Source organism: Leisingera sp. XS_AS12 (genome assembly GCF_041224635.1).
Lineage (GTDB): Bacteria > Pseudomonadota > Alphaproteobacteria > Rhodobacterales > Rhodobacteraceae > Leisingera.
In genome coordinates this window covers 1-56,981 of record NZ_JBGFGM010000105.1, presented here as the reverse complement: position 1 = coordinate 56,981, position 56,981 = coordinate 1, and the positions used below count along the sequence as shown (strand labels likewise).

The following is a 56,981-nucleotide window of genomic DNA, read 5'->3' as shown; positions in this document are numbered from 1 at the left end:
GTTGCCGAAGTTCTTGGGGTTGCCGAGGTAAACCTCGGCGCGGATGCCCGCATTACGCAGCTCCGCGACCATCGCCTGATAATCGGCCATCCGGGCGCGATCCATCACCGTGACCACCACCGGGCCGGTTGCCTCGGCCGTCAGACGGCCCTTGGCGTGCAGCGCCGCCAGCAGCCGGTCGACGCCGATGGAGACCCCCACCGCGGGCACTTCCTGGCCGGTGAAACGCTTGACCAGACCGTCATAGCGACCGCCGCCCGAAACCGAGCCGAACTGCCGCTTGCGGCCCTTCTCGTCGAGAATTTCAAAGGTCAGCTCGGCCTCGAACACCGGGCCGGTGTAATAGCCCAGACCGCGCACCACAGACGGGTCGATCTCGATCCGGTCCTGGCCATAGCCGCCCGCGGCCAGCAGCTCGCCGATCTGCTCCAGCTCGGCAATGCCCTCCTGACCCGCTTTGCTGTCGCCCACCGCGGCGCGCAGGTTGGCGATTGTGCCCGCCGCATCCGCCGCCTTGGAGGTGAGGAAGGCCAGCACCGGGGCTGCCTGATCCTCCGACAGGCCGACGCCGTCGATATAGGCACCGGAGGCATCCAGCCGCCCCTTGGTCAGCAGCTCGCGCACGCCAGCCTCGCCCACCTTGTCGAACTTGTCGATGGTGCGCAGCACGTCGTCGCGCTTGGCGTCGCCATCGGCAAGGCCCATAGCCTCCAGCACGCCGTTCAGGACCTTGCGGTTGTTGACCCGCACCAGGTAATCGCCGCGCGGAATGCCGACGGTCTCCAGCGTGTCCGACAGCATCGCGCAGATTTCCGCATCCGCCGCCATCGAGGACGTGCCGACAGTATCCGCATCACATTGATAGAACTGGCGGAAACGGCCCGGACCGGGTTTCTCGTTGCGCCAAACCGGCCCCATCGCATAGCGGCGATAGGGGGTCGGCAGATCGTTGCGGTGCTGCGCATAGACCCGCGCCAGGGGCGCCGTCAGGTCATACCGCAGCGCCATCCACTCGCCGTTGTCCTTTTCGTCGAACTCCTGCCAGGCGAAGACACCCTCGTTGGGGCGGTCGACGTCGGGCAGGAACTTGCCCAGCGCTTCGACGGTTTCCACCGCCGAGGACTCCAGCGCCTCGAAGCCGTAATGATGATACACACCCGCGATGGCCCGCAGCATCTCAGTTCGCTGGGTCACCTCCGCGCCAAAATAGTCACGGAACCCCTTCGGCGTTTGCGCCTTGGGGCGGGGTTGTTTCTTCACTTTGGCCATCTGAGGCCTCCTCACGGGTAGCGGTTTCACTCGCGTGGCGGTCTAGCGGATGCAAGCCGTGGCGGCAAGAAGGAGCCGCGGCGTCGCGCCCGAAGAGGCGTAAAAACCAATCCGGCGCCCGCGAGATCCCGACCGGCGCAGGCCGCGATTTTATCCGGACACCATGGACCTTGGCCGCCAACGCACCTATTTAGATGCATCCGCAATCAGAGGTCCGAACCATGCAGCATCTGGAAGAGCAAATCGCCCATCTGACCCGCAGCGTGGAGGAGATGAGCGACGTGATCACCCGCCAGCAACAGGAGATCGACGTGCTGACCCGCCGCGTTGCCCTGCTGGTGCAGCGCGAGGCCAGCCGCGAGCAGGAAGGCACCGGTGGCGTGATCCTCGGCGACGAGCGCCCGCCGCATTACTGACGCCTGCGCCGCCCGGTCGGCACAGCATCCGACGGCCGCAGCGCCGGAAGCACAGCGCGTGGAAAACTTGCCGCGCGCAAAGAAACCGCTTGCGCATTTGCCGCAGGGTCATGCACGCTGGGGCTGAATTGGCCTTGGCAAATGGGTTTGCCCTTTTTAATTGCGTTCGCAAAACGCACAAATTGGACGCTGGCAGTGACAAGCAACGCGGAACTGGTACATTTTTGGTTCGAAGAGGTCTGGTACCGCGACAACAACGCGGTGCTGGGAGAGATGTTCTCGGACGAGACAGAGGCCACCGGGCCGGTGTCCAACCTGATGGGCAAACAGTTCATCGCGTCGGATTTCGTGTCCACCATGAAGGCGCTGCTGGGCGGCGCGCCGGAGTTCACCTTCCGCGTCTTCGAGGAAGCCGGCGATTGGGTCATCACCTGTTTCGACGTGCATGTGACCAATCACCCGCACCGCCCACCGTTCGATTTCGATGGCCAGATGATCTTCAAGGTCGAGAATGGCCAGATCTCCGCGATCCACTCCAGCCTGAACTACATCAAGCTGTTCGAGGGGCTGGGCCAGATGCCCCCGGAGACCCTGCCGGTCTGCCTCAGCGGGGCGGAGCTGGTCTGGAAGTGATCCAGACCCGATCCGGCGGCAGGCGCGCTACGCCGCCTGCCCTCAGATCTCCTCCACGTCCATCACCCCGTCCAGCGACTTCAGCGCGCCCTTGATCTGCGGGTTGATGGGGAACGGCTGGCCCAGGTCCATCTCGACATCGCCGGGCAGACCGGGATCCTGCAAATACATGAAGATCTCCCCGCGAGAGGCGTTGCGGGCGGCCGATTTGGCGTCTTCCAGCACCTGCGCCACGGTGTTCACGGCCGACACGTCGTTGAGATAGACCCGCAGGCAGCTGCGCCCGGCATCCGCAATCGCACTGTCCACCGGCCCGACCGAGCGCACCAGGAGCTTTAGCTGATCGCTTTCCATCGTGGCCTCGGCCGTGATCACCACCTTGGCCCCGGTCTCGAGGAATTCGCGCGACTTTTCCAGCACTTCCGAGAACAGCGTCACCTCGAAGGCCCCGGTGGGATCGCTAAGCTGGACAAAGGCAAAGCGGTTGCCGCGCGCTGATTTGCGCTCCTGACGCCCGGCCACTACGCCGGCCATCTTGGCCATGAAGGGACCACGTTCGGCCTTGGCCGTCACCTCGTCCAGCGTCATCACCTTCTTGCGCTTGAGCGCGGGCATGTAGTCATCCAGCGGGTGGCCGGACAGGTAGAAGCCGATCGCCTTGAACTCCTCGCTCAGCCGTTCAGCGGGCAGCCAGTCGGGAACATTCGGCAGCCGCGGCTCTGGCAGATCCTCGCCCGCCTCGCCGAACAGCGACACCTGGTTGGAGTTGCGCTGGTCATGCACCGCCGCGGAATAGTCGACCAGCGCGCCGAGGCTCTCGAACACCCGCCGCCGGTTGCTGTCCAGCTGGTCAAAGGCCCCTGCCCGCGCCATCATCTCCAGCGGCCGCTTGCCGACCCGTTTCAGGTTCACCCTGCGGGCAAAGTCGAACAGGTTCACGAACGGCCGCTCCTGGCCGTCTTCGCTGCGCGCCTCGGTCACGAGACGCATGACGTCGACGCCGACGTTCTTCAGCGCGCCCAGCGCGTAGACCAGCTCGCCGTTCACCACGTTGAACGTCGCCATCGAGCGGTTGACGCAGGGCGGCACATAGGGGAGCCCCAGCCCCTTCTTCACCTCTTCGAAGTAGATCGCCAGCTTGTCGGTCAGGTGGATATCGCAGTTCATGACGCCGGCCATGAACTCGACCGGGTGGTTCGCCTTCAGCCAGCCGGTCTGATAGGACACCACCGCATAGGCCGCCGCGTGCGACTTGTTGAAGCCGTAGTTGGCGAATTTCTCCAGTAGGTCGAAGACCTCGCTCGCCTTCTTCTTGTCGACGCCGTTCTTGGCCGCGCCGGCCTCGAACTTCGGCCGCTCGGCGTCCATCGCCTCCTTGATCTTCTTACCCATCGCCCGGCGCAACAGGTCGGCGCCGCCGAGGCTGTAGCCGGCCATCACCTGGGCGATCTGCATCACCTGCTCCTGGTAGACGATGATGCCCTGGGTTTCCTCCAGGATGTGGTCGATCAGCGGGTGCACCGACTGGATCTCGCGCTGGCCGTTCTTGACCTCGCAATAGACCGGGATGTTTTCCATCGGGCCCGGACGGTACAGCGCCACCAGCGCCACGATGTCCTCGATGCAGGTCGGCTTCATGCGCTTCAGCGCGTCCATCATGCCGGTGGATTCCACCTGGAACACCGCCACGGTCTTTGCCCGCGAGTAGAGGTCGTAGGTCGCCTTGTCATCCAGCGGGATGGCGTTGATCTCGTTCACCGCCCCTTCCGGTGGCTCGTATAGCTGGGTGCCATCGGCCGCGACATGCAGGTCACGCCCGGACTGCTTGATGAGGTCCACGGCGTTCTGAATGACCGTCAGCGTTTTCAGGCCCAGAAAGTCGAATTTGACCAGACCGGCCTGTTCGACCCATTTCATGTTGAACTGGGTGGCCGGCATGTCCGAGCGTGGATCGCGGTAAAGCGGCACCAGCTCGTCCAGCGGCCGGTCCCCGATCACAACCCCCGCCGCGTGGGTACCGGCCGAGCGCAAGAGCCCCTCGACCTGCATGCCGTATTTCAGCAGCCGGTCGACGACCTCCTCGTTCTCGGCCTCCTCGCGCAGGCGCGGCTCTTCCTTCAGACTGTCGGCGATCGACATCGGCTTCACGCCCTCGACCGGGATCAGCTTGGACAGCCGGTCCACCTGGCCATAGGGCATCTGCAGCACCCGGCCCATGTCGCGCACCGCCGCCTTGGACAAGAGCGCGCCGAAGGTGATGATCTGCCCCACCTTGTCGCGGCCGTATTTCTCCTGCACGTATTTGATGACTTCCTCGCGGCGGTCCATGCAGAAGTCGATGTCGAAGTCCGGCATCGACACCCGTTCCGGGTTGAGGAAGCGTTCGAACAGCAGCGAGTAGCGCAAGGGGTCAAGGTCGGTGATGGTCAGCGCATAGGCCACCAGAGAGCCCGCGCCCGAGCCCCGCCCCGGCCCCACCGGGATGCCGTGGTCCTTGGCCCACTGGATAAAGTCCGCAACGATTAGGAAGTAGCCGGGAAAGCCCATGCCCTCGATGATGCCCAGTTCGAAATCCAGTCGTTCCTGGTATTCCTCGACGCTGACCGCATGCGGGATCACCGCCAGGCGCTTTTGCAGTCCCTCGTTGGCGATGCGGCGCAGCTCGGCCACCTCGTCGTCGGCGAATTTCGGCAGGATGGGATCGCGGCGATACGCCATGAAGGCGCAACGGCGGGCGATTTCCACCGTGTTTTCAATCGCCTCCGGCAGGTCGGCGAACAGCGCGACCATCTCCTCCTGGCTTTTGAAGTAATGCTGTGCGGTCAGGCGGCGGCGCGGCTCCACCTGGTCGACATAGGCCCCCTCGGCGATGCAGATCATCGCGTCATGCGCCTCGTACATCTCCGTGTTCGGGAAATAGACGTCGTTGGTGGCAACCAGCGGCAGCTCCATCGCATAGGCCATCTCGACATGGCCGCGCTCGGTCAGCTGCTCGGCCTCGGGCTGGCCATGCTCCCCTGGGTGCCGCTGCAATTCCACGTACAGCCGGTCGGCAAAGATCGCCTTCAACCGCTGCATCAGCGCCTCTGCCGCGGGGCGCTGCCCCTGTTGCAGCAACCGCCCCACCGGTCCGTCCGGCCCGCCGCTGAGACAGATCACCCCCTCGCAATGCGCTGCCAGCTCCTCCAGCGTCACATGCGGCAGCTCGTTGCCCTCCCGCAGGTACAGGCAGGAGTTCAGCTTCATCAGGTGCTCATAGCCGGTCTCGCTCTGCGCCAGCAACACCAGCGGCGCGGGCGGCTTGGGCCGCTCGCCGGGCGCAGGCTCGGCATACCGCAGGTCGACCTGGCAACCGATGATCGGCTGCACCCCGGCGCCGCTCGCCGTGACCGAGAATTCCAACGCCGAGAACAGGTTGTTGGTGTCGGTCACCGCGATGGCGGGCATCTCGTGCTTCTTGCACAGATCGGGCAGCTTCTTCAGCCGCAGCGCGCCTTCCAGCAGCGAATACTCGGTGTGGGTGCGCAGGTGAATGAATCGGGGAGAGCTGGTCATGCCGCAAAGCTATCCCATTGCCGCGCCGGGGTGAACGGCGTTCTGCACCCGCCCGCCAGGACATCCGCGCGCCCGTCTGGTGCAGGTCCAACACCCGCCAAAATCGCTGCGGTCGGGGTGGTATTTTATCCGATCTGTTGAAACTCTTTCACGCCCGATGCCGTAAGCGCGCGTGAAATACCGGATAAAACGCATTAATTATAAAGAGATGCCCGCCCAAGCGGCAATTTACTTGCGCTGCGAGCCGCGGCGGTGGCACGGCGGTTTTTCTTGCTTTGACAAGGGGCTGCTCCCTAGGCTGGCGACAGCAAGCAATAATCAGCCCGCCTCCTTCCCCACCGCATCGAAGGGGCACTACGGGTCAACAGGGAAATGCGGAGGGTCCGGGGATGATGGCTCATCTCTTTCGGTCATGCACTGGCGCGGGGGTCTCCGGCGCCGGGCGCATTGCGGCACCAACGCCGCAGAGGTCTGGAAACACAGGCCAATTGCGGCTGCCCTATTCCCAAGTGCTGGATCAGACGCTATGCCAGCCGCTGTTGAATCACCTGATTGCCTGCACCGCTCCCGCCGCTTTTTTGCGGGTGCCCCGGCCGGGGCCGGGCCCGCAGTGGCAAGCGGCATCACGACTCCCGCTGCAGTTGCGGCATGGTGAAGAACACGGATTGAGAGAGGACCGGCGCGCGTGACTGTACCCCTGCTAAGCCTGCAAGGCCTGACCAAGGCCTATCCCGGCGTTGTGGCCAATGACAGCGTATCCTTTGACATCGGCGAGGGCGAGGTTCATGCCCTGCTCGGCGAAAACGGCGCCGGGAAATCGACGCTGGTCAAGATGATCTACGGGTTGGTGAAACCCGACAGCGGCCAGATGCTTTTGCGTGGGGCGCCCTTTGCCCCGGCAGAACCGCGCGCCGCGCGCGCCGATGGCATTGCCATGGTTTTCCAGCATTTCTCGCTGTTCGATGCGCTGAACGTCGCGGAGAACATCGCCCTGGGCATGGAAAACCCGCCGGAGATGCGCGACCTTGCTGCCCGCATCCGCGAGGTGTCGGAAACCTACGGCCTGCCGCTGGACCCGTTCCGCACCGTCGGCGACCTCTCCGCCGGTGAGCGCCAGCGGGTCGAGATCATCCGCTGCCTGCTGCAGGACCCGAAACTGCTGATCATGGATGAGCCGACCTCGGTCCTCACCCCGCAGGAGGTCGAGATCCTGTTCAAGACCCTGCAGAAGCTGCGCGCCGAGGGCACCTCGATCCTGTATATTTCGCACAAGCTGGAGGAAATCCGCACCCTCTGCGATCACGCCACCATCCTGCGGCTGGGCAAGAACGTCGGCGAATGCACCCCTTCTGAGACCTCGGCCCGCGACATGGCCGAGATGATGGTCGGCAGCTCGCTGCAGACCCCGCAGCGCAAGACCCGCGAGTTCGGCGAGGTGGCAATGGCGATCACTGGCCTGTCGGTGCCTGCCCCGTCGGCCTTTGGCACATCGCTCAAGAACGTGCACCTGACGGTGCGCAAGGGTGAAATTCTGGGCATCGGCGGCGTTGCCGGCAATGGCCAGGACGAACTGCTGGGCGTGCTGTCGGGCGAGGTTCTGACGGCGGCGGATGCGGTCAAGCTGCACGGGCAGCCCATCGGCCGCCACGGCCCCACCGCGCGCCGCGCGCTGGGGGTGCTGGCCGCGCCGGAAGAACGCCTTGGCCACGCCGCTGCCCCGGACATGAGCCTGACGGAAAATGCCATGCTCACCGGTTCGGTGCGCGAGGGGCTGGAGAAGAACGGTTTCCTCGACTGGGGCAAGACCAAGGATTTTGCCGAGCGCATCATTAAGGCCTTTGACGTGCGCACGCCCGGCCCTGGCAATGCGGCGCGCTCCCTGTCGGGGGGCAACCTGCAGAAGTTCGTGATCGGCCGCGAGGTGCTGCAGAACCCGGATGTGCTGGTGGTGAACCAGCCGACCTGGGGTGTCGACGCCGCCGCCGCCGCCGCCATCCGCCAGTCGCTGCTGGATCTGGCCGCCAAGGGCGCCGCGGTGATCTGCATCAGCCAGGACCTGGACGAGCTGATGGAGATCTCCGACAGTTTTGCCGCCCTCAACGAGGGCCGCCTGAGCGCGCCGCGCGAGGCCGCGGGCCTGACGGTCGAGGAGATCGGCCTGATGATGGGCGGTGCCCATGGCATGGAGGTGGCGCATGTCTGAGGTCGGTGTCCGCCTCCGGCGGGAGTATTTCAAGAAAGATGAAAAGGGAGCCGCGCAATGATCCGGCTTGAGAAACGGCCGCAGCCGTCGCGGGCCTGGTCGCTGGCGACGCCGCTGGTGGCGGTGCTGGCAACGATGGTGTTCGGCGGGCTGCTGTTTGCGGCCCTCGGCAAACCGCCGGTGGAGGCGATCCGCACCATTTTCTGGGAACCGCTGTTCGGCGAGTTTTCCTTCTACTACCGCCCGCAGCTTTTGGTCAAAGGCGCGCCGCTGGTGCTGATCGCCATCGGCCTGTCGCTGGGCTTTCGCGCGGGCATCTGGAACATCGGCGCCGAGGGCCAGTATATCATGGGCGCCATCTGCGGCGCCGGTGCCGGCCTTGCGTTCTATCCGCTGGAGGCCTTCTACATCTTCCCGATCATGGTGATCGCCGGCGCGCTTGGCGGCTGGGCCTGGGCGATGATCCCGGCGATCCTGAAGACCCGCTTCGGCACCAACGAGATCCTGGTCTCCCTGATGCTGGTCTACGTGGCCGAGCAGTTCCTTGCCTCGGTCTCGCTGGGGCTGTTGAAGAACCCCGAGGGCTTCGGCTTTCCCGGCTCGCGCAACCTGCAGGCCTATGACAGCGCCCACAATGCCGAGCTGATCGCCGGCACCGGCATGCACTGGGGCGTGGTGGCCGCATTGATCGCGGTGATCTTTGCCTATGTGCTGCTGAACCGCCACATGACCGGCTATCACATCCGCCTGACCGGCGAGGCGCCGCGGGCGGCCAAGTTTGCCGGCGTCAACCCCGCGCGGCTGGTGCTGTTCTGCCTTGGCATGTCCGGGGCGCTGGCCGGGCTGGCCGGCATGTTCGAGGTCTCCGGCCCCTCCGGCCAGATATCCATCGATTTCAACGTCGGCTACGGCTTTACCGCGATCATCGTGGCCTTCCTTGGCCGCCTGCACCCGGTGGGCATCCTGCTGGCGGGCGGGCTGATGGCGCTGACCTATATCGGCGGCGACATCGCGCAGTCGAACCTTCAGCTGCCCGCGGCTGCCATCCAGGTGTTCCAGGGGATGCTTCTGTTCTTCCTCCTGGCCTTCGACCTGCTCACCAATTTCCGCATCGCAATCGGCAAGCCGGAGGTCGCGTAACATGGATCTGTCTGCAATCAACCCGGTCCTGCTGATCGCCTCACTGATGGTGGCGGCGACGCCGCTGCTGCTCGCCGCCATCGGCGAGCTGGTGGTGGAGAAATCCGGCGTGCTGAACCTCGGCGTCGAGGGGATGATGATCGTCGGCGCCATCGCGGGCTTTGCCACCGCGGTGGAGAGCGGCTCGCCCCTGCTGGGCTTCTTTGCCGCCGCCTTTGCCGGTGCCGCGCTGTCGGTGCTGTTTGCCATCCTCACCCAGTTCGCGCAGGCAAATCAGGTTGCCTCGGGCCTGTCGCTGACCCTGTTCGGCCTTGGCCTCTCGGCGCTGATGGGGCAGTCCTACGTCGGGGTGAAGCCGCCGCGGATGGGGGACATCCACATCCCGGTGCTGAGCGACCTGCCCGTCGTCGGCCCGATCCTGTTCGGCCATGACATCATCCTCTACTTCGGCATCGCGCTGACCGCCGCCGTGTGGTGGGTGCTGAAATATTCCCGCATGGGCCTGGTGCTGCGCGCGGTGGGCGAGAACCACGAGGCCGCCCATGCGCTCGGCTACAAGGTGATCCGCATCCGCATCATGGCGATCCTGTTCGGCGGCGCCTGCGCGGGTCTCGGCGGCGCCTACATCAGCCTCATTCGCGTGCCGCAGTGGACCGAGGGCATGACCGCCGGCATCGGCTGGATTGCCCTGGCGCTGGTGGTGTTCGCCAGCTGGAAGCCCTGGCGCGCACTGCTGGGTGCCTATCTTTTCGGCGGTGTCACCGTAGTGCAGCTCAATCTGCAGGCGGCGGGCGTTGCCATCCCGGTCGAGTATCTGGCAATGTCGCCCTATCTGATTACGATTATTGTGCTTGTTATCCTTTCGGCGGACAAGAGCAGCGCACCCGCCTCGCTCGGCCGTAATTTCCATGCCTCCCGCTGATATGGCGGGCGGCACACGATCCCGCCCAGGGTCCTCTCCTGGGCGACACAACCAAAACGGGGAGTCCCAAACATGAAACTGACCAAACTTCTGACCAGCGCCGCCGTGGCGCTCGGCCTTGCCGCCGGTGCGGCCTGGGCGCAGGACAAGACCAAGGTGGGCTTTGTCTACGTCGGCCCCGTCGGCGATGGCGGCTGGACCTATGAACACGACCAGGGCCGCAAGGCGGTCGAAGCCGAGTTCGGCGACAAGGTCGAAACCGTTTACGTGGAAAACGTGGCCGAAGGCCCCGACGCCGAGCGCGTGATGACCCAGATGGCGCTGGAAGGCGCGGACCTGATCTTCACCACCTCCTTTGGCTACATGGACCCGACCATCAACGTCGCCAAGAAATTCCCCAACGTGAAGTTCGAGCACGCCACCGGCTACAAGCGCGCCGAGAACGTCTCGACCTACTCGGCCCGCTTCTACGAGGGCCGCGCGGTGCAGGGCACCATCGCGGGCCACATGACCGAGAGCAACATCATCGGCTACATCGGCTCCTACCCGATCCCGGAAGTGATCCGCGGCATCAACTCGGCCTATATCCACGCCAAGAAGGTGAACCCGGACGTCCAGTTCAAGATCGTCTGGGCCTTCACCTGGTTCGACCCGGCCAAGGAAGCGGATGCGGCCAAGGTGCTGATCGAACAGGGCGCCGACGTGATCCTGCAGCACACCGACTCCACCGCGCCGCAGGCGGCGGCCCAGGCGGCCGGCAATGTCTACACCTTCGGCCAGGCCTCCGACATGGCGGAATACGGCCCCAAGCCGCGGATTTCCTCGATCATCGACAACTGGGCGCCCTACTACATCGCCCGGACCAAGGCCGTGATGGATGGCACCTGGGAGTCGGTTGACACCTGGGACGGCATCGGCGCCGGCATGGTCGGCATTGGCGAGATCACCGACGCGGTTCCGGCCGAGGTGAAAGCCGAGGCCGAAGCCCTGATCGAGAAGATTGCCTCTGGCGACTACCACCCGTTCACCGGCCCGCTGAAGAAGCAGGACGGCAGCGACTGGCTGGCCGAAGGTGAAGTGGCCGACGATGGCACCCTGGCCGGCATGAACTTCTATGTCGAAGGCCTGGAAGGCGACATCCCGCAATAAGCGGCGCGCGGTCAGCCGCGCCCCTGACACCCGAAAGGCCCGCCTGTCGGCGGGCCTTTTTTGTTGCGCGGCTCCGGCGCAGCAAGGCGCGGCAGGGCGGCGGTCCGGCCCGGCCCGGGAAGCTCAGCCGCAGGAGACCGGCGCTGCCAGCCTGCGGACCGGCCCCTTGTGCTGCTGCACCAGCGGCGCCCCGATGACCCTGCAACCGGACAGCTGCGCGGCATGGGCGGTCAGCGCCTGCAGTGCCGCGCTGTCCGGCGCGCGCAGGTCGGCCTTGGGCATGTTGAGGGCAAAAAGCACCGCGAAGCTGCTGCCATCGACGGTGACGATCCGAAAGCGGGCCCGCGTGTTCCCCAGCTCCGCCTGCGCGGCATAGGGTTCGCTGCGCTCCCGCTCCATGTAGGTCAAGGCCGCCTGCGCCGCCGCGGCCGGGTTGAGCCGCGGGCCGCCGGCCTGGAACCCCGCGGAATGGGCCACCAGCCAGGGCGCACCGCTGCGGGTGCGGTGGACGCCCGGGCGCATCGCCACATGCGGCGCAAGCGCGGCTTCCGCCCCGGCGCGATACCCGAGATCCGGCGCTGTCATCGGCGCGCTGCCATTCCCGCCATGGCCGGTGCGGGTGGCGGTCCAGTAATCGGGCCTTTCGGGGGCGGCACAGGCCGTCAACACCACTGCGGCCGCGACTGACACAAACGGTTTCACCAGAACTCTCCTTTGCGCAATTGCTCGCGCCGGAGCCTAGCGGCCAAACGGGGCGGCAATATGGCCTGTCGCCCCGCGCAAACGGTCAATGACCCGACAGAACCAGGGTGGTCACCGGCATCAGCAACAGGCGCAGCCGCAGGCCCGCCGCATGCACGACGCCGATGGTATCCACCACATGCAGGAACAGGCGCTCGCCGGTGCCAAGGCTGTCATCCTCCTGCAGCCGCGCGTGGTTGCTGGTGTAGACATTCGCGATGCAGTTGCTGCCCGGGGGCAGCGGCTCCACCATCCCCGCATACAGCGGTTCCATGATCACCGTGATGGTGCCCGGTTCGCGCATGTTCTTGAGGTCGCGCAGCTCATCCGTCGGGCGCAGCTGGCCGGTTGCAATGACATCCTGCACCGCCACCACCACCATCGGGATCACCGTGAACGGTTTGGTCATGCAGCCGATCTCCCCCACCATGCCGGGCTTGATGACCTGTGCCGCCATCTGGTTGAACCCCGCCTGAAAACGGTTTCGACCCGACTCCAGCGGCACCAGGATGCCCGCCGGGCGCAACACCGGGCTGACATAATCGCCCACCTGCAGCGCGAATTGTTCGATCCGGGCGTCGACACCGGCGGTGACAAGCGTCTTGTCCAGCTCGGCCTCGGCCAGGTGCAACTGCGCCTCGGCGCTGGACATCCGGGCCGGGATCAGCACATCGATCTGCTGCTGCACCGCCGCCATCTGCGCCTCGGCGGCCTCCACCGCGGCCTCCCGCTGGGCAACCAGGTTTTCCAGCCGTTCGATCTCGGTCAGCCGCACCGCGCTGGAGCCCTGGTCGCGCAGCTGCTGATTGCGCTCCAGATCGTCCCGCGCCTGCGCCAGCGCCGCCTGCGCCTGGGCAATCCCCGCCTTTGCGCGGGCGAGATCGGTCTCCGCCAGTTTGTGCGCGGCCTCCACCTCGGCGATCGCCGCGCGCGCGGATTCCAGCGCCGCCTGCTGCGAGAGCCCTTCCAGCCGCAGGATCGGCTCGCCTGCCTTAACCTCCTGATTGTTCTCGACATAGACCTCGGCAACGCGGCCGCCAACCTGCGGCAGGATGGTCACGGTGCGAAAGTAGGACGCCACCGTCTTGGTGGCGGGATGAAAGTAGAACAGGGTGGTGATCACCATGAGCGTCAGCATCACGCAGGCGGTCAGCCCCCAGCGCAGCTCATACCAGACGGAAAACAGCGTCAGTTCCCGGCCGATGCGCTTTCCCTGCACGAAGCGGCGATAGAGAAAATCCGGCAGGATGGTGACCAGCGCGCACAACAGTGTCTCGATCATCGGTCAGCGCCCCCTGCCACGGCTTGCCCCTGCGCAGAGGCGCTGCCCTGAGTCGGCTGGGGCGGCGCGGCCTGCCCTGCTGCCGACGCCGCCGTGCCCCGTTGCCCCCGGATCGCATCGGCGATGGCGCGCAGCGGGCTGACCAGATCCGGGATCTGGAAGCCGGCGATCAGGATGGCCGCGATCCAGAAGACATTGTTGTGGGTAAACAGCGCCAGCAGCGCCAGGATGCCGACCAGCTGGAACTGCGGGTGATTGCTTTTGTGCGCCATCCTCTCGGGCAGCGCGTGCAGAGAGAAATAGGCCACCCCGATCAGCAGGACCATGACGACGGTGAACACCGCCATGAAGCTGAACAGGAAATCACTGCCGTCCGCAGCGACCACGTAGGACGGTATGTGGCCCGCTGCCATCGGATGAACTTCTGGCGTCGTCATTCGAATGCCCCTTTTGATACAAAATGACTTGGTGAAAGCACATGCAATAGTTGCACCGCTTGCAGATCCGACAAAGCCTTTTGTGGAAAGCTGCGGGAAACCCCTTTGCCATCCGCGCCCGGCGTGGCAGTGTCGCGGCATGACCAGAACCACGCTTTTGACCAGCCCCGACACAACCCCGGCGAGCAGATTTGCCTTTGGCTGCATGCAGTTCGGTGGCCGCGCCGATGCCGCGCAGTCTGCGGCGATGTACGACGCCTGCCGCGCCGCCGGGATCAATCATTTCGACACCGCCTGGGTCTATACCGACGGCCAGTCGGAACGTATCCTCGGCGATCTGATCCGCGCCGAGCGCGACGCGCTGCTGATCGCCACCAAGGCGGGCTATACCGGTGGTGCCGGTGCGGCCAATATCCGCGCCCAGCTCGACGACAGCTGCCGCCGCCTGGGACTGGAGATGGTCGATATCCTGTATCTGCACCGGTTTGATCCCCAGACCGATCTGCGCGAGACGCTGGAGTGCTTTGCCTCCCTGAAGGAGACCGGGCGGATCCGCTATGTCGGCCTGTCGAACTTTGCCGCCTGGCAGGTGATGAAGGCACAGATGCTGGGGCGGGACCTGGGCGTCGCGGTGGATATCCTGCAGCCGATGTACTCTTTGGTGAAACGCCAGGCCGAGGTCGAGATCCTGCCGATGTGCGCCGATCAGGACATCGCGGTTGCCCCCTACTCGCCGCTCGGCGGCGGGCTGCTGACCGGCAAATATACCAGCGGCGACAGCGCCGGGCGGCTGCGCGAGGACAGCCGCTACGGCGCGCGCTACGGGCAGGCGTACATGCATGAGGCGGCCCGTGGGCTGGTGACGCTGGCGGCGGAACACGGCTGCGATCCGGCCACCCTGGCGGTGGCCTGGGCAGCGGCGCATCCCAGCCGTCCGATGCCGATCATCTCGGCCCGCAACGAGGCGCAGCTGCGCCCCTCGCTGGCGGCGCTGGAGTTTGACATGGACGCCGATCTCTACAGCGCCATCAGCGCGCTCAGCCTGCGTCCCGCGCCGGCCACCGACCGTCTGGAAGAGCAGGAGTAACGCCCGTGCAGGATTTCATCGTCATCGGTGGCGGCATGGCGGGTCTCAGCGCCGCCGCACGGCTGTCGGAGCTGGGCCGCGTCACCGTGCTGGAGCAGGAAGAGGCGCTGGGGTACCACGCCTCGGGGCGGTCGGCGGCGATGTTCGCCGAGACCTATGGCCCGGCCCCGGTGGTCGCGCTCAGCCGCGCCAGCGCCGCCCATCACCGCGCCGCGGGCTGCCTGTCGCCGCGCGGTTTCCTGCTGCTGGGCGGCGCCGGCGAGGACGCCGCTTTTGCGCAGGAAATGGCGGAGTTGGGGCTGGAGGAAATCAGCGCCGCCGAGGCCTGCGCCATGGTGCCGGTCCTGCACCCCGACCGGATCACCCGCGCGGCCTGGCATGCCGATCCGCAGGACCTGGACGCCGATCTGCTGCTGCAGGGCTTTGCCCGCGAAGCCCGCGCCAATGGGGCGGTGATCCGCACCCGTGTGCCGGTCACCGCGATCAGCCGCAGCGCGCAGGGCTGGCAGGTTACCGCGGGCGGCGAGCTGTTCGAGGCGCGCCAGCTGGTCAACGCGGCAGGCGCCTGGGCCGACCAGGTGGCGCGGCTGGCCGGGGTCGCTCCGATCGGCCTGCAGCCCAAGCGCCGGTCGATGGCGCGGCTGCCCGCCCCCGGCGGCCATGATGTCACCGGCTGGCCGATGTTCATGGGCCCGGGCGAGAGCTGGTACGCCAAGCCGGACGCGGGCAAGCTGCTGGTCTCTCCGGCCGAGGCCGACCCGGCAGAGCCGCATGACGCCTTTGCCGACGACATGGTGCTGGCCGAGGGGCTGGCGCGTTACGAGGCATACGTCAGCGAACCGGTGACGCGGGTGGAGCACAACTGGGCCGGTTTGCGCAGCTTCGTGCGCGACGGCGCGCTGGTGCTGGGGCCGGAGCCGGATCAACCCGACTTCATCTGGTGTGCGGCACAAGGCGGCTATGGCATCCAGACCGCCCCCGCGGCCGCACAGCTGCTGGCCGATCTGGTCGCAGGGCGCGCGCCCGAGCTGGACGCGGCCACGGTCTCCGCGCTGACACCGGGGCGGCTGCGCTGATGCCGGTGCGGTCTGTTCCCGGCGCCGCCTCGGTCGCCCTGCCGCAGGACGGCAAGCTGTTCGCGCCTGCCTCGGCCCGCAACTGCGAGGCGATCGGTCAGCTGCTGGCCATGGTGGCGCCGCCGAGGGGCCGCGCGCTGGAGCTGGCCAGTGGCACCGGCCAGCATGTGGTCGCCCACGCCGCCCGCCTGCCCGGCCTGACCTGGCAGCCGACCGAGGTGGACGCGGTGCGCCGCGACAGCATCCGCACCTACATCCAGGAGGCCGGGCTGGACAACATCCTGCCCCCCGTCGCGCTGGACGCCACCGCGCCGGGCTGGGCCGCGCAGCACGGGCAGCAGGATCTGATCGTGCTGGTGAACCTCCTGCACCTGGTCAGCGAGGCGGAGGCGAAATGCCTGATCACCGAGGCCGCCGCGGCGCTGGCACCCGGCGGGCGTTTCGTGATCTACGGCCCGTTCACGCGCGGCGGCGCGCTGACCAGCGAGGGTGACCGCAGCTTTGACGCCGCCCTGCGCGCCCATGATCCCGAGACCGGCTACAAGGATGATTTCGACGTCATCGACTGGCTGCACGACGCCGGGCTGGAGCTGTTGCAGGCGGTAGAGATGCCCGCCAACAACCTGGCGCTGGCGGCGGAGAAGAATATTCCCTAATCCATTTGGCATTCATAGGCATAATATAGCTACAGATACGCAAGCGTCCCACGCCGACGAACTGTTCCCTCTTGCAGCCGGAAACCCGGCCTGGCAGCCTGTAAGTAGATTTGACCCTACCACATTCATTTTACAGGCATTTTAATGCGGCGAAACTGGAGCGAAGATGAGGTGCGCGCGGCGCTTTTACTCTATCTAAGGCTTGAATTCGGCAAGTTTCACAAGGGCAACCCTGATGTCATAGCTCTGGCCAGTCGGATAGGGCGAAGTGCCAGCGCCGTCGCGCTGAAACTCACCAATCTTGCCGCACTTGATGACAGTGTGCCGCAACGCGGCATGGCCAATGCGTCGGCAACAGACCGGAAAGTCTGGCAACAATTCCTGACATCACCTGAAACTTTGATACGCGATACCACACCGCTGGCAGGCTCGGACGACCTACCCGCGGTTGACGGGTTCGCCGAAAGGCAGAGCCGCTATGAGGCTCAGCAATCCCAACCGCAAGCGACTACAATAACTCGGCGCCAAGGTCAGGGCTTCTTTAGAGAGATGATCCTTGCATCATACCGCAGCCGCTGCGCACTGACCGGGCTTGAAGACACCCGCCTCTTGACGGCTAGTCATATCGTCGGCTGGGCAGAGGACAGGTTGCTCAGGTTTAACCCGCACAACGGTCTTTGCCTCAACGCACTGCATGACCGCGCATTTGATCGGCATTTGATTTCCTTTGACGAAGATTATCGGATGATCATCGCGCCCGACGTTCCAAAGGCCGCGCGTAGCCAGCTGGAACGTACCGACAGCACGAGGCTAGCCATGCCTGCTAGGTTCTTGCCTTCGCAAGATTTTTTGGAACGCCATCGCCGACATATGTGGCTTAGATGTAACTGACAAAACTGATGAACAATGCGGACGGGGGCATGACCCAGCCCCCGCCCTGAGTACAACGTGGATCAGCCGTTCTGGCGGATGGTCTCGTTCTTCGGGTCGTAGGGGCTGTCGCAGGTCACGACGGCATCCCACAGCTTGTCCTGCATCTTGACCTTCAGCTTGGTGCCTTCGACAGCCATCTCGGGCTTCACATAGCCCATGCCGATGGATTTCTCGAAGGCGACCGAGTAGCCGCCGGAGGTGAGACGGCCCACACGGGTACCATCCTCGGCATAAAGCGCCTCGCGGCCCCAGGGATCGGCGTCTTCGGGACCGTCGATCAGCAGGGTGCAGCATTTCACCCGCACGCCGGTCTCGATCAGCTTCTCCTTGCCGTGGAAGTCCTTCTCCAGGTCGACAAAACGCGGCAGGTCGGCTTCCAGCGGGGTCGCGTCGCGGCCCAGTTCGTTGCCGAAGGCACGGTAGGATTTCTCCTGGCGCAGCCAGTTCTGCGCACGCGCGCCGACCAGCTTCATGCCGTGCTTCTCGCCCGCTTTTTCCAGCAGGTCAAAGAGGTAGTTCTGCATCTCGATCGGGTGATGCAGCTCCCAGCCGAGTTCACCGGTGTAAGCCACGCGGATCGCGTTGACCGGGCACATGCCCAGCTCGATCTGACGGGCCGACAGCCAGGGGAAACGCTTGTTGGACAGCGCGGTTTCAGGGTCGGCGTCGACGATCACCTCTTTCAGCACGTCGCGGGACTTGGGGCCTGCGATGGCGAAGACGCCCCACTGGGTGGTCACGTCCTGGATCTCGATGTAGCCGAACTCCTCCATCTTGTCCTCGGCCGCCTTGCGCAGGAAGTCGGCGTCATACTCCGACCAGGCACCGGCGGAGACCAGGTAGTAGTTGTTCTCGCCGTTGCGCACGATGGTGTATTCGGTGCGCGTGGTGCCATGCGAAGTCAGCGCGTAGGTCAGGTTGATGCGGCCGACCTTCGGCAGCTTGTTGCAGGTGAACCAGTCGAGGAACTGGGTGGCACCGGGGCCTTTGACGACATGCTTGGTGAAGGCGGTCGCGTCGATCAGGCCAACGCCGTTGCGGATCGCCTTGGCCTCTTCCACGGCGTATTGCCACCACTTGCCACGACGGAACGAGCGGCTTTCCCTGTCGAAGTTCTCCGGCGCATCGACGGGGCCGAAGTAGTTCGGGCGTTCCCAGCCGTTGACCCAGCCGAACTGTGCGCCGCGGGCCTTCTGACGGTCATAGGCGGGGGCGGTGCGCAGCGGACGGCAGGCTTCGCGCTCTTCGTCCGGGTGGTGCAGGATGTAGACGTGCTCGTAGCACTCCTCGTTCTTGCGGGCCGCGAACTCGGTGGTCATCCAGTTGGAGGAGTAGCGTTTCGGGTCGAGCGACGCCATGTCGATCTCGGCCTCGCCGTCCACCATCATCTGCGCCAGGTAGTAGCCGGTGCCGCCTGCGGCGGTGATGCCGAAGGAGAAGCCTTCCGCCAGCCACATGTTGCGCAGGCCCGGTGCCGGGCCGACCAGCGGGTTGCCGTCGGGGGTGTAGCAGATCGGGCCGTTGAAGTCGTCCTTGAGGCCGCTTTCGGCGCAGGACGGCACGCGCTCTGCCATCGCCATGTACTGGTCGGCGATCCGGTCGAGGTCCAGCGGGAACAGGTCGGCGCGGAAGCTGTCCGGCACGCCATGCTCAAACCGCGCCGGTGCGCCGTGTTCGTAGATGCCGAGGATCCAGCCGCCGCGCTCCTCGCGGGCGTAGGATTCGTTGTCGGCGTCGCGGATCACCGGGTGCTCGGGGTTGCCCGCTTCGCGCCATTTGACCAGCTCGGGGTCCTGATCCATGACGATGAAGGTATGCTCGACCGGGATCGCCGGCATCTTGATGCCCAGCATCTTGGCGGTGCGCTGCGCGTGGTTGCCGGAGGCGGTCACTACGTGCTCGGCGGTGATCACCACCTTCTCGTCGGACTCGACCAGGTTGCCACCCTTCTCGATCATCTTGGTGCAGGTGACTTCCCAGTGGGTGCCGTTCCAGTGGAACGCGTCTGCCTGCATCTTGCGGACGATCTCGACGCCGCGCTGGCGGGCACCCTTGGCCATCGCCTGGGTCACGTCGGCAGGGTTAATATAGCCGTCCTCGGTGTGGTAGATCGCGCCCTTCAGATCGGAGGTTTCGATCAGCGGCCAGCGTTCCTTGATCTGCTCCGGGGTCAGCCACTCGTATTTCACGTCGCAGGTCTCGGCGGTGGAGGCATAGAGCATGTATTCGTCCATGCGCTCCTGGGTCTGCGCCATGCGCAGGTTGCCGACCACGGCGAAACCCGCGTTCAGGCCGGTTTCCTCTTCCAGGGTCTTGTAGAAATCGACCGAGTACTTGTGGATGTGGGTGGTCGCATAGGACATGTTGAACAGCGGCAGCAGGCCGGCTGCGTGCCAGGTCGAACCGGAAGTCAGCTCGTCCCGTTCGATCAGCATGACATCGTCCCACCCGGCCTTGGCCAGGTGATAGGCAATCGAGGTGCCGACGGCGCCGCCGCCCACAACAAGTGCTTTGACTTGGGTTTTCATTCTCCGGCTCTCCAGCGTTATGAGATTCTTGGCAATGGTTATGCCCAAGCGCGTGCGGCGGCGCGAAATCCAGCCGACGCAAAAACAGCCAAAACCGACCTTGCGCGCCAAGCTCGACAGGTTTCTGGCGAAAAACCCCGCCAACGGCCTGTTTCACCCGGCATTTCGGCTGAATCGCTATACTGGAAAACCGGTGTCGTCGCCTGCGCTCAGCAGTCGGCCACGGTGCCACGGCGCACGCAGACCGGCTGCGGCGCCTCTTCCTGCGGGGCGGCCTGCGCTTCGGCCAGCTGCTCGCCGCCGCCCAGCAGGCTCTTGCCATAGCTGGCAACGTCGCCCCACAGGGACGTTTCCGCGTCGCCTCTTGCCGCCTTGGCGGCACGGGCGCGGGCAAAGCGATCCTGCACGATGGTGCCGTAATCGGTGGCGCTGAGATCACCCCAGCCCAGCCCCGCATCGCGGGTCTGGATGTAGTAATCCGCACCGATCACCGCCTGGGTGCTGCACAACAGGATGCCAACGGCTTTTTTCAGTCCCATGGGTGGTCTCCGCCTACTTCCTCGCCCGGGTGCCAGCGGGCAACGGCATGGGGCGCGAAATTGCGGCGGTTTGCGGGCAATTCTGCGCAGAACCGGCACAATTGCCGCTATCCGGCCAGGACCCCTGCCCTGCCGGTGCTGCTTCGGTACTGTCTATGTCGCTCACGCTGTGCAGCGGCTGAGGATGGCGGCGCCGCCACGGGGGCCGAGGCGGGACGGGCGTATCCGCCCGCACGCTAAACGTTGTCTCTGCGTGCCCCCTGCCAAGGGGGCCCTGTTCCTGGGAGCCGGGGGTGTCAGGCCCGGCAATGACCGCGATCCAAGCCAACCTGACATAACCGTCTTTACATGCGGTGACAGCGGCGTGCGGCGGCGGCGCAACACCCCCGCGGCGCGCAGTGAGTATTTTGGGAAAGATGAAGGCGCGGACGTCACTTTCATCTTTCTTCAAATACTCAAATCCCAAGGCCTGCCTGCAGCGCCAAGGCTGGCGGGCTTTCGTCAGATCTCGAAGATCTTGCCGGGGTTGAGAATGTTTTCCGGATCCAGCGCCGCCTTGATGGCGGCCATGTAGCGGGTGGTCTCGCCCAGTTCCTGGGTCAGATAGGGACGCTTGCCCTGGCCGATGCCGTGCTCACCCGTGCAGGTGCCCTCCATCGAGATCGCCATCTCGTTGAGCCAGCCGACATATTCATCCGCCTTGGCGCGCTCTTCGGCGCTGTCCATGTCGATCAGCAGCAGCGCGTGAAAGTTGCCGTCGCCGACATGGCCGACCATCGGTGCCATCAGGCCCATTTCTTCGGCCTTTTCGCGGGCCGCGGAAACGCATTCGGCCAGCCGCGAGATCGGCACGCAGACATCGGTGGAGATGCCCTTGGCGCCCGGGCGTAGCTGCAGGCTGGCCCAGTACATGTCATGGCGCGCCTGCCATAGCTTGCTGCGCTCCTCGGCGGTTGATGTCGCGGCGATGTCGAAGCCGCCGAATTCCTCGGCGATGGAGGCGAACATGTCGGCCTGCTCCACCACGCCCGCGTCGGAGCCGTGGAATTCCAGCAGCAGGAGCGGCGTTTCCGGCAGCTCAAGCCCGGAATAGGCGTTGGCGGCGCGCACGCTCAGCGCGTCCAGCAGCTCGATCCGGGCAACCGGACTGCCGTATTGGATGGTCATCATCACCGCGCGGCAGGCGTCGTCGACGCTGCGGAAGGCGCAGCGGGCGGAGCGGATCGCCTCGGGGATGCCCTGCAGTTTCAGGGTCAGCTCGGTGATCAGGCCAAGGGTGCCCTCGGAGCCGACCAGCAGGCGGGTCATGTCATAGCCGGCCGAGGATTTCTTGGCCCGCTGCGCGGTGCGGATCACACCGCCGTCGGCCATCACCGCCTCAAGCGCCAGCACATTGTCCTTCATGGTGCCATAGCGCACCGCATTGGTGCCGGACGCGCGCGTCGCCGCCATGCCGCCGAGCGAGGCATTGGCGCCCGGATCAATCGGGAAGAACAGCCCTTGGTCGCGCAGGTAAGTGTTCAGCTGCTCGCGGGTGACGCCGGGCTGCACCACCACGTCGAGATCCTCGGCATTGACCCTGAGGATCTTGTCCATCCGCATCATGTCGACGCAGATGCCGCCGGCGGGCGCGTTCACATGGCCTTCGAGCGAGGTGCCGGTGCCGAAGGGGATCACCGGCACGCCGTGTTCGGCGCAGGTGCGTACGATCTCGGCGACCTCCTCGGTCGAGGTGGGGAAGGCCACCGCGTCGGGGGCCTGGTTGGTGATCCAGGTGGTGGTGTGGCCGTGCTGTTCGCGGATCGCCTGGCCAGTCTGCAGCCGGTCGCCCAGACGGTCCTGAAGGGTGTCGATCGCGGCGCGGATCCCGGCCTCGTTGCGGGGCAGTGAGGTGGCTTGGACCATGGGCGGGGCTCCTGGAAGCTGGTGGGTATGCTTATCAATTACCCGGGCACTATAGGCGCCCGCAGGCCGGGTGCAAGGCACGAAGCCGGGAGCGGCCCGGCCCCCTTGGGCCGGGCGGCGGCGTTATCCGCCGAGCGCGATGCCTTCGCGGCGCGGGTCGGCAGCGCCCTTCAGCCCCTCGCCGATCTCGATCGCATGCAGACCGGAGGTGAGGTCGCGGGCATTGACCTTGAAGCCCATCTCGGTCAGCGCCTCGCCCAGGTCTTCGGCGCTGGTGCCTGCCTCGAGGTCATAGGTGCCGAAGCGGTTGACCAGATGCGGCATTGCCAGCGCTTCCTGGATGTCCATGCCCCAGTCGGCCCAGGCCACGATGGATTTCGCCACGTAGCCGATGATCCGGCTGCCGCCGGGCGAGCCGATGGCCAGCACCGGCTGACCGTCGCGCAGCAGGATCGTCGGCGCCATCGAGGAGCGCGGCCGTTTGCCCGGCTCCAGCCGGTTGGCAATCGGCACGCCGTCCTTGTGGCTGCGGAAGGAGAAATCCGTCAGCTCGTTGTTCAGGAGGAAGCCGTTTGTCATCAGCCGCGAGCCAAAGGCGTTTTCGATGGTCGTGGTCATCGACAGGACGTTGCCGTAGCTGTCGACGATGGAGATATGCGAGGTCGAGGGCAGCTCGATCGACTCGTCGTCGGCAAGCAGCAGCGCGTGGTCGAACTCGGGCGCGCCCGGCGACACCTCGGGCAGCGCGTCGTCGCCTTGCAGCAGTTCGGCGCGCGACGCCAGGTAATCCGCCGCCACCAGCCCCTGCACCGGCACCGGCACGTAATCGCTATCGGCCATGTAGCGGCCCCGGTCGGCAAAGGCGAGGCGCGAGGCATCGCCGATCAGCCGCCAGGCCTCGGCACTGTCGGGGCCCATCGCGGCCAGGTCATAGCTGTCGAGCATGCCGAGGATCTGCCCCACGGTCAGTGCGCCGGAGGACGGCGGGCCCATGCCGCAGGCCTCGAAGTCGCGGTACTGGGCGCAGACAGCGGGGCGCTCGCGCACCTGGTAGAGCGCCAGGTCCACCGTCGACAGCACACCGGGGTTGCCCTCTGCGGTCTGCACCGTGCGGCTGATGTCGGCGGCAATCGGCCCGGTATAAAAGGCCGCCGCGCCGCCCTCGGCCAGGGCGCGCAGGGTGGCGGCGTAATCGGGGTTCAGCAACGTGTCCCCTGCCCGCAGCGGCGCGCCGCCGGGCAGGAAATACGCCGCCGTGTGGGCAAACCGCCCAAGCCGGTCGACGTCGCCCTCGACCAGCGCGGCAAGACGTGGCGAGACGGCAAAGCCTTCCTCGGCCAGCTGGATCGCGGGTTCGAACAGCGAGGGCCAGTTGGCGCGCCCCCAGCGCCGATGCGCGGCCTCCAGCAGGGCGGGCGTGCCGGGGGTGCCGACAGAGCGGCCGCCGACCACGGCGTCATAGAATTTGAGCGGTTCGCCGTTTTCATCCTGAAACAGCGTCGGCGTGGCGGCCAGCGGCGCGGTTTCGCGTGCGTCCAGCGTGGTCAGCTCGCCGCTGGCGGCGTCGTACCAGACCAGGAAGGCCCCGCCACCGAGGCCCGAGGATTGCGGCTCAACCAGCCCCAGAACGGTCTGCACCGCCACCATTGCATCCGCCGCCGTGCCGCCCGCGCGCAGGATTCGCGCCCCGGCCTCGACCGCATGCGGGTTGGCGGCAGCCACCATCCAGTTCTCGCCCTTCACCGCGCGGCCTTCGGCCTTGGCGGCCAGCGCTTCGGCGACCTCGGTGGAAATCGCCTCGAAGGTGCCGGAGGTTGCGGCCTCGGGCGCCACCGCATCGGCCGCCTCCTGCGCAAGGACGGGGGCCGCGGCGAGACCGGCGCAGGCCAGAACGACATACTTCATCAAAAATCCTCCCTTGAAAAAACGGCGGCCTCTACAGCATCGAGGGCACCACCTGATCCGGCGGACGGTGACCGTCCTCAAATGTCTTGATGTTCAGCAACACTTTCTCGCCCATCTCGATCCGCCCCTCGATGGTGGCCGAGCCCATATGCGGCAGCAGCACCACGTTGGGCAGCTCGCGCAGGCGCGGGTTGATGTCGGTGCCATGCTCATAGACGTCGAGGCCGGCGCCCGCGATCTCGCCCGCGCGCAGCATCCGGGTCAGCGCGTGTTCGTCGATCACCTCGCCGCGCGAGGTGTTGACGATGACACCGGTCGGTTTCATCAGCTTGAGCCGACGCGCGTTCATCAGGTGGAAGGTCGATGGCGTCGAGGGGCAGTTGACCGAAATCACGTCCATGCGGGCGACCATCTGGTCGAGGCTCTCCCAATAGGTGGCCTCGAGCTTTTCCTCGATCTCGGGGCGCAGGCGGCGGCGGTTGTGGTAATGCACCTGCATACCAAAGGCGGCGGCGCGCCGGGCGACCGCCTGGCCAATCCGCCCCATGCCGAGAATGCCGAGGCGGCGTCCCGCGATGCGCCCCCCCAGAAGCGCGGTCGGCGCCCAGCCCTGCCAGTCGCCCTTCTGCATCACCGCCAGCCCCTCGGGGAGGCGGCGCACCACGGCCATGATCAGCGCCATGGTCATGTCGGCGGTATCATCGGTCAGCACACCGGGGGTGTTGGAGACCAGGATGCCGCGCTGGCGGGCCGTGGCGACATCGATGTGGTCGACCCCGGCACCGTAATTGGCGATCAGCTTGAGCCGCTCGCCGGCCTGTCCCAGCAGCCCGGCATCGATGGTGTCGGTCACCGTCGGCACCAGCACATCGGCCTCCTTCATGGCCGCCGCCAGCTCGGCCCGGCTCATCGGGGTGTCATCCTCGCGCAGGCGCACGTTGAACAATTCGCTCAGCCGCGTTTCCACTGGTTCAGGCAACCGTCGCGTAACGACAACACTCAGTCGGTCTCTTGGCACTTGCGCTCTCCCTTGGGCATTTCTATTCCTGCGCCTGCGTGGCATCGTGGCGCAGGACGCGGACGGGCACAAGAACCCAAGCGCCTCCTGCTGCCGCTGGACGGGAAAAATCCTTCCTTTGGCAAACGGTCAGACCTAAAGCGGGCATCAACGGCAGTACGAATGACAAAGGCAGACAGAAGCGTGACATTTGTGGCAGGGTTTGCGCGCCGCCTGGCGGCGGCGGTCATCGCGGTGACAGTGGCAGGCGCCGCCTGCGCCACCGAGACCCGTGGTCCGGTCACCAACCTGCCGCTGCCCCGTTTCGTGTCGATGAAGGCCGCGAAGGGCAACGTGCGCCGGGGCCCGTCGCTGAGCCACAAGATCGACTGGGTGTTCAAGCGCCGCGGCATGCCGCTGAAGATCACCGCCGAATATGGCCATTGGCGTCGGGTGCAGGATCGCGACGGCTTTGGCGGCTGGGTGCACTATGCCCTGCTGTCCGGGGTGCGCACGGTGCTGGTCGAAGAAGACATGCTGACCGTGCACACCCGCCCCGACAGCAAGGCGCCGGTCAGCGCGGCCTTTGAACTGGGCGTGGTGGCACGGCTGGGCGAATGCCAGCCCGACTGGTGCGAAATCTCGGCCGGTGGCTACAGCGGCTGGGCTCCCAAGAAGAAACTCTGGGGTGTCGCCCCGGATGAGCTGCGCGACTGACACCGGGGAAGCCCGGCGGGCCAACGGGCGCGCAGGGCATCCTGTCAGACCGCCCCCTGCCCTCGCCTTGCTGCTGCCGGGACACGTCCGCCGCGGCAATCCGCGCGCAGGCCGCATGCGCCAAACCATTGCACCCGCAGCAATGGTGATTTACATGGGTGGCACATCCATGGCTGCCAAGGCCGGTCCGGGCCCCCTTTCCGGCCCCCGCCGCGGTGGCACGGCATTTCTCTGATCGGCGCGGTCGCCCGCGCTGGCGTCATCATCAAACCTCCGAACTTCGCTGAAAGGTTGTGGAACATGGCAGAAAACTCAAAGCCCGACGTATTGTATACCATTGTAGACGAAGCGCCCGAACTGGCCTCGGCATCCTTCCTGCCGATCATCCGCAAGTTCGCCTCTGCCGCCGGTGTGACCGTCGGCACCAAGGACATTTCGCTGGCCGGGCGCATCATTGCCGCCTTCCCGGAGAACCTGACCGAAGAGCAGCGCCAGAACGATGACCTGGCCGAGCTGGGCCAGCTGGTGAAGACCCCGGACGCCAATGTCATCAAGCTGCCCAACATCTCTGCTTCGGTGCCGCAGCTGACCGCCGCAATCAAGGAACTGCAGGGCCAGGGCTATGACATCCCGGACTACCCCGAAGAGCCGAAGACCGACGCCGAGAAGGACATCCGTGCGCGCTACGATGCCATCAAGGGCTCGGCGGTGAACCCGGTTCTGCGCGAAGGCAACTCTGACCGTCGCGCTGCCAAGGCAGTGAAGAACTTTGCCCAGAACAACCCGCATTCGATGGGGGAATGGAGCGCCGACAGCAAGACCAAGGTCTCGTCGATGCCGGGCAACGATTTCTACGCCAACGAAAAATCCGCCACCATCACCGCCGCGCAAGCCGGTAACGCGAAGATCGAATTCGTGGCCAAGGACGGCGCCGTCACCGTGCTGAAGGACAGCTGGCCGCTGGAAGAAGGCACCGTTGCGGATGCCACCTTCATGTCGGCCCGCGCGCTGGATGCCTTCCTCGCCGAGGCGATCGAGGACACCAAGTCCGATGGCACCATGTTCTCGCTGCACCTGAAGGCGACCATGATGAAGGTCTCCGACCCGATCATCTTCGGCCACGCCGTCAAGGCCTGGCTGGCACCGGTGTTCGAGAAATACGGCAGCGAGCTGGAAGCGCTGGGCGTGAACCCCAACTCCGGCCTGGGCGACCTGCTGGAACGCGTCAAGGGCAACGCCGAGATCATGGCCGCCATCGACGCGGTGCGCGCCGAGCGTCCCGACATGTACATGGTCGACAGCGACAAGGGCATCACCAACCTGCACGTGCCCTCCGACGTCATCATCGACGCCTCGATGCCCGCGGTGATCCGCGCCGGCGGCAAGGGCTGGGATCAGGACGGCAACAAGGGCGACACCAACTGCGTGATCCCCGACCGCTGCTATGCATCCGTCTACGACGAGACCATCAACTTCTTCAAAGCCAATGGCGCGCTGGACGTGACCACCGCCGGTGCGGTCGCCAACGTCGGCCTGATGGCCCAGAAGGCCGAGGAATACGGCTCGCATCCGACCACCTTCGAGGCGCCCGCAGACGGCACCATCCGCATCGTGCTGGCCAATGGTGAGACGCTGCACTCGCACGACGTGGAAGCCGGTGACATCTGGCGCTCCTGCACCGTGAAGAAAGCCCCGATCGAGAACTGGATCCAGCTGGCGATGGACCGTCAGCGCCTGACCGGCTCCGAGGCGATCTTCTGGCTGGACGCAAACCGCGCCCATGACGCCGAGCTGATCAAATACGTCAAACCGGCGCTGGAAGCCGCGGGCGTGGCCGACAAGTTCAAGATCCTGGCACCGCGCGAAGCCACCCGTCAGTCGCTGGAGACCATCACCGCGGGCAAGGACAGCATCGCCATCACCGGCAACGTGCTGCGCGACTACCTGACCGACCTGTTCCCGATCCTGGAGCTGGGCACCAGCGCCAAGATGCTGTCGATCGTGAAGCTGATGAACGGCGGCGGCCTGTTCGAGACCGGTGCCGGCGGCTCGGCCCCGAAACACGTGCAGCAGCTGGTCGAGGAAAACCACCTGCGCTGGGATTCGATGGGCGAATTCTGCGCGCTGGGGGAATCGCTGAAGTTCCTGGCCGACAGCAAGGGCAACAAGAAGGCCGGCGTGCTGGGCGCGGCGGCAGAGGAAGCGACCCAAGGCATCCTCGACAACAACCGTTCGCCCTCGCGCAAGGTCGGCCAGCCGGACAACCGCGACAGCCACTACTGGTTCGCCCGTTACTGGGCCGAGGCGCTGGCGAAGCAGGAAGACGATGCCGAGCTGGCGGCGCATTTCGCGCCGATCGCCAAGGAACTGGCTGACAAGGAAGCACAGATCCTGGCCGAGCTGGCCGCGGCGCAGGGCGCTCCGGCGGACATCGGTGGCTACTACCACCCCAGCGTCGAGCTGAAGGCCAAGGTCATGCGCCCCTCGGCGACCCTGAACGCCATCATCGACTGATCGACGCGGCAGCTGCCGCAGTCCAAAACAGGAAAACGCCCGGAGCCATGCTCCGGGCGTTTTTATTGGCGCCGTCGTGATCCCCCGGCGATGGTGCCGGGGGCAACCGGGATCAGAAGTCCTGCCACATGTCGCGGGCGGCGTTGCCCTGCGCCACCGGGGCGGCAGCGGGCGCCGAGGCCAGCTCCACGTCCCAGTCGTCATCGCCGTGGGCGGTGGGCACGACCGGGGCGGCAGCGGGCGCCGCGCGGGGTGCAGCCGGGGCCGCGGTCGCCGCGGAGTTGCCGCCCGGGATCTTGAAGTGGGCAACCATCTCGGACAGCTTGGTGGCGTCGGTCTTCAGCATGTGGCCGGCCGCGGTGGCCTCTTCCACCATGGCGGCGTTCTGCTGGGTCACCTGATCCAGCTGGGTCACACCGGTGTTGATCTCGTTCAGGCCAGTGGACTGCTCGGCCGCGCCTTCGGCAATGCCGGACACCAGCTGCGAGATGTGGCTCACCTGCGAGACGATGCTCTGCAGCGCCTCGCCTGCCTTGCCGACCAGATCCACGCCGCGCTCAACCTGCTGCGAGCTGTTGCCAATCAGGGTCTTGATCTCCATCGCCGCATCTGAGGAGCGCTGCGCCAAGGCACGCACTTCGGAGGCCACGACCGCAAAGCCACGGCCGGCTTCGCCCGCGCGGGCCGCCTCGACACCGGCATTCAGCGCCAGCAGGTTGGTCTGGAAGGCGATGTCGTCGATCACGCTGATGATCTGGCTGATGTGGGCCGAGGACTGTTCGATCTCGGTCATCGCGGCCACGGCGCTCTGCACCACCTCGCCACTGGTGCGGGCCTCTTCCTTGGCCTCTTCCATGGTGGCTTCGACGCTGCGAGCGCCTTCGGCGGCGGATTTCACGCTCGCGGTCAGCTCGTCAAGGGCAGCGGCGGTCTGCTCCAGCGTCGCCGCCTGGCTCTCGGTGCGATGCGACAGGTCGTCGGAGGCCTGGCTGATTTCCTCGGCGCCGTTGCGGATGCTGGCGGCGGCGGCGACAACCTGTTCCACGGTGCCGCTGAGGGTGCGCGCGGTGGTGTTGAAGTCCTTGCGCAGCTGTTCGTATTCCTCGGGGAAGCTTTCGGTGATCTGCGCCGTCAGGTCGCCCTGAGACAGCACCGACAGCTTGCCGCGCAGGGTATCCACCACCCGGCTGCGCACGCGGTCCAGCTCCTTCTGCTCCTCCTCCAGCTCACGCTGGCGAATCAGCGCGGTGCGGAACACGTCGAGCGTGCGGGCGATCTCGCCCAGTTCGCTGCGGGCCTCGGTCGACGGGATCTCGCTTTCGGTGTCACCATCGGCCATCGCCTGCATGCGATCCTTCAGCGCGCCAAGCGGGCCGGTCACGCCACGGGTCACGAAGAAGGCACCAATCGACAGGAGCAGCAAGCTGACCGCCATCACGGCAATCGCCTGATTGCGCATGGTGGCTACTTCGGCTTCGATGTCGGAAACATAGGCGCCGGTGCCGATGATCCAGCCCCAGGGCTTGAACGCCTGCACATAGCCGATCTTGGCTTCCATCACGTCAGAGTTGGGCTTCTTGAAGTAATAGGTCAGATCGCCCGCGCCTTTGCTGGCAGCGATCTTTTCCAGCTCGACAAAGACGTTCATGCCTTTGACGTCCTTGTAGCCCGCCTGGTTGGTGCCGACCCAATCGGGCACAACAGGGTGAGCCTGTACGGTGATTTCATGGTCAAACACGAAGACGTAGCCCGCGTCACCGAAGCGCAGCGCAGTCAGGCGCTCGCGGCCGATGTCACGCGCCTCCTCCGGGGTGAAGCGGCCATCCGCCACCCCCTGTTCGAGGTCATGCAACAGGCTGATCGCCGCATCGGTGACATTGTGCAGCTCGGCCTTGCGCATGGCGTAGGCGTTTTGGGTGACCTGGGTCAGGATCAGGACTGTCAGCCCCGCGGTCATCACAAGGGCGAGCAGCGCGAGCGCGTAGATCCGCACAGGTAAGCGGTACATGAAAGCTGGCATTATTACAGGGTCCTTTTATTGGGCCATTTGCCAAAGCTTTAGTGCCAGCTTCCTAAAAAAGTCCTAGCCTCGGTATTCCATTTAAAATTGCTCTGATTTTACGGTGCCTTTTCGACGGAAAGCGGCCACGGCAACGGCCGCCGCAGGCCCATTTCCGGGCGGTGCGGCTGTCTTTGGATCGTCGTGGATGGTCCGTTGCCGGGAACGGCGCGGTCAGTCGTTGGTCGATTCGTGCACCGCGGCAACCGCCCAGGCCTCGAGCGCGTCGAGGTCCGGTTCGGCAGCCGTTGCCAGCCCGTCCGCGAAGGCCTGAAAGGGGGCGACGTTCAGCCGGTTCACACCGGACAGCACCGGGATGCCCCTTGCCAGCGCCTCGGCGATCACTGGCCGCATGCCGCGCCCGTCGGCCTCGTGCTTGCCGAATTTGTTCACGATCATCAATTGCGGCAGCGGATCAGATTGCAGCGCCGCCGAGACCTGCCCCACCGCGCGTTCCAGCGCCTCGGGGTTGAGGCGGCATCCGCGCGATCCGGCCCCCAGCGACTGCGAGATACGGATCGTTTCGCCATCCGGCAGCACCCGCACATCCATGTCGCACAGCTCGCTGTCGTGGCACTCCACGTTGGTCTGCACGATGCCGCCCAGACGGATGCCGCGGGCCTGCAGGCGGTCGGCCAGGGCGCTCAGCAAACGGTCGGTGGCGCCGCGTTCCTCGGTCATCACGTAGGCGAGTTGCATGGGTCGTGTTCTCCGGTGTCGTGCTGTCCCATAGGTGGGGATATGGCCGTCAGGGTCAAGCCCGGATGGCCGCGAAACATCGGCGGGCAACCACCTGAAGACAGGAAAGGGCACCGCTGGGGTGCCCTCTCTGTTGGTCGGCAAGGTCCGAACGCGTCAGAGCCCCAGCGCGCGGCGACGGTCCTCGGCAAAGCCCTGCACGATGCGGTCGGCAATCAGCGCGAGGATCGCCATCGCCGCCCCGGCAGAAATGCCCAAGCCCACATCCGCCTTGCCCAGCGCCAGGTAGATCGACTGGCCGAGGCCGGTGGTGCCGATCAGCGCCGCGATCACCAGCATCGCAAAGGCATAGAGGATCGTCTGGTTCAGCCCCAGCAGGATCGACGGTGCCGCATAGGGCGCGCGCACGTCGCGCAGCATCTGCCAGCGGGTCGCGCCGGAAGCGGTCGCGGCCTCGATCATCTCGGCCGGGGTCTCGGTCAGCCCGTGGCGGGTGTAGCGGATCATCGGCACGATGGCATAGGCGATGATCGCGAGGAAGGCCGAGAACTCGCCGATCTGGAACACCATCAGGACCGGGATCAGGAAGACGAACAGCGGGATCGTCTGCAGCATGTCACAGATGGGCCGCACGACGCGCCACACGGTGGGCGACAGGGCCGAGGCCAGCCCAATGCCGCCGCCCAGCAGCGTGCAGGCAAAGACCGCAGCGCCCGACAGGTACAGGGACAGCAGCGCGCGCTCCCACAGGCCGGAGACCAGGATGGTGGTGAGCAGCACAACGGTCAGCAGCGCCAGCCCGCGCCCCGCCGCGACCCAGGCCAGCGCGCCCGCGCCCGCCAGCACGAAGGGCCAGGGCAACTGCGAAATCCCGGTCTCGAGCATGCCCGCCGCGATCAAGATCATCAGCCCCAGCGCCAGGTGGCCGCGCCAGGCGCAAAGCAGGCCGAGGGCGGCGCCGGCGGCGAACAGCGCCGCGCTCATCGCGGGGGTCCAGGCAAAGCCCCAGGTAAAGGGCAGCACCGCCTGATCCAGCCCGATGCGCAGCGGCAGCAGGACATAGAACATCACGTTGTTCTTCAACGCCGTCAGCGCCGCGGCATTGGCGGTGGTAAAGGCTGACAGCCCGGCATCGACACGATCCGCCACCGGGTTGAACAGGGTGTAATCCTCGGCCGAGCCAAGGCTGCCCCAGAACAGCACACTGGCCAGCACGCCCAGCCCAAGGATGGCCCAGGCCACGCGCGGATCATGGCGGTGGCGGCGGTCCTCGGTCAATGTGCCGCTCATCCGGTCGATCAGGATGGCGAAGATCACGATCACCAGACCTGCCAGCAGGCTCTGGCCGAACTGTGCCTTGCGCATGGTCAGGAGCACCTCCCAGCCGATGTCGTCAAAGCCGCCGATCACGGCGGCGATGATCACCATCGACAGCGCCGCCATCAGGCATTGGTTGACGCCAACCATGATCTGGCGGCCGGCCGAGGGGATCTCGCATTGAAACAGCTGTTGCAGCCTTGTGCCGCCGGACATGACGGCGGCTTCCTTGATCTCGGGCTCGACGCGCTGCAGCCCCAACAGCACATTGCGCGCCATTGGCGGCGCCGCATAGATCGCCGAGGCAATCAGCCCCACCACCGGGCCAAAGCCGAACAGCACCAGCAGGGGCGTAAGGTACGCGAAGGTCGGCACCGTCTGCATCACGTCCAGCGTGGCCTGCACCGGGCCGCGGATGCGGGGGTATTCATTGGCGAGGATACCGATGCCGCCGCCGATCAGCAGCGCCAACGGCACCGAGACCGCCACCAGCGCCAGCGTGTTCATGCCCTCGGACCAGTAGCCCGAGGCCAGCACGAACCCCAGCCCGACAAGGGCCATCAGCGCCATGCGCAGCCCGCCCAGCATCCAGCCCAGCGCGGTGGCGGCGGCGATCAGCAGCGGCCAGGGGGTCTGGTTCAGGGCGGCACTGGCGGCCTCCATCGGGTAGAACAGCAGCGCCGAGAACGCCCGCGCGGCGGGTTTGATCAGCAGCAGGAACCATTCCACCCCTGCCCCGACCCAATCGGTCGCGGGCAGCACCCAGGCCTTGGGGAATTGCACCAGCCACGGCGCCACGCCCTCCAGCAGCAGGCACAGCGCGCCGACTATGGCGGCCAGCAGCGCGGCCTGCGCGCCCTTGGTCAGCTGGGTCATGGCTGCTCCACCTGCAGCGCGGCGGCGAGATCGGCGGGGTTCACCACGCCCACCAGCTGGCCGTCCGGTGCGCGCACCGGCACCGGCTCATACAGCTCCATGCAGCGGGCCAGAGCCGCGTCCAGCGTCATGTCCTGGCGCAGGCCGGGATCGTCGGGGCCATGCGCCAGCGCGTCACCGGTCTGCATCACCGAGGCCACGCGGGCGTGCTGCCCCTTGGCCACATCGCGGGAGAATTCACGCACGTAATCATCGGCCGGACGCAGCACGATATCGGCGGGGGTGCCGATCTGCACGATCTTGCCATCGCGCATGATGGCAATGCGATCGGCCAGCTTCAGGGCTTCGTTGATGTCATGGGTGATGAAGACGATGGTGGTCTTCAGTTTGGCCTGAATTTCCAGGAACTCGTCCTGCAGCTGCCGCCGGATCAGCGGGTCCAGCGCCGAGAAGGGTTCGTCCAGGAACCAGACCGAGCAATCCGCCACCAGCGAGCGGGCGATGCCGACGCGCTGGCGCTGGCCGCCGGACAGCTCGCGCGGGTAATGGCGTTCGCGGCCGCCGAGGCCGACGAGATCGATCACCTCCTGCGCCTTGGCCATGCGCTGGCTTTTCCTCATGCCCTGCACCCGCAGGGGATAGGCGACGTTTTCGGCCACGGTCATATGCGGGAACAGGCCGAAGTGCTGGAACACCATGCCCAGCTTCTTGCGGCGCAGTTCGATCAGCCGTTTGGGGCTGGCCTCGACGATGTTCTCGCCGTCGATGCGGATCTCGCCGCCGGTGGCGTGCAGCAGATGCGAAATGCAGCGGATCAGGGTGGATTTGCCGGAGCCGGACAGGCCCATGATCACGAACAGCTCCCCCTCCTGCACCTCAAAGGAGGCGTCCTGCACCGCGGGCACCAATCCGCGGGCGCGCAGATCATCCGCGGCGGCCTGCGGATTGTCAGTCTGCGACAGCACCTGCTTCAGGGCGCTGTCGGCGTTCTTGCCAAACACCTGCCAGACATTCCGGCAGGTGATGGCGGGCGTATCGGAGCCGCTCACAGGCATCGGCTCAGTTGGTGGCGGCGTCGACTACCGGGCGCCATTTGTCCTCGTTGGCGGCCATCCAATCGGCAACGACCTGTTCGACCTTGCCGCCGTCCACGTCAATCGCGCCCATCATCGGCTGCTGGTCTTCCACCGCCAGGGTGTAGTTCGCGAGGATTTCATAGGCGGCGGGCCAGGTTTCTTCCATGCCGGACCAGGCAGCCTTGAAGATGCGCGAAGGCGCAAAGTCGCAGTCGTTCACCGCGTTGGGGTTCGGCCCCCAGGCGGGATCGGAGAAACAGGCGTCCTCGCCCGGGGGCAGGTCGACGAATTTGACGTCATAGGCCGACATCGCCCAATGCGGCTGCCAGAAGGTGATCAGCAGCGGCGTCTTGCGCTCGGTCGCGGCGCGCAGCTCGACGATCAGCGCCGCCTCGGACCCTGCGGGCACGGCCTTGAACGGCAGCTCCAGGGCAGCCATGCGGTCGGCACCGGGCGTGCCCCAGTCGGCGGGGTAGTCCACCAGGCGGCCCTGCGGCAGGGTTTCGGCGGTGGCAAACTGCATCGCGCAGTCGCGCAGGGCTTCCCAGGCCGGCAGGCCGGGGCACAGCTCGGCCACATGCGCCGGGTAGGCGATGCCTTCGCGGGCGTTCAGCTCCAGATCGCCCAGTTCGACCACGGTGCCTTCCTCGACCTTCTTGGCGTATTCGTCGGAAACGTTGGAGGACCAGATTTCCAGCGTTGCGTGGATGTCGCCGTCGGCAATGGCCTGGAACTGGTTCAGCATGCCGGCCGAGACGTATTCCACCTCATAGCCCGCGGCCTTCAGCATCTCGCCCGCGATATGGGTGGTCACGTGCTGGCCGGTCCATTCGTTCAGCGCCAGCTTGATCGGCTTGGAGGTGTCGCCCAGCTCCGCGGCCGAGGCCAGACCAGCGGCCACGGTCATGGAGGCGGCGCCCAGCGCCAACGCATATCCCTTGAAGTTCATCCTGATACTCCCTGTCATGTGTGTGCGCCGCCGAAGGCCCGGCTGTGGCGCTGTTTTTGGAACCCGGTGGTTCGCGGCACGGGTCTGCGCGTGGAACGGGTCCACGCAAACCCCGCGTGCCGATGAGACCGAGTGTGGCGGGTGATACTGCAAGTATTTGAACCTATTACGGCGCTTTGTCGAGCAAATGCGGCACGAAAGGCAAAACTTCCTGAACGAGAGATCAGCTTTTTAACTTGTGAAACAAGTTTTTCCCGTCCCCGGAACAAGTGTGCCCCCGCCGATGGCAGGGGCACGATCGCGGCACCGCGCGGATCAGAACCGCGCCGGCGTGTCGGGTATCAGCTGCGGCCGGCGCCCAGCGCGGCTTCGACGATCGGCATCCATTTGGCCCGGTTCACCGCCAGCCAGCCGCGCGCCGCGCCCTGCACGGTTTCGCCGCGCACGTCGACAAGGGCAATCAGCGGCTGCTGGTCCCAGATGCTGAGCTGGAACTGTTTCAGGATCTCATGCGCGGCGGGCCAGCGCTGCTGCAGGCCCGGCCAGGCGGCCTTGACCACGCCGCCGCGGTAGAAATCGCAGTCGCCGGTGGCTTTGGGGTTCGGCCCCCAGGCGGGATCGCTGTGGCAGGCCGGTTCGGGTTTCGGCAGGCGGACGAACTGCAGCGCGTAGGAGGACATCGCCCAGTGCGGCGCCCAGAAGGTCGAGATCACCGGGCGGCGGTCCTTGTAGGCCTGCTGGAAGGTCTCGATCATCGCCGCCTCGCTGTCGGCGGCCACCACGTCGAACGGCAGCTCCAGCGCCCGGATCCGGTCGGCCCCGGGCGAGCCCCAGGAGGCCGGATAGGACAGGTAGATGCCCCGCTCGCCCTTGCCATCGGCCGAAAAGATGCCCGCACAGTCGCGCAGCGCTTCCCAATTGGGCAGGCCGGGGCACATCTGCGCCACGTAGGGCGGCACCACGACGCCGTTGCGCGCGTCGAGCCCCATGTCGCCGAGTTCCTCCAGCTGGCCGCTGTCACGCGCCGCCAGATAGGCTTCCGGGCTGCTCGTGGTCCAGATCTCGACCATTGCATGAAAGTCGCCGTCGGCGATTTCCTGGTAGATCGCGGATTGGTCTGCCTCGGCATATTCCACGGTATATCCGGCGTGTTCCAGCATGCCGCCGACGATGTAGGTCGACAGCTGCTGGCCGGTCCAGTTGTTCAGCGACAGGCGGATCGGCGTGCTCCGCTCCCCCATCTCCAGTGCGTTCCCCACCGTTGGCATGGCCAGCGCCAGCGCGGCCACCATTGCCCTGAGCTTCATTGGCGTCACTCCCGTACTGCCAGTCGTCTTGCAGCCACCCGCGAAGGGCAGCGCAGCACCGGAGATAGCAAGCCCGGATTGAGAAAGATTAACGCGCGGCGGGCCGTTGCCCGCAACCGGCCGGAAAAACGATTAAAACTCGTGCCAACCGCGCATTTCCCCGCCGAAACGTCGCAAAGCGTCAGCCTGTCTTGCGCGCCAGCAGCAGCACCGGATCATAGGTCAGCGGCAGCCGCCCCGCCCGCCCGAAGCGGGCGCGGTAGCGGTCCTCGAAGTCGCGCAGGCGGCGGCGGCTCCAGCCCTGCTGGGCGTGACCGTTGACGCCGGTCTGGCGCAGGTGCTTCAGCAGCGCCATGGCACCGTCGAAATGCAGCACCTGCGGGGTCTGCTCCAACGCGTGGATCTCCAGCCCGGCGGGCAGCATGGCGGGCCAGTCCGCCGCATCAAGATAGCTCGGGGCCGCGGCGGCAGAGCCGAGCGCCGCCAGCTCGTGGAACTGGTTGCGGCCAAAACCCGACAGAAGCAGCCAACCGCCCGGCGCAAGATGGTCCGCGAGCCGCGCCAGCAGCTCCGGCAGGTCGGCGATCCACTGCACCGTCGAGGCCGAGGCGACGAGGTCCAGCTGCGCAGGCAGCGACAGCGTCTCGATCGGCCCGGCCGCGAACCGCGCCTGCGCCCGCGTCGCCCGTGGCAGGACAGAGAGCGCGGCGGAGGCCTCGGGGACCAGATCGTTCAGCAGCAGTCGGCCAAAGTCGAAGCGCTGCGCCAGCTGCTGCGTCAGGTGGCCGGTGCCGCAACCGAACTCCACGGCGCTGCCGATTTGCCGCGGGCCCCCGGCCTCGGCCAGCAGCTGCGCCAGCCGGGCCGCGATCTGCGCCTGCACCGAGGCCGCGCGGTGATAGCTGCCCAGCCCGCGCCGGAAGCTTTGGCGGATGCGGGTCTGATCGGGGATGCGGGCGCCGATGTCCTTCATTGCAGCAGCGCCTCCCAGCTGGAGAACCAGTCGAAGGGCGCATGCGGGGCGTCGATGCTGCGCACCGGCTGGCCTTCCCAGGCGCGGGCCAGGTTGGCGGGCGGAAAGATCTTGTCGGCGGAGCTGATCCAGACGCGGTCGAACGCGACGTGGGGCGCGTCGCCGCGCGCCTCGACGGCCAGCAGTTCGGCCCGGCGGGCAGCCACGTCCAGGGGCTGGTCCGGCTGCGGAGCGCCGAAGACGCGGGTCAGGAACTGCTGGAAGCTGGCCGCGTCCAGCGTTTCCACCGTGCGGCGAAAGATGGCCGGCGGGATGCCGGTGTTGCGGCTGACCGGAGAGAGGCTGCCATTCACCGCCACCTTGCGGGCGAAGGGATCCGGGCGGGACTGCTGCCAATGGGCGTAAGACGCCACGCCAAAGGACCAGGCCACGAGTGTGACGCTGTCATAGGCCGACAGGTCCGGCAGTTCGGCCTCAAGCGCGGTGTAGTCGCTGGCAAAGAGGATATCCTGCGGGCCGCTCAGATGGGCGAAGACCTGTGGCCCGACGGCCCAGCCTCCGAAGACCACTATGGCTTCGGACGCCTGCCCGGCGGCACCGCCGGGCATCGCCCGTCCGCCTCCCGCGGCCGGGCCATGCTCTTGTGCCTGTTTCAGCCAGCGGAAATACACGGCCTATAGCTCCCGCGCCAGCCGCAGCATGCCTGCGGTGATCTCGCTGAGTTGGTCGGGCGTCGTGATGAAGGGCGGCATGGTATAGATGTTGTGACCGAAGGGGCGCAGGAAGACCCCCATCTCGTGCGCCCGCGCATGGGCCTCGTCCGCAGATACGCGGTGCTTCATCTCGATCACGCCGATGGCGCCCAGCACCCGCACGTCCGCGACATGGGGCAGGTCACGGGCCGGGGCGAGCTCGGCCTGCATCTGCTCGGCAATCGCCGCCACCCGCCCGCGCCAGTCCTGCCCGGTCAGGAGATCCAGCGATGCCTTGGCCGCAGCGCAGGCCAGCGGATTGCCCATATAGGTCGGCCCGTGCATGAACAGGCCCGGATTGCCGCCACCGATGCCTGTCGCCACGCGGTCGTTGGTCATGGTGCAGGCAAAGGAGATATGACCGCCGGTCAACCCCTTGCCAAGACAGATGATGTCGGGCTCGACGTTGCAGAAGCCGGTTGCAAACAGCTCCCCCGTGCGGCCAAAGCCGGTGGCGATCTCGTCGAAGATCAGCAGGATGCCCAGCTCATCGCAAAGCGCGCGGGCCTGGTTGAGGTATTCCGGGTGGTAGAAATACATCCCGCCGGTGCCCTGCACGACGGGCTCCAGGATGAAGGCGGCGATCCTGTCGGCATTGGCCTCCAGCACCGCGCGCAGTTCCCCCAAGCCGTTCTGCGCCGGATCGTCGGTCCAGTCCTGGTCCAGCCTGACCGGCGGGCGGGGGACGAAATGCTGCACGCTCAGCGCGCCCTGAAACAGGTGGTGCATGCCGGTGTCGGGGTCGCAGACGCTCATCGCCTTCCAGGTGTCGCCATGATAGCCGGAGCGGATGGTTGCGAACTCCTGTCGCTGCGGCTTGCCGATGGCGTGCTGGTACTGCACCGCCATTTTCATCGCCACCTCGACCGAGACCGAGCCCGAGTCGCAGTAGAAAATGCGGGTCAGGCTGTCCGACGTGATCTCCAGAAGTTTGCGGCCGAGGTCGATTGCCGGATCATGGGTCAGCCCGCCGAACATCACATGCGGCAGGGTGTCGAGCTGGTCGTGAATGGCCGATGTGATCGCCGGGTTCCTGTGGCCGTGCATCATGCACCACCAGGACGACATGGCGTCAATCAGCCGGGTGCCGTCCTCCAGCGTGATATGCACGCCCTCGGCCTCCTTCACCACGAAGGTGGGACCGGGTTTGGTGACGTTGGTATAGGGGTGCCACAGGTGCTGCTGGTCAAATTGCAGCTGGGTGAGGTCAGAAGCGCTCATGCCGGGTCCTCCTCCGCCGCCAGCGCCTCGCGGATCAGGTCGAGGTGGATGTTCTCGGCAAAGGCCTGCGCCAGCGCCGCGGAGCATTCATCGGTGCGCGCAGCACCGGGGCCGCCCGCGTCGCTGCCCAGCCCCGGCGCGCTGCGCAGGGCTTCGACAAAGGGCAGCCGCCCCAGATGCGCCGCCTTGCCGAACTGGCAGATGGTTTCCTCGACCTCCGGCTCCGGGTTGCCGATGAAGGCAACGCCCACCACCTCGCAGCCCGCATCGCGCAACGCCTTCAGCGACAAAAGCGTGTGGTTGATGGTGCCAAGCTGGGTGCGCGCACACAGGATCACCGGCGCGCCCCAGCGCGCGATCAGATCCAGATAGAGCTCACGCCGGTTCAGCGGCACCATGAGGCCGCCCGCGCCCTCGGCCACGAGCACACCATCGGTGTCCGGCAGCTGCAGCGTCCCGGTGTCGATTTCCGCCCCCTCGGCCTCTGCCGACAGATGCGGCGAGGCCGGGAGCTGCAGAAGATAACCCTCGGGCAGCGCCGGGCGGCCGGACAGGCGGGAGACGATCTGGCTGTCGGTCTCGTCCTCCAGCCCCGATTGCACCGGTTTCCAGTAGGTTGCCTCCAGCGCCTGCACCAGTCCGGCCGAGAAGATGGTCTTGCCGATGCCGGTGTCGGTGCCGGTCACGATCAGCGTGTTTCTGGGCGTCATGAGCGTGCCTCCAGTTCGCGGGCAAGGGTTTCTAACATCGAGGTGATGACCCCTGCCCCGGTATTCAAGGTGATCGACAGCCGCAGCCGCGCGGTGCCGCGGGGCACCGTGGGCGGGCGGATGCCGCGGATGTCATAGCCGTGACCCTGCATCGCCGCGGCCAGCGCCATGGTGCGCTTGTCGTCGCCGATCACCACCGGCAGGATCTGGCTGTCAAAACCGTCCAGCCCGCACAGGCGTTTGGCCTCATCTTGGGCGTGGGCGATCCCGGCCCAGGCCTGCTCCCGGCGGGTCGGGTTCTGGCGCAGTTCCTGCAGGGCGGCGCGCACGAGGGCGGCGTTCAGCGGTGACGGAGCCGTCGCATAGATGAAGCCGCGCGCCTTGTTGATGAGGGTCTCGATCAGCACCCGCTGGCCGCAGATCAGTGCGCCGGAGGCGCCCAGCGCCTTGCCGCAGGTGTGTAAGGACAGAACGTTGGGGCGGTGCGCGATCTCATGCGCCAGACCGCGGCCCATGTCGCCGAAGACGCCGGTGGAATGCGCCTCGTCGACCACCAGCACCGCACCGGTCGCATCCGCCAGTGCCATAAGCGCGTCCAGCGGGGCGAGATCGCCGTCCATGGAATAGACGGCCTCGACCGCGATCCAGACCTGCCCCGCGCCGCCCGACGCACGCCAGTCGCGCAGCACCCGCGCTGCATCGTCTGTGTCACCGTGGGCAAAGCTGCGGGTCTCGGCGCGGCCCAGCCGCATGCCGTCATGGGTGCTGGCGTGGATCAGCGCGTCATAAAGCACCAGATCGCCCTGCTGCGGCAGCGCGGAGAAGATCGCCTGGTTGGCGTTGAAACCGCCGCCCATGAACAGCGCCGCCTCGGTGCCGAAGAACGCGGCCGCCTCCGCCTCCAGCCGCTGATGCTCGGCGTCGTTGCCGCGCAAGAGGCGCGAACCACCCGCCCCCACCGGCACGCCGCGCGCCAGCGCGTCCGATGCGGCGGCGCGCAGCACCTCGCTGCTCGCCAGACCGAGGTAGTCGTTGGAGGCAAAATCATGCCCCTCCCGCGGCATCAACTGCCGGTAGCGCCCGCGGCTGCGCAGCGCTTCCAGCGATTTTTCATGCCGTGGAAAGGCGCCCGCCATCAGCGGCTGCCGTCGCAGCCCACGGCCATCGCGGTGATGCCCAGACGGTCGAACAGCTGCTGGTCCTTGTCTTCCTCGGGGTTGTCGGCGGTCAGCAGGGTGTCGCCAACAAAGATCGAGTTGGCGCCGGCAAAGAAGCACATCGCCTGCATCTCGTCCGACATGTCGGTGCGGCCTGCCGACAGGCGCACGTGGGACTTGGGCATCAGGATGCGGGCCAGCGCCACCGAGCGGACGAATTCGATCGGGTCCAGCTTTTCGACATTGGCCAGCGGCGTGTCGGCGATCGGGATCAGCATGTTGACCGGCACCGAATCAGGGTGCTGCTCCAGCGTGGCCAGCGCCAGCATCATGTCGATGCGGTCCATCTGCTGCTCGCCCATGCCGACGATGCCGCCCGAACACACCTTGATGCCCGCTTCGCGCACCTTGTTCAGGGTGTCGATCCGGTCCGCAAAAGTGCGGGTGGTGATGATTTCCTTGTAGTAGCGCTCGGAGGTGTCGATGTTGTGGTTGTAGTAATCCAGCCCGGCATCGCGCAGGCGGAACACCTGCTCCTCGTCCAGCATGCCCAGGGTCATGCAGGTTTCCATGCCCAGTTCCTTGACCCCTTTCACCATCGCCTCAAGGGCGGCCATGTCGCGGTCCTTGGGCGAGCGCCAGGCGGCGCCCATGCAGTAGCGGGTCGCGCCGCCTTCCTTGGCTTTCTTTGCCTCCGCGATCACCCGCTGTACCTCGATCAGCTTGGAGGCCGAGAGCTGTGCGCCGTTGCGGGCGGACTGCGAGCAATAGGCGCAATCCTCGGCGCAGCCGCCGGTCTTGATGCTCAGGAGCTTGGATTTCTGGACCTGGTTGGGGTCGAAATACTGCCGGTGGACGCTGTGCGCATGGAACAGCAGGTCCATGAAGGGCTTGTTGTAGATCTCTTCCGCTTCTTCGCGGGTCCAGTCGGTCCGGATGGGTGCAGCGTCCAGCATGCTGTCTCCTGTGCTCATGTCCCTGCCATGCGCGGATGGCGTTGCGAAATTTTATAGATAACTTTGCCACCCCCGATCAAGCACCAAAGCGGCGGCGCAGCAATTTGCCACGAGGTGGGCCGAAATATCCCACTAACGCACTATTATTGTTATATAAAAATAATCTACAAAAATTCATGTTGACGCCACGATCACTGCTCCCTAACCCTAAAGCCACGCAGGGGAGTCCCGCCAAGGGGACTGAGAGGTGGACAGGAACGGCATCAGCCGGGCCGGTGAAGCGACCCTTTGAACCTGACCCAGTTGATACTGGCGTAGGAAGCTAGGCACGCTTGGCCACCGGGGATCGTACAGCCCCGCATGCCGCGCGATGACTGAACAAGGGGGCCGGTACACCCTCTGTTTCCCAGCCAAACCTCATCTGGTGTCTTTTCCGAGTCTCGGCTTCGAGGAGCACCAAAATGAACGTCCCAAACCCCAAGATCACCACGGGCGCCCTGCCCGCTTCGCGCAAGATCTACGTGAACGGCGAGGTCCACAAGGACATCCGCGTGCCCATGCGCGAAATATCCGTCCATCCCACCGCAGGCGAGGATCCGCTGCCGGTCTATGACAGCTCCGGTCCCTATACCGACCCGAACGTGCTGACCGACATCCGCCAGGGCCTGCCGCAGCTGCGCCGCCAGTGGATCCTCGACCGCGGCGACGTCGAAGAATACCAGGGCCGCGACGTGAAGCCGGAGGACAACGGGTTCGTCGAAGGCGACCGGCTGGTGCCGGAGTTCCCCGTGAAACCCACCCCCCTGCGCGGCAAGAACGGTGCCGCACCGACCCAGCTGGCCTATGCCCGTGCGGGCATCATCACGCCGGAGATGGAGTTCGTCGCAATCCGCGAAAACCAGCTGCGCGAGCTGTCGCCCTGCCACGGCAAGCGCGACGGCAATGACTTCGGGGCCAACATCCCCGACTACGTGACCCCGGAATTCGTGCGCCAGGAAATCGCCGCCGGCCGCGCCATCATCCCCGCCAACATCAACCACCCGGAAATCGAACCGATGATCATCGGCCGCAACTTCCTGGTGAAGATCAATGCCAACATGGGCACCTCTGCCGTCACCTCCTCGATGGAAGAGGAGGTGGACAAGCTGGTCTGGGCGATCCGCTGGGGCGCCGACACGGTGATGGACCTGTCGACGGGCCGCAACATCCACAACACCCGCGAATGGATCATCCGCAACTCGCCGGTTCCGATCGGCACCGTGCCGATCTACCAGGCGCTGGAGAAGGTCAACGGCATCGCCGAGGACCTGACCTGGGAGGTGTTCCGCGACACGCTGATCGAGCAGGCCGAGCAAGGCGTCGACTATTTCACGATCCATGCGGGCGTGCGGCTGCACATGGTGCCGATGACGGTGAACCGGGTGACGGGGATCGTCTCGCGCGGCGGCTCGATCATGGCCAAGTGGTGCCTGCATCACCACAAGGAATCGTTCCTCTATGAGCATTTCGAGGAAATCTGCGACATCTGCCGCCAGTATGACGTCTCCTTCTCGTTGGGGGATGGCCTGCGCCCCGGCTCCATCGCGGACGCCAATGACGAGGCCCAGTTTGCCGAGCTGGAGACCCTGGGCGAGCTTACCAAGATCGCCTGGGCCAAGGACTGCCAGGTGATGATCGAAGGGCCGGGCCATGTCGCCATGCACAAGATCAAGGAGAACATGGACAAGCAGCTGGAGTGCTGCCACGAGGCGCCCTTCTACACGCTTGGCCCGCTGACCACCGACATCGCGCCGGGCTATGACCACATCACCTCTGGCATCGGGGCGGCGATGATCGGCTGGTTCGGCTGCGCGATGCTGTGTTACGTGACGCCCAAGGAGCACCTGGGCCTGCCGGACCGCGATGATGTGAAAACCGGCGTCATCACCTACAAGATCGCAGCCCATGCTGCCGATCTGGCCAAGGGCTTGCCGGGGGCGCAGCGCCGCGACGATGCGCTGTCCCGTGCCCGGTTCGAATTCCGCTGGGAGGATCAGTTCAACCTCTCGCTGGACCCGGACACTGCGCGCGAGTTCCACGACCAGACCCTGCCCAAGGAAGCCCACAAGGTGGCGCATTTCTGCTCCATGTGCGGGCCCAAGTTCTGCTCGATGCGGATCAGCCACGACATCCGCGCCGAAGCGCAGAAAGAGGGGATGGAGGCAATGGCCGCCAAGTTCCGCGAGGGCGGCGAGCTTTATGTGCCTGCAGCCGAGGCGGCGGCGGCCAAGACGGAACCGGCGGAATGATCACCATCGCAGGCGCGGGCCTTGCCGGCCTCGCCTGCGCCTATGAGCTGGCGCAGCGCGGCGCGGCGGTCACCCTGTATGAACGGGGGGACACCCCGGGCGGCAGCAGCGTCGCGCGCTATGCGGGCGGCATGCTGGCCCCCTGGTGTGAACGCGAAAGCGCCGAGGAGAAGGTCATCACCCTCGGCAGCCGCGCCGTCGACTGGTGGGAAAAGGTCACGACCGTCCACCGGCGCGGCACGCTGGTGGTGGCACCATCCCGCGACCGGGCAGAGCTGACCCGCTTTGCCCGCCGCACCAGCAACCACCGGGCCGTGGCCGGGGCCGCGATTGCGGAGCTGGAGCCGGCCCTTGCCGGGCGGTTTGCCCAAGGGCTGCTGTTCGAGCAGGAGGCGCATCTGGACCCGCGGCGCGCCCTGCGCGACCTTGTGGACAAGGTGCAGGCCTTGGGGGTGGAGATCCGCTGTGGAGGTCCGGCCCCGGCCCGCGTCGCGCTGGACTGCACCGGCATGGCAGCGCCGCTGCCCGGCCTGCGTCCGGTGCGCGGCGAGATGGCGATCCTGCATTGCCCGCAGGTGGAGATCCGCCGCACCCTGCGGCTGCTGCACCCGCGAATGCCGCTGTACCTGGTGCCGCGCGACGAGGGGCTGTTCATGATCGGGGCCACCATGATCGAGAGCAGCTCTGACCGCCCCGTCACCCTGCGCTCGCTCGCGGAGCTGCTGAACGCCGCCTACACGCTGCATCCCGGCCTCGGCGAAGCCAGCGTGGTCGAGACCGGCGCGGGGCTGCGCCCGGCCTTTGCCGACAACCTGCCGCGGCTGACCGAACAGGACGGCACGCTGTACCTCAATGGCCTCTATCGCCACGGGTTCCTGCTGGCCCCTGCCATGGCGCAGCAGGCCGCGGACCGATTGTTACCGGAGACATCTGATGAAGATCATCGTGAATGCCAAACCGCATGAAGTCGCGGCAACCGACCTGCAGTCCGTGCTGGACGAGCTGGGCTTTGCCGCCTCGGCCGTCGCGACCGCGGTGAACGGAAGCTTTGTCGCCCGCTCCAAGCGCGCGGAGGTGACGCTGGCCGACGGCGACCGGCTGGAAGTGCTCGCCCCGATGCAGGGAGGCTGAGGCCATGAGACTATATGGAACCGACGTCGCCTCGCGGCTGCTGCTGGGCACCGCGCAATATCCCTCTCCGGCCGTGCTGGCAGAGGCGGTGAAATCCAGCGGCACCGGCATCATCACAGTGTCGCTGCGCCGCGAAACCGCCGAAGGCTCCGGCGCGGGCTTCTGGGACGGGTTGCGCGACACTGGCTGCCGCATCCTGCCCAACACCGCCGGCTGCCACACGGTGCAGGAGGCGGTGACCACCGCCCACATGGCGCGGGAGCTGTTCGACACGGACTGGATCAAACTGGAGGTGATCGGCCATGCCGACACCCTGCAGCCGGATGTCTTCGGGCTGGTCGAAGCCGCGCGCATCCTCAGCGCCGATGGCTTCAAGGTCTTTCCCTACACCACCGAGGATCTGGTGGTGGGCGAACGGCTGCTGGAGGCAGGCTGCGAGCTTTTGATGCCCTGGGGCGCGCCGATCGGCTCGGGTCAGGGCTTGCGCAACCCGGACGGCCTGCGGGCGATGCGGGCGCATTTCGCAGGCGTGCCGCTGATCGTCGACGCCGGCATCGGGCGCCCGTCGGATGCGACGCAGGCGATGGAACTGGGCATGGATGCGGTGCTGTTGAACACCGCCGTGGCCAAGGCCGGCGATCCTGCCGCGATGGCCCGGGCCATGGCGCTGGCTGTTGACGCGGGCCGTGCCGGATACCTTGCCGACCCGATGGAGCGGCGCGACATGGCGGTGCCCTCGACGCCGGTTCTGGGACTGGCCGAACTCAATATGACGGAGACCGCATGATGGAGCGTTTCTACCTGATCGTCGGCCATGTCGGTCGGCTGGAGCTCTTGGTGCCGCAGGGCGCGAGGCTGGTGCAGCTGCGCATCAAGGACCAACCCGAACCGGAGGTGCGCCGCCAGATCGCCCGCGCCCGCGACTTCTGCGCGGTCCATGACGCGCAACTGGTGGTGAACGACTACTGGCAGGCGGCGTTGGATCTGAATTGCAACTTTGTCCACCTTGGCCAGGAGGACATGGAGACCGCGGATTTCGCCGCCCTGCGCCGCCGCGGTGTGCGCTTTGGCCTCTCCACCCATGACGAGGCCGAGCTGGAGCGCGCGCTGTCCCATGATCCGGCCTATGTGGCGCTGGGTCCGGTCTATCCGACGCTGCTGAAGAAGATGAAATGGGGGCCGCAGGGGCTGGAGCGGGTGACCCGCTGGAAACAGATGGCGGGCAAGACGCCGCTGGTGGCGATCGGCGGCCTGACGCCCGAGCGCCTGCCCGGCGTCTTCGCGGCCGGTGCCGACAGCGCGGCGGTGGTGACCGACATCCAGCAGGCCGCCGACCCGGAGGCGCGCACCCGGGAATGGGCCGAGGCCTGCCGCGCATGAGCCGCTATGCCCGCCAGATGATACTGCCGGAGGTCGGCGCCGACGGCCAGGCGCGGCTGGCGCGCGCCCATGTGCTGGTGGTGGGGGCCGGCGGACTTGGCTGCCCGGTGCTGCAGTATCTGGGCGGCGCCGGGGTCGGGCGCCTCACCATCGTGGATGGCGACGTGGTGGAGGAATGCAACCTGCACCGGCAGGTTCTGTATGCCATGCAGGACATTGGCCGACCAAAGGCGGAAGCCGCGCAGGCGCATCTGCTGTCCGCCAACCCGGACCTCGAGGTCACCGCACTGGCGCAGCCGCTGGACGCCGCCAACGCCGCCGCATGGGTGCAGGCTGCGGACCTGGTGGTCGATGCGGCGGACAGTTTCGCGGTCTCCTACATCCTGTCGGACAGCTGCCTCGCGGCGGGCAAGCCGCTGATTTCAGCCTCGGCGCTGGGGCAGTCCGGCTATGCCGGCGGGTTTTGTGGCAGTGCGCCATCCCTGCGCGCGGTCTTTCCCGACCTGCCCGCCCGCGCCGCCACCTGCGCCACGGCGGGCGTCATGGGGCCTGCCGTCGGCATGATCGGCGCCCTGCAGGCGCAGCTGGCGCTGAAGGTGCTGCTGGGCCATCAGCCCAGCCCCTGCGGCCAGCTGTTCAGCTTCCGGCTGGAGGATCTGCATGTCAGCAGCTTCCGCTTTGACGACGCGGAGGAACCCGAGACTGCCCTGCCCTTCGTCGCTGCCAGCCAGATCACGCCGCAGGATGTGGTGGTGGAACTGCGCCCCGAGGAGGAAGCGCCGCGGATGGCCGTGCCGCAGGCACGGCGCATCGCGCCCGCGGATCTGGCCACCGCCGACCTGCCGCGCGGGCGCCGCATCGTGCTGTGCTGCCGCAGTGGGCTGCGCGCCTGGGGGGCCGCCGCGACCTTGCAGCAGGCGGGCCACCGCAGTCTTGCCCTGCTCGCCGCCGGAGACAGCCCCGCATGAGCGCGATCCTGGCCATCGGCGGCACCGACAGCAGCGGCGGCGCGGGACTGAGCCGCGATGCGGCGATGGCGGCCGCCCTTGGCGTCACCCTGCGCCCCGCCGTCACCGCCGTCACCGTGCAGACGGATGCGGCGGTGCTGGCTGTCCACCCCTGCACCGCCGAGGCCGTGGCGGATCAGATCGCTGCCGCGCTGGCCACGCCCGCACCGCCCGGCGCTGTGAAGATCGGCATGCTCGGCTCCGCTGCGGTGGCAGATGCGGTGACCAACGCCCTGCCCGACGATCTGCCCATCGTGCTGGACCCGGTGCTGAAGGCCACCTCTGGCGGGACGCTGATGGCCGCGGGCGGTTTTGGCGCGCTGCTGCGCCGGGTTGCGGTGGTGACCCCCAACTTGGATGAGCTGGCAGCGCTGTCTGGCTGCAGTGGTGACCCGGCTCGGCAGGCGGCAGCCTTGCTGGCGCAAGGCGTGTCGGCGGTGCTGGTCAAGGGCGGCCACGGCCGCGGCGCGCTCAGCACCGATGTGCTTTGTTGCGCCGATGGCAGCACTGTTGCCTTTGAAAAACCCCGGTTGGGCGTCTCGAAACGTGGCACCGGCTGCAGCCTGGCCACCGCGATTGCCTGCCATCTGGCCATGGGCGCGCCGCTTCCAGAGGCCTGCCGTGCCGCCAAGGAGGCGGTGCACCGCTGGCTGCAGGAGTGATCAGGCGGCGGGCAGCCTTTCCAGCACCTCCGCCGCTGGCAGCACGGTGCCGAAGCCGGCCTGCAGCGCCGACAGGGTCACCTCCAGCACCACTTCGGCATCCAGGTCGCCGCCCTTGCGCGCAGGCAGGGCAAACGCCACCAGCGCGTCCTCGACGACCTCGATCGCGAAGCCGAGGTTGGCGGCAGACCGCGCCGTGGAGTTGACGCAGAAGGCAGCAACCCCGCCGACGATCACCAGCCGGGTGATGCCGCCCGCCTGCAGATGCGCCGCCAGCCCGGTGCCGACAAAGCCGGAGGAGCCGGTTTTCCAGAACACCGCCTCGCCTTCCGCAGGGATGGCGCACGGCAGGGGCTGGCCGCTGGGCAGATCGCGGCGGAACTTGCTCTCGGCGCGGGGATCGTCGTGCAACACATGCACCACCGGCAGCCCCGCGGCGCGAAACCCCGCCGCCAGTTCCGCCACCCGCTGTTCCGCCTGCGGATTGGCCTGCGGGCGGCCTGCGGCCGCAACATTGGCCATCTCCTGCTGCATGTCGACAATCAGCAGCGCCGTGTTTTCATACATCAAAAAACCCTCGCGGAGGCATTCGCCGCGAGGGTTGCAGATCCGCACCGCCGACGCCAGCGCAAACATGTCGTCAATGCGGCCTCAGCACCGCGGTGCCGAAAAACCGGGCAATCGGCTCAGCCCTCGAGGCACCAGCGCATGATCGCCTTTTGCGCGTGCAGGCGGTTCTCGGCCTCGTCAAAAATCACCGACTGCGGGCCATCCATCACGGCGGAGGTCACTTCTTCTTCGCGGTGCGCGGGCAGGCAATGCATGAACAGCGCATCCGGCTTGGCGTGCGCCATCAGTGCATCATTCACCTGATAGGAACGCAGCATGTTGTGGCGGCGTTCCTTGGAGGACTGGCTGTCATGCATCGACACCCAGGTATCCGCGACCACCAGGTCGGCGCCCTCGACCGCCTTGGCGGCATCGCGTTCGATCACCACCTTGGAGCCGGCCTTGCGGGCGAGGCCGATGAACTCCTCCTCCGGGTCCAGCTGCGCCGGGCCGGTGAAGGTGAGGTCGAAGCCGAACTGGCCCGCGGCGTGCAGGAAGGAGGCGCAGACGTTGTTGCCGTCCCCGCACCAGACCACCTTCTTGCCCTTGATCGGGCCGCGGTGCTCCTCGTAGGTGAGGATATCGGCCATGATCTGGCAGGGGTGGGTGCGGTCGGTGAGGCCGTTGATCACCGGCACATCGGCGTATTCCGCCATCTCGGTCAGGACGGTCTCGTCGAAGGTGCGGATCATGATCATGTCGACATAGCGTGACAGCACGCGAGCGGTGTCGGCGATGGTCTCGCCGTGGCCCAGCTGCATGTCCTTGCCCGACAGCACCATGGTCTGGCCGCCCATCTGGCGCACGCCGACGTCAAAGGACACGCGGGTCCGGGTCGAGGGCTTTTCGAAGATCAGCGCCACCATCCGGTCCTTCAGCGGCAGCTCGTCGTCCAGCGCCGCCCTGGGGCGCCCCTGGCGCGCCTGCTTGGTGGCGCTGGCCTGATCGATGATCCTGCGCAGGTCGGCCGGGTCGGTTTTGTGGATGTCGAGAAAATGATTCATGTCGGTATCGCTTTGTTCTGGCGAAGGCCGGGGGCGCCTGCCCCCGGACCCCCGGGAGTATTTATGCAAAGGTGAAGGTCAGGGGTTGCCCGCGCTCAGGCTTGTCGCCACCGCGTCCAGACGGCGGTGGGCTTCGGCGATGTCGTCGTCCGTCAGGGTCAGCGGCGGCAGCAGGCGGATCACGTTGTCCGCAGCCGGCACGGTGATCAGCTCATGCTCGTAGCCGGCCTTCACCACGTCGAGGTTTGCCGCCTTGCACTTCAGCCCCAGCATCAGGCCCGCACCGCGTACCTCCTCGAACACCTCGGGGTGATCGGCGACCAACCCCTCCAGCTTTTGCCGCAAAAGGCCCGCCTTGCGGTTCACCTCGGCGAGGAAGACCGCGTCCGCCACGTGGTCCATCACCGCGCAGCCCACCGCGCAGCCCAAGGGGTTGCCGCCATAGGTGGAACCATGGGTGCCCGCGGTCATGCCGCTGGCGGCCTCTTCGGTGGCCAGCACCGCGCCCAGCGGGAAGCCGCCGCCAATGCCCTTGGCCACCATCATGATGTCGGGGGTGATGCCCGCCCATTCATGGGCAAACAGCTTGCCGGTGCGCCCGACGCCGCATTGCACCTCGTCCAGGATCAAGAGCAGGCCGTGTTCATCGCAGATCGCGCGCAGCGCTTTCAGCTCGGCATCCGGCACCGCGCGGATGCCGCCCTCGCCCTGCACCGGTTCGATCAGGATGGCGGCGGTCTCTTCGGTGATGGCATTGGTCACGCCGTCCAGATCGCCGAACATCAGATGCTTGAACCCCGGCAACAGCGGGCCGAACCCCTTGGTCATCTTCTCCGAGCCTGCCGCGGCAATGCCGGCGGAGGAGCGGCCGTGGAAGGAGCCATCGAAGGTGATGATCTCCACCCGCTCCGGCTGGCCTTTGTCGTGGAAATACTTGCGCGCCATCTTCACCGCCAGCTCGCAGGATTCGGTGCCGGAGTTGGTGAAGAACACGGTGTCGGCGAAGCTGTGCTCCACCAGCTTGTCCGCCAGCGCCTGCTGTTGCGGAATGTGGTAGAGGTTGGAGACATGCCACAGCTTCTGCGCCTGGTTCGTCAGCGCCTCGACCAGCGCCGGATGGGCATGCCCCAGCGCGTTCACCGCAATGCCGGAGCCCAGGTCCAGAAAGCGTCGCCCGTCGGCCGTGGTCAGCCAGGCGCCTGCGCCTTCGACGAATTCAAGCGGCGCGCGGTTATAGGTTGGCAGAACGGACGGGATCATCGGGATCATCCTTTTCAAAGATAGAAGCCAAAGCTGTGACGTAAGCTTGGCCTTGGGTCAACGGTGGAACACTGGTTTCAAGTGGGGAATGTGCCACGGGGCGGGCACAACGGATCAAAGGGCCGGTCACGCCAGGCGGCGTCGGCGTCGCGAGATGGTGATATATGCGCGTTTGATCATAGGCAGGTTTCATAACGGAGGATTCGGCAAAAGAAAACCCTTTTCGGATGCTCATGCGGACAATCCGCCATCCCTGCTCTCGCCCCTGTTGGCTTTACCTGAAACAGAAACCTGGCGGCCGGAGCGGACGCGCCGCCACGCGGGCCAGCGCGCCGCCAGGTTCCGGCGGCACAATTGGACCTGCGCCACATCCTTTCCCCTTGAAACGCGCCCCGGGTTGGCGCACCGCTACACCATGCACAGCGCCCCGTCACAGAACCCCGCCCTCGCCGCCAGCCTAATCCTGGCAGCGACCACATTCATCGCCGCCACCACGCTCCTCGCCAAGGCACTGGGGACGGATGCGCTGGGGGCGCCGCTGCATCCGATGCAGATCAGCCAGGGGCGGTTCATGTTTGCCTTTTTCGGCATTTCGGCGGCGGTGCTGGCGCTGCGGCCGCGCTTTCAGCGGCCGCACTGGGGGTTTCACATCGGGCGCACCTCCTGTGGCTGGGCGGGGATCACGCTGCTGTTTGCCTCCGTCGCGCATATCCCGCTGGCGGAGGCCACCGCGATCAGCTTTCTGAACCCGGTCTTTGCGATGCTGCTGGCGATCCCGTTGCTGGGGGAGCGTGTCGGCCCCTGGCGCTGGGGCGCGGCGGCGATCGCCATGGCGGGGGCGTTGATCCTGCTGCGCCCCACTCCGGCCGGGTTTCAGCCCGCGGCGCTCTTGGCGCTGGGCGCGGCGGCGGTGATGGGACTGGAGCTGATCTTCATCAAGAAGCTGTCGGGTCGCGAGGGGCCGCTGCAGGTGCTGTGGGTCAACAACCTGCTGGGGCTGCTGATCGCCAGCTGCGCGGTGCTGCCCGTCTGGCAGATGCCCAGCGCGGCGCAATGGGCGGCGCTGGCGGCGCTGGGGCTGGTGATGGCCTGCGCGCAGGCCTGTTTCATCAACGGCATGGCGCGGGCGGATGCGTCCTTTGTCGCGCCCTTCAGCTATGCCACGCTGGTGTTTGCCGCCGTCTATGACTTTGCCGTCTTTGGCGTGGTGCCGGGCTGGGTCACGGTGCTGGGGGCCGCCATCATCCTTGTCGGCGCCGCCGTGCTAGCCTGGCGCGAGACAAGACCGCGGCCGGCAGGGCCACCGCCCGCCTCGGTCTGATCAACGCCCCGCCCGGCTGGGTTCAGGGCTTCAGCCGGTAGCCCGTGCGCAGCATCGACCAGGCCAGCAGGCACACTGCAAAGGTGGCGCCGCTGCAAACCGCCAGCCCCAGCCATGGCGAGCTGTCAGAGGTGCCGATCACCCCGAAACGCACACCGTCGATCAGGTAGAACACCGGGTTCAGATGCGAGATGGCGCGCAGCACCGGCGGCAGCGCCTCGACCGAATAGAAGGTGCCGGACAGGAAGGCCAAGGGGGTCACGATGAAGTTGGTGATCGCCGCCATCTGGTCGAACTTGTCAGCAAAGACGCCCGCGACGATGCCAAGCCCGCCGAGGAAGGCCGCGCCGAGCACCACGAAGACCAGCGCCACCAAGGGATGCGCGGGTACGATCTGCAGCACCGCCATCAGCCCCAGTCCGATGGCCAGTGCCACCATGATACCGCGCGCCACCGCGCCCGCGAGGTAGCCCAGCAGGATCTCCAGCCCCGACAGGGGCGGCATCAGCGTGTCGACGATATTGCCCTGCACCTTGGAGATCACGATCGAGGAGGAGGTATTGGCAAAGGCGTTCTGGATCACCGTCATCATCATGATGCCCGGCGCAAGGAAGGTCAGGAACGGCACCCCCATCACATCGCCGCGTTTCGGCCCGATGGCGATGTTGAAGATCATCAGAAACAGCGCCGCCGTCATCAGGGGCGCCAGCAGGGTTTGGGTCCAGACCACCAGGAATCGCTTGATCTCGCGCCAGGCAAGCGCCTGCAATCCCAGCCAGTTGATGCGCCCGAAGCGGCGCGCGCCCAATTCGACCTGATAGCCCTGATCTGCCATGCTGCCCCCGATTTTGTTGCATTGCCTGCATAACGGCTGCGTCATGAGGCGCAAGGTGCCTTGTAACTCCGCCCACAGTGATTAAAATGGGGCGATCACCGGAATAGGATGGCGGCCGCAGAACACTGGGGCCGCTATTAGCTTGAAAGGCAACATATGTCCTGGACAGACGAGCGCGTCGAACTGCTCAAGAAAATGTGGGGCGAAGGCCAGTCGGCGAGCCAGATCGCCAAGGAACTCGGCGGTGTGACCCGCAATGCCGTGATCGGCAAGGTGCACCGACTCGGCCTGTCCAACCGCAACAGCGGTGGCACCAAGGCGGCAGAACCCAAGGAAAAACCAGCAGCGGCACCGGCTGCAGCGGCACCGAAACCGGCCGCGGCACCGAAACCCAAGCCGCAGCCGAAGACCGAACCGGCACGTCCCGCCGCGGCCCAACCCGCCGCCTCGGAGGCCAAGCCGGTGACCCCGGCCCGCCGCCAGATCATCCCGGCCGGGCAGCCGCTGCCGCCACAGCCCTCGGCCAATGAAATCAGCCCCGAGGCGCTCGCCAAGGTGAACGAGGTCGAAAAGAAGGCCAAGAAGCTGGGCCTGATGGAACTGACCGAGCGCACCTGCAAATGGCCCGTGGGCGACCCCGCCACCGAAGATTTCTGGTTCTGCGGCCTGCCCGCCCAGCAGGGCAAACCCTACTGCGAGGCGCATGTTGGCGTGGCCTTCCAGCCAATGTCCTCGCGCCGCGATCGCCGCCGCTGAACCACGGCTGCCCGCCTGAAATGCTTACGCCCCGTGCCAATTCTGGCGCGGGGCGTTTTCATCTCATCTTGAGGCACCGCTTGCCGGGCTGGTTGCCGTTCTGGCCGCTCCGGCGCAGCACGGCGCGCGCTCAGCTGCCTTCGGGCGCCACGGAGATGAATTTCGGGATCACCCGATCCGAGGCCGCATCCGGCTCAATCTTGGGCCAGTTGCCTTCGGCGAGCGTGATGTGGCCCGGGATGTCTTCTTCCCAGAAACCGACGACCACATCGGTGATGTTGAGATACAGCTTGTCGTCAACGATGCGCCACAGGTTCGGGTTGCCCGGCACCTTGCCGCCCTTGGACACGCCGTAGGCACAGTGGCCATCATACTGCGGCGCGTAGTAGGCCGGGTCTTCAAGGAATTTGTCACGGTTTTCTTCGCTGGCAAACGCCCAGGTCGCACCGTTGTATTCAGCCGTGATCGAGGCCTTGCCCGGCACCGCCCCGGTTTGCGGCGTGCCCACCGGCTGCGCTGCAAGACTGCGGTAGGCGACCACGTCATAGCCGGACACCGCATAGCCGGTGCCATCAACATATTGCTCACCGGCAATCCCCGGCGCGGCCATGGCAACGCTGAGTGCCGTCGCGGCAGCAAAAAGAAAACGCTTCATCGGAATATCCCTTTCATCGGTGACGGCGGATGCCTCACAGACGCAGATTACACGGCACCCTGCAGATGCGAAGGCCCCCTCACGCCCCTGTGTCCGGTGACGAGACTTCGTGAGCGCGCTGTAAAATTTCCGTGCGACCGACCTTCCAGTCATTGGAATATTTGCGTGCTCTGCTTATCTGTGTGCAAGCCACTTGCCGCCATGCGGCGAAGCTCCGCGATCACGAAACAGTCACGCAGGGACACGACAGATGAGCGACACAGCCTACACCCCGCCCAAGGTCTGGAAATGGGAACAGGAGAACGGCGGCCAGTTTGCCTCCACCAACCGCCCCATCGCCGGTGCCACCCATGACAAGGAACTGCCAGTTGGCGAACACCCGCTGCAACTCTACTCTCTGGCAACCCCGAATGGCGTCAAGGTCACCGTCATGCTGGAGGAGTTGCTGGCCAAGGGCCACGCCGGAGCGGAATACGATGCCTGGCTGATCCGTATCGGAGATGGCGACCAGTTCGGCTCGGGTTTTGTGGAGATCAACCCGAACTCCAAGATCCCGGCCCTGATGGACCGCAGCGGAGAGACCCCAGTGCGGGTGTTCGAAAGCGGGTCGATCCTGATGCATCTGGCCGAGAAATTCGGCGAGTTCCTCCCCAAGGACGGCCCCGCACGCACCGAAACGCTGAACTGGCTGTTCTGGCAAATGGGCAGCGCGCCCTATCTGGGCGGCGGTTTTGGCCATTTCTATGCCTACGCCCCCGAGAAATTCCAGTATCCGATTGACCGTTTCGCGATGGAGACCAAGCGGCAGCTGGACGTCCTGGACCGGCAACTGGCCGAGCGTCCGTATATTGCCGGGGACGACTATACCATCGCCGACATGGCGATCTGGCCCTGGTACGGGCAGCTGGTTCTCGGGCGCCTGTACGATGCGGCAGAGTTCCTGGACGTCGAAAGTTACAAGAACGTGGTCCGTTGGGCCAAAGAGATTGACGCCCGCCCCGCGGTCCAGCGCGGCCGGATGGTCAACCGCGCCTTTGGCGATCTCGAAATGCAGCTGCATGAGCGCCACGACGCCAGCGACTTTGAAACGCGTACTCAAGACAAGCTGGAAGCCGCGGAATAAGCCGCGCATTCAATGCACATCCGGCGCGGCAGCTCGCGCCAGTGGGCGTTCGGGTATCCCCGGCCGCCCGCCTGCGTTCCGGGGCCTGATGCTGCTCGCATTCGGGCGGCTTTTGAACACCCGCCGCGACACGCTCTGACGAACGACAGAACACAGAACAATGCCGCCCCTTTAGGTATCTGCGCACCAAATCAGGGGCGGGACCTGCGCTGCGCGCCAGCACAGCGCCACGCCCAACTGTGAGGCCCATGTCAAAAATGGGCTGGAGCAGGCGGGAGCGCGCCGCGGTGGGAC

At 66.3% G+C, this 56,981-nt stretch carries 50 protein-coding genes and 1 riboswitch (1 of these 51 running past the window's edge); of the genes, 22 read left to right on the top strand and 28 right to left on the bottom strand.

Translation table 11 applies throughout. From position 1 onward, the window contains the following. On the bottom strand, positions 1-1,269 hold the 5' portion of the coding sequence (hisS, locus tag AB9K35_RS13980) for a histidine--tRNA ligase (protein WP_369926966.1). 219 nt of this gene lie to the left of the window's left edge; 1,269 of the gene's 1,488 nt are visible here — the first part of the coding sequence; its start codon is at positions 1,267-1,269; the stop codon falls past the left edge of the window. A 221-nt stretch (positions 1,270-1,490) separates the two neighbouring features. On the opposite strand from hisS, the gene AB9K35_RS13975 reads away from it, so the two are divergent. Then, positions 1,491-1,685, top strand: a complete 195-nt coding sequence (locus AB9K35_RS13975; protein WP_222455195.1) for a SlyX family protein — start codon at positions 1,491-1,493, stop codon at positions 1,683-1,685. Between the two features lie 195 nt (positions 1,686-1,880). Further along, entirely contained in the window at positions 1,881-2,318 is a 438-nt protein-coding gene (locus tag AB9K35_RS13970; RefSeq protein WP_222455196.1) for a nuclear transport factor 2 family protein, read from the top strand. 42 nt (positions 2,319-2,360) lie between these two features. On the opposite strand, the gene dnaE is transcribed toward AB9K35_RS13970, so the two are convergent. Next, on the bottom strand, positions 2,361-5,873 hold the full coding sequence (gene dnaE, locus AB9K35_RS13965; protein ID WP_369926964.1) for a DNA polymerase III subunit alpha: 3,513 nt from the start codon (positions 5,871-5,873) through the stop codon (positions 2,361-2,363). A 685-nt stretch (positions 5,874-6,558) separates the two neighbouring features. Here dnaE and AB9K35_RS13960 point away from each other — a divergent pair. The 4 genes from AB9K35_RS13960 to AB9K35_RS13945 all read left to right on the top strand — a co-directional run bounded on the left by AB9K35_RS13960 (position 6,559) and on the right by AB9K35_RS13945 (position 11,287). Continuing rightward, the gene (locus AB9K35_RS13960) at positions 6,559-8,076 is read left to right on the top strand and encodes an ABC transporter ATP-binding protein (protein ID WP_222455198.1); all 1,518 of its coding nucleotides are present in this window, start codon (positions 6,559-6,561) and stop codon (positions 8,074-8,076) included. 57 nt (positions 8,077-8,133) lie between these two features. Continuing rightward, positions 8,134-9,216 (top strand): ABC transporter permease, encoded by a 1,083-nt coding sequence (locus AB9K35_RS13955; protein ID WP_222455199.1) that lies wholly within the window; start codon positions 8,134-8,136, stop codon positions 9,214-9,216. A gap of 1 nt (position 9,217) precedes the next feature. Beyond that, positions 9,218-10,138, top strand: coding sequence for an ABC transporter permease (locus tag AB9K35_RS13950; RefSeq protein WP_369926961.1), 921 nt, complete (start codon positions 9,218-9,220; stop codon positions 10,136-10,138). A gap of 72 nt (positions 10,139-10,210) precedes the next feature. Beyond that, entirely contained in the window at positions 10,211-11,287 is a 1,077-nt protein-coding gene (locus AB9K35_RS13945) for a BMP family ABC transporter substrate-binding protein (protein ID WP_222455201.1), read from the top strand. 123 nt (positions 11,288-11,410) lie between these two features. Here AB9K35_RS13945 and AB9K35_RS13940 read toward each other — a convergent pair whose 3' ends face one another. From AB9K35_RS13940 to AB9K35_RS13930, 3 genes are all read right to left on the bottom strand, one after another. Beyond that, positions 11,411-11,989 (bottom strand): hypothetical protein, encoded by a 579-nt coding sequence (locus AB9K35_RS13940; RefSeq protein ID WP_369926959.1) that lies wholly within the window; start codon positions 11,987-11,989, stop codon positions 11,411-11,413. 85 nt (positions 11,990-12,074) lie between these two features. Next, positions 12,075-13,310 carry an HlyD family secretion protein gene (locus tag AB9K35_RS13935; RefSeq protein WP_369926957.1) on the bottom strand — a complete coding sequence of 412 codons (1,236 nt, stop codon included), beginning with the start codon at positions 13,308-13,310 and terminating at the stop codon, positions 12,075-12,077. Beyond that, complete coding sequence (locus tag AB9K35_RS13930; RefSeq protein WP_369926955.1) at positions 13,307-13,747, bottom strand: hypothetical protein; 441 nt, start codon at positions 13,745-13,747, stop codon at positions 13,307-13,309. Before AB9K35_RS13930 ends, AB9K35_RS13935 begins: the two co-directional genes overlap by 4 nt. A gap of 139 nt (positions 13,748-13,886) precedes the next feature. Here AB9K35_RS13930 and AB9K35_RS13925 point away from each other — a divergent pair, with 139 nt between their 5' ends. The 4 genes from AB9K35_RS13925 (at position 13,887) to AB9K35_RS13910 (ending at position 17,457) form a co-directional block, all read left to right on the top strand. Beyond that, complete coding sequence (locus AB9K35_RS13925; RefSeq protein ID WP_369926953.1) at positions 13,887-14,834, top strand: aldo/keto reductase; 948 nt, start codon at positions 13,887-13,889, stop codon at positions 14,832-14,834. Positions 14,835-14,839: 5 nt separating this feature from the next. After that, complete coding sequence (locus tag AB9K35_RS13920; RefSeq protein WP_369926951.1) at positions 14,840-15,910, top strand: NAD(P)/FAD-dependent oxidoreductase; 1,071 nt, start codon at positions 14,840-14,842, stop codon at positions 15,908-15,910. Further along, positions 15,910-16,566 carry a DUF938 domain-containing protein gene (locus AB9K35_RS13915; RefSeq protein ID WP_369926949.1) on the top strand — a complete coding sequence of 219 codons (657 nt, stop codon included), beginning with the start codon at positions 15,910-15,912 and terminating at the stop codon, positions 16,564-16,566. Before AB9K35_RS13920 ends, AB9K35_RS13915 begins: the two co-directional genes overlap by 1 nt. 144 nt (positions 16,567-16,710) lie before the next feature. Further along, positions 16,711-17,457, top strand: a complete 747-nt coding sequence (locus AB9K35_RS13910; RefSeq protein WP_369926947.1) for an HNH endonuclease — start codon at positions 16,711-16,713, stop codon at positions 17,455-17,457. A gap of 62 nt (positions 17,458-17,519) precedes the next feature. On the opposite strand, the gene AB9K35_RS13905 is transcribed toward AB9K35_RS13910, so the two are convergent. The 5 genes from AB9K35_RS13905 to AB9K35_RS13885 all read right to left on the bottom strand — a co-directional run bounded on the left by AB9K35_RS13905 (position 17,520) and on the right by AB9K35_RS13885 (position 25,394). After that, a complete protein-coding gene (locus AB9K35_RS13905) occupies positions 17,520-20,027 on the bottom strand; it encodes an FAD-dependent oxidoreductase (RefSeq protein ID WP_369926945.1) in 2,508 nt (835 codons plus the stop codon). A gap of 209 nt (positions 20,028-20,236) precedes the next feature. After that, complete coding sequence (locus AB9K35_RS13900) at positions 20,237-20,566, bottom strand: hypothetical protein (protein WP_369926943.1); 330 nt, start codon at positions 20,564-20,566, stop codon at positions 20,237-20,239. A gap of 501 nt (positions 20,567-21,067) precedes the next feature. After that, positions 21,068-22,471 carry an FAD-binding oxidoreductase gene (locus tag AB9K35_RS13895; protein WP_369926941.1) on the bottom strand — a complete coding sequence of 468 codons (1,404 nt, stop codon included), beginning with the start codon at positions 22,469-22,471 and terminating at the stop codon, positions 21,068-21,070. A gap of 123 nt (positions 22,472-22,594) precedes the next feature. Next, positions 22,595-24,376, bottom strand: coding sequence for a gamma-glutamyltransferase (gene ggt / locus AB9K35_RS13890; RefSeq protein WP_369926939.1), 1,782 nt, complete (start codon positions 24,374-24,376; stop codon positions 22,595-22,597). A gap of 31 nt (positions 24,377-24,407) precedes the next feature. Continuing rightward, on the bottom strand, positions 24,408-25,394 hold the full coding sequence (locus AB9K35_RS13885) for a D-glycerate dehydrogenase (RefSeq protein WP_222455213.1): 987 nt from the start codon (positions 25,392-25,394) through the stop codon (positions 24,408-24,410). A gap of 192 nt (positions 25,395-25,586) precedes the next feature. On the opposite strand from AB9K35_RS13885, the gene AB9K35_RS13880 reads away from it, so the two are divergent. After that, positions 25,587-26,090 (top strand): SH3 domain-containing protein, encoded by a 504-nt coding sequence (locus tag AB9K35_RS13880; protein WP_369926993.1) that lies wholly within the window; start codon positions 25,587-25,589, stop codon positions 26,088-26,090. Positions 26,091-26,390: 300 nt separating this feature from the next. After that, the gene (locus AB9K35_RS13875) at positions 26,391-28,604 is read left to right on the top strand and encodes an NADP-dependent isocitrate dehydrogenase (protein WP_222455215.1); all 2,214 of its coding nucleotides are present in this window, start codon (positions 26,391-26,393) and stop codon (positions 28,602-28,604) included. Positions 28,605-28,716: 112 nt separating this feature from the next. On the opposite strand, the gene AB9K35_RS13870 is transcribed toward AB9K35_RS13875, so the two are convergent. The 12 genes from AB9K35_RS13870 to bioB form a co-directional block, all read right to left on the bottom strand. Next, positions 28,717-30,624: a methyl-accepting chemotaxis protein gene (locus AB9K35_RS13870; protein WP_369926936.1), complete on the bottom strand. Its 1,908-nt coding sequence runs from the start codon at positions 30,622-30,624 to the stop codon at positions 28,717-28,719. A 213-nt stretch (positions 30,625-30,837) separates the two neighbouring features. Then, entirely contained in the window at positions 30,838-31,362 is a 525-nt protein-coding gene (locus AB9K35_RS13865; protein WP_222455217.1) for a DUF2478 domain-containing protein, read from the bottom strand. 156 nt (positions 31,363-31,518) lie between these two features. After that, a complete protein-coding gene (locus AB9K35_RS13860; RefSeq protein ID WP_369926934.1) occupies positions 31,519-33,555 on the bottom strand; it encodes an ABC transporter permease in 2,037 nt (678 codons plus the stop codon). Continuing rightward, positions 33,552-34,604: a glycine betaine/L-proline ABC transporter ATP-binding protein gene (locus tag AB9K35_RS13855; protein WP_369926932.1), complete on the bottom strand. Its 1,053-nt coding sequence runs from the start codon at positions 34,602-34,604 to the stop codon at positions 33,552-33,554. Before AB9K35_RS13855 ends, AB9K35_RS13860 begins: the two co-directional genes overlap by 4 nt. 10 nt (positions 34,605-34,614) lie before the next feature. Continuing rightward, entirely contained in the window at positions 34,615-35,580 is a 966-nt protein-coding gene (locus tag AB9K35_RS13850) for an ABC transporter substrate-binding protein (RefSeq protein WP_369926930.1), read from the bottom strand. Between the two features lie 341 nt (positions 35,581-35,921). Beyond that, entirely contained in the window at positions 35,922-36,887 is a 966-nt protein-coding gene (locus AB9K35_RS13845; RefSeq protein ID WP_369926928.1) for an ABC transporter substrate-binding protein, read from the bottom strand. A gap of 181 nt (positions 36,888-37,068) precedes the next feature. Continuing rightward, a complete protein-coding gene (locus AB9K35_RS13840; RefSeq protein ID WP_369926926.1) occupies positions 37,069-37,860 on the bottom strand; it encodes a methyltransferase in 792 nt (263 codons plus the stop codon). Then, entirely contained in the window at positions 37,857-38,531 is a 675-nt protein-coding gene (locus AB9K35_RS13835; RefSeq protein ID WP_369926924.1) for a pimeloyl-ACP methyl esterase BioG family protein, read from the bottom strand. The genes AB9K35_RS13840 and AB9K35_RS13835 overlap by 4 nt, the downstream gene beginning before the upstream one ends. A gap of 3 nt (positions 38,532-38,534) precedes the next feature. After that, positions 38,535-39,833 (bottom strand): adenosylmethionine--8-amino-7-oxononanoate transaminase, encoded by a 1,299-nt coding sequence (gene bioA, locus AB9K35_RS13830; RefSeq protein ID WP_369926922.1) that lies wholly within the window; start codon positions 39,831-39,833, stop codon positions 38,535-38,537. After that, positions 39,830-40,543, bottom strand: a complete 714-nt coding sequence (gene bioD / locus AB9K35_RS13825; protein ID WP_369926920.1) for a dethiobiotin synthase — start codon at positions 40,541-40,543, stop codon at positions 39,830-39,832. The genes bioA and bioD overlap by 4 nt, the downstream gene beginning before the upstream one ends. Beyond that, positions 40,540-41,679, bottom strand: coding sequence for an 8-amino-7-oxononanoate synthase (locus AB9K35_RS13820; RefSeq protein WP_369926918.1), 1,140 nt, complete (start codon positions 41,677-41,679; stop codon positions 40,540-40,542). Before AB9K35_RS13820 ends, bioD begins: the two co-directional genes overlap by 4 nt. Further along, positions 41,679-42,656: a biotin synthase BioB gene (gene bioB, locus AB9K35_RS13815; protein WP_369926916.1), complete on the bottom strand. Its 978-nt coding sequence runs from the start codon at positions 42,654-42,656 to the stop codon at positions 41,679-41,681. The genes AB9K35_RS13820 and bioB overlap by 1 nt, the downstream gene beginning before the upstream one ends. Positions 42,657-42,865: 209 nt before the next feature. Beyond that, positions 42,866-42,994, top strand: a riboswitch (TPP riboswitch). Between the two features lie 123 nt (positions 42,995-43,117). Between bioB and thiC the strand changes: the two genes are divergently transcribed. From thiC to AB9K35_RS13780, 7 genes are read left to right on the top strand one after another with little or no spacing between them, the layout of a single operon-like run. After that, on the top strand, positions 43,118-44,944 hold the full coding sequence (gene thiC / locus AB9K35_RS13810; protein ID WP_222455228.1) for a phosphomethylpyrimidine synthase ThiC: 1,827 nt from the start codon (positions 43,118-43,120) through the stop codon (positions 44,942-44,944). Continuing rightward, positions 44,941-45,909, top strand: a complete 969-nt coding sequence (locus tag AB9K35_RS13805) for an FAD-dependent oxidoreductase (protein WP_369926913.1) — start codon at positions 44,941-44,943, stop codon at positions 45,907-45,909. Before thiC ends, AB9K35_RS13805 begins: the two co-directional genes overlap by 4 nt. Then, positions 45,878-46,075, top strand: a complete 198-nt coding sequence (thiS, locus tag AB9K35_RS13800) for a sulfur carrier protein ThiS (RefSeq protein ID WP_369926911.1) — start codon at positions 45,878-45,880, stop codon at positions 46,073-46,075. The genes AB9K35_RS13805 and thiS overlap by 32 nt, the downstream gene beginning before the upstream one ends. Positions 46,076-46,079: 4 nt before the next feature. Then, the gene (locus tag AB9K35_RS13795; RefSeq protein ID WP_222455231.1) at positions 46,080-46,862 is read left to right on the top strand and encodes a thiazole synthase; all 783 of its coding nucleotides are present in this window, start codon (positions 46,080-46,082) and stop codon (positions 46,860-46,862) included. Next, a complete protein-coding gene (locus AB9K35_RS13790; protein WP_369926991.1) occupies positions 46,862-47,455 on the top strand; it encodes a thiamine phosphate synthase in 594 nt (197 codons plus the stop codon). The genes AB9K35_RS13795 and AB9K35_RS13790 overlap by 1 nt, the downstream gene beginning before the upstream one ends. Next, the gene (locus AB9K35_RS13785) at positions 47,452-48,423 is read left to right on the top strand and encodes a ThiF family adenylyltransferase (RefSeq protein WP_369926909.1); all 972 of its coding nucleotides are present in this window, start codon (positions 47,452-47,454) and stop codon (positions 48,421-48,423) included. The genes AB9K35_RS13790 and AB9K35_RS13785 overlap by 4 nt, the downstream gene beginning before the upstream one ends. Then, complete coding sequence (locus AB9K35_RS13780; protein WP_369926907.1) at positions 48,420-49,124, top strand: hydroxymethylpyrimidine/phosphomethylpyrimidine kinase; 705 nt, start codon at positions 48,420-48,422, stop codon at positions 49,122-49,124. Before AB9K35_RS13785 ends, AB9K35_RS13780 begins: the two co-directional genes overlap by 4 nt. On the opposite strand, the gene AB9K35_RS13775 is transcribed toward AB9K35_RS13780, so the two are convergent. The 4 genes from AB9K35_RS13775 to AB9K35_RS13760 form a co-directional block, all read right to left on the bottom strand. Then, on the bottom strand, positions 49,125-49,691 hold the full coding sequence (locus AB9K35_RS13775) for an isochorismatase family protein (protein WP_369926905.1): 567 nt from the start codon (positions 49,689-49,691) through the stop codon (positions 49,125-49,127). 119 nt (positions 49,692-49,810) lie between these two features. After that, on the bottom strand, positions 49,811-50,737 hold the full coding sequence (gene argF / locus AB9K35_RS13770; protein ID WP_369926903.1) for an ornithine carbamoyltransferase: 927 nt from the start codon (positions 50,735-50,737) through the stop codon (positions 49,811-49,813). A 78-nt stretch (positions 50,738-50,815) separates the two neighbouring features. After that, the gene (locus AB9K35_RS13765) at positions 50,816-51,997 is read right to left on the bottom strand and encodes an aspartate aminotransferase family protein (protein ID WP_369926901.1); all 1,182 of its coding nucleotides are present in this window, start codon (positions 51,995-51,997) and stop codon (positions 50,816-50,818) included. Beyond that, positions 51,969-52,232: a hypothetical protein gene (locus AB9K35_RS13760; protein ID WP_369926899.1), complete on the bottom strand. Its 264-nt coding sequence runs from the start codon at positions 52,230-52,232 to the stop codon at positions 51,969-51,971. The genes AB9K35_RS13765 and AB9K35_RS13760 overlap by 29 nt, the downstream gene beginning before the upstream one ends. 180 nt (positions 52,233-52,412) lie before the next feature. Here AB9K35_RS13760 and AB9K35_RS13755 point away from each other — a divergent pair, with 180 nt between their 5' ends. Further along, complete coding sequence (locus tag AB9K35_RS13755; protein ID WP_369926989.1) at positions 52,413-53,318, top strand: DMT family transporter; 906 nt, start codon at positions 52,413-52,415, stop codon at positions 53,316-53,318. 22 nt (positions 53,319-53,340) lie between these two features. On the opposite strand, the gene AB9K35_RS13750 is transcribed toward AB9K35_RS13755, so the two are convergent. Next, positions 53,341-54,153, bottom strand: a complete 813-nt coding sequence (locus tag AB9K35_RS13750; RefSeq protein ID WP_369926897.1) for an ABC transporter permease — start codon at positions 54,151-54,153, stop codon at positions 53,341-53,343. Between the two features lie 156 nt (positions 54,154-54,309). Between AB9K35_RS13750 and AB9K35_RS13745 the strand changes: the two genes are divergently transcribed. Next, complete coding sequence (locus tag AB9K35_RS13745) at positions 54,310-54,909, top strand: GcrA family cell cycle regulator (RefSeq protein ID WP_222455241.1); 600 nt, start codon at positions 54,310-54,312, stop codon at positions 54,907-54,909. A gap of 130 nt (positions 54,910-55,039) precedes the next feature. Here AB9K35_RS13745 and AB9K35_RS13740 read toward each other — a convergent pair whose 3' ends face one another. Next, the gene (locus tag AB9K35_RS13740) at positions 55,040-55,564 is read right to left on the bottom strand and encodes a YHS domain-containing (seleno)protein (RefSeq protein WP_369926894.1); all 525 of its coding nucleotides are present in this window, start codon (positions 55,562-55,564) and stop codon (positions 55,040-55,042) included. Positions 55,565-55,814: 250 nt separating this feature from the next. Here AB9K35_RS13740 and yghU point away from each other — a divergent pair, with 250 nt between their 5' ends. Continuing rightward, the gene (gene yghU / locus AB9K35_RS13735; RefSeq protein ID WP_369926892.1) at positions 55,815-56,687 is read left to right on the top strand and encodes a glutathione-dependent disulfide-bond oxidoreductase; all 873 of its coding nucleotides are present in this window, start codon (positions 55,815-55,817) and stop codon (positions 56,685-56,687) included. Positions 56,688-56,981 lie beyond the last annotated feature (294 nt).

Bases quoted from the DNA above. Each gene is read 5' to 3' on its own strand.
- AB9K35_RS13975 (WP_222455195.1), top strand. From the start codon at position 1,491: ATGCAGCATCTGGAAGAGCAAATCGCCCATCTGACCCGCAGCGTGGAG.
- dnaE (WP_369926964.1), bottom strand. From the start codon at position 5,873: ATGACCAGCTCTCCCCGATTCATTCACCTGCGCACCCACACCGAGTAT.
- AB9K35_RS13955 (WP_222455199.1), top strand. From the start codon at position 8,134: ATGATCCGGCTTGAGAAACGGCCGCAGCCGTCGCGGGCCTGGTCGCTG.
- AB9K35_RS13950 (WP_369926961.1), top strand. From the start codon at position 9,218: ATGGATCTGTCTGCAATCAACCCGGTCCTGCTGATCGCCTCACTGATG.
- AB9K35_RS13945 (WP_222455201.1), top strand. From the start codon at position 10,211: ATGAAACTGACCAAACTTCTGACCAGCGCCGCCGTGGCGCTCGGCCTT.
- AB9K35_RS13935 (WP_369926957.1), bottom strand. From the start codon at position 13,310: ATGATCGAGACACTGTTGTGCGCGCTGGTCACCATCCTGCCGGATTTT.
- AB9K35_RS13930 (WP_369926955.1), bottom strand. From the start codon at position 13,747: ATGACGACGCCAGAAGTTCATCCGATGGCAGCGGGCCACATACCGTCC.
- AB9K35_RS13925 (WP_369926953.1), top strand. From the start codon at position 13,887: ATGACCAGAACCACGCTTTTGACCAGCCCCGACACAACCCCGGCGAGC.
- AB9K35_RS13915 (WP_369926949.1), top strand. From the start codon at position 15,910: ATGCCGGTGCGGTCTGTTCCCGGCGCCGCCTCGGTCGCCCTGCCGCAG.
- AB9K35_RS13910 (WP_369926947.1), top strand. From the start codon at position 16,711: ATGCGGCGAAACTGGAGCGAAGATGAGGTGCGCGCGGCGCTTTTACTC.
- AB9K35_RS13905 (WP_369926945.1), bottom strand. From the start codon at position 20,027: ATGAAAACCCAAGTCAAAGCACTTGTTGTGGGCGGCGGCGCCGTCGGC.
- AB9K35_RS13900 (WP_369926943.1), bottom strand. From the start codon at position 20,566: ATGGGACTGAAAAAAGCCGTTGGCATCCTGTTGTGCAGCACCCAGGCG.
- AB9K35_RS13895 (WP_369926941.1), bottom strand. From the start codon at position 22,471: ATGGTCCAAGCCACCTCACTGCCCCGCAACGAGGCCGGGATCCGCGCC.
- ggt (WP_369926939.1), bottom strand. From the start codon at position 24,376: ATGAAGTATGTCGTTCTGGCCTGCGCCGGTCTCGCCGCGGCCCCCGTC.
- AB9K35_RS13875 (WP_222455215.1), top strand. From the start codon at position 26,391: ATGGCAGAAAACTCAAAGCCCGACGTATTGTATACCATTGTAGACGAA.
- AB9K35_RS13870 (WP_369926936.1), bottom strand. From the start codon at position 30,624: ATGCCAGCTTTCATGTACCGCTTACCTGTGCGGATCTACGCGCTCGCG.
- AB9K35_RS13865 (WP_222455217.1), bottom strand. From the start codon at position 31,362: ATGCAACTCGCCTACGTGATGACCGAGGAACGCGGCGCCACCGACCGT.
- AB9K35_RS13860 (WP_369926934.1), bottom strand. From the start codon at position 33,555: ATGACCCAGCTGACCAAGGGCGCGCAGGCCGCGCTGCTGGCCGCCATA.
- AB9K35_RS13850 (WP_369926930.1), bottom strand. From the start codon at position 35,580: ATGAACTTCAAGGGATATGCGTTGGCGCTGGGCGCCGCCTCCATGACC.
- AB9K35_RS13845 (WP_369926928.1), bottom strand. From the start codon at position 36,887: ATGAAGCTCAGGGCAATGGTGGCCGCGCTGGCGCTGGCCATGCCAACG.
- AB9K35_RS13840 (WP_369926926.1), bottom strand. From the start codon at position 37,860: ATGAAGGACATCGGCGCCCGCATCCCCGATCAGACCCGCATCCGCCAA.
- bioA (WP_369926922.1), bottom strand. From the start codon at position 39,833: ATGAGCGCTTCTGACCTCACCCAGCTGCAATTTGACCAGCAGCACCTG.
- bioD (WP_369926920.1), bottom strand. From the start codon at position 40,543: ATGACGCCCAGAAACACGCTGATCGTGACCGGCACCGACACCGGCATC.
- AB9K35_RS13820 (WP_369926918.1), bottom strand. From the start codon at position 41,679: ATGGCGGGCGCCTTTCCACGGCATGAAAAATCGCTGGAAGCGCTGCGC.
- bioB (WP_369926916.1), bottom strand. From the start codon at position 42,656: ATGCTGGACGCTGCACCCATCCGGACCGACTGGACCCGCGAAGAAGCG.
- thiC (WP_222455228.1), top strand. From the start codon at position 43,118: ATGAACGTCCCAAACCCCAAGATCACCACGGGCGCCCTGCCCGCTTCG.
- AB9K35_RS13805 (WP_369926913.1), top strand. From the start codon at position 44,941: ATGATCACCATCGCAGGCGCGGGCCTTGCCGGCCTCGCCTGCGCCTAT.
- thiS (WP_369926911.1), top strand. From the start codon at position 45,878: ATGAAGATCATCGTGAATGCCAAACCGCATGAAGTCGCGGCAACCGAC.
- AB9K35_RS13795 (WP_222455231.1), top strand. From the start codon at position 46,080: ATGAGACTATATGGAACCGACGTCGCCTCGCGGCTGCTGCTGGGCACC.
- AB9K35_RS13790 (WP_369926991.1), top strand. From the start codon at position 46,862: ATGGAGCGTTTCTACCTGATCGTCGGCCATGTCGGTCGGCTGGAGCTC.
- AB9K35_RS13785 (WP_369926909.1), top strand. From the start codon at position 47,452: ATGAGCCGCTATGCCCGCCAGATGATACTGCCGGAGGTCGGCGCCGAC.
- AB9K35_RS13780 (WP_369926907.1), top strand. From the start codon at position 48,420: ATGAGCGCGATCCTGGCCATCGGCGGCACCGACAGCAGCGGCGGCGCG.
- AB9K35_RS13775 (WP_369926905.1), bottom strand. From the start codon at position 49,691: ATGTATGAAAACACGGCGCTGCTGATTGTCGACATGCAGCAGGAGATG.
- argF (WP_369926903.1), bottom strand. From the start codon at position 50,737: ATGAATCATTTTCTCGACATCCACAAAACCGACCCGGCCGACCTGCGC.
- AB9K35_RS13765 (WP_369926901.1), bottom strand. From the start codon at position 51,997: ATGATCCCGTCCGTTCTGCCAACCTATAACCGCGCGCCGCTTGAATTC.
- AB9K35_RS13760 (WP_369926899.1), bottom strand. From the start codon at position 52,232: ATGAGCATCCGAAAAGGGTTTTCTTTTGCCGAATCCTCCGTTATGAAA.
- AB9K35_RS13755 (WP_369926989.1), top strand. From the start codon at position 52,413: ATGCACAGCGCCCCGTCACAGAACCCCGCCCTCGCCGCCAGCCTAATC.
- AB9K35_RS13750 (WP_369926897.1), bottom strand. From the start codon at position 54,153: ATGGCAGATCAGGGCTATCAGGTCGAATTGGGCGCGCGCCGCTTCGGG.
- AB9K35_RS13745 (WP_222455241.1), top strand. From the start codon at position 54,310: ATGTCCTGGACAGACGAGCGCGTCGAACTGCTCAAGAAAATGTGGGGC.
- AB9K35_RS13740 (WP_369926894.1), bottom strand. From the start codon at position 55,564: ATGAAGCGTTTTCTTTTTGCTGCCGCGACGGCACTCAGCGTTGCCATG.
- yghU (WP_369926892.1), top strand. From the start codon at position 55,815: ATGAGCGACACAGCCTACACCCCGCCCAAGGTCTGGAAATGGGAACAG.